This is a genomic window from Reichenbachiella ulvae (assembly GCF_025833875.1).
Taxonomy (GTDB): Bacteria; Bacteroidota; Bacteroidia; order Cytophagales; family Cyclobacteriaceae; genus Reichenbachiella; species Reichenbachiella ulvae.
This window is the reverse complement of record NZ_JAOYOD010000001.1, coordinates 1,787,818-1,845,488: the sequence shown is the minus strand read 5'-3', so window position 1 is coordinate 1,845,488 and position 57,671 is coordinate 1,787,818. Positions and strand designations below refer to the sequence as shown.

41 protein-coding genes (2 of these 41 only partly in view) are annotated in these 57,671 nt (G+C 42.9%); 22 read left to right on the top strand and 19 right to left on the bottom strand.

Going from position 1 to position 57,671, the window contains the following annotated elements; translation table 11 throughout:
* A protein-coding gene (locus N7U62_RS07470) for a hypothetical protein (RefSeq protein WP_264137295.1) crosses the window boundary here: on the bottom strand, window positions 1–134 show its 5' end (the start). The gene continues 973 nt to the left of window position 1, outside the view; the window shows 134 of its 1,107 coding nt (coding positions 1–134); the start codon lies at window positions 132–134; the stop codon falls past the left edge of the window.
* Between the two features lie 202 nt (window positions 135–336).
* On the opposite strand from N7U62_RS07470, the gene N7U62_RS07465 reads away from it, so the two are divergent.
* From N7U62_RS07465 to N7U62_RS07450, 4 genes are all read left to right on the top strand, one after another.
* Window positions 337–930 carry a HEAT repeat domain-containing protein gene (locus tag N7U62_RS07465; RefSeq protein WP_264137294.1) on the top strand — a complete coding sequence of 198 codons (594 nt, stop codon included), beginning with the start codon at window positions 337–339 and terminating at the stop codon, window positions 928–930.
* Between the two features lie 455 nt (window positions 931–1,385).
* Entirely contained in the window at window positions 1,386–3,038 is a 1,653-nt protein-coding gene (locus N7U62_RS07460; RefSeq protein WP_264137293.1) for an ATP-binding protein, read from the top strand.
* Window positions 3,039–3,055: 17 nt separating this feature from the next.
* Window positions 3,056–3,673 (top strand): response regulator, encoded by a 618-nt coding sequence (locus N7U62_RS07455; protein WP_264137291.1) that lies wholly within the window; start codon window positions 3,056–3,058, stop codon window positions 3,671–3,673.
* Window positions 3,674–3,818: 145 nt separating this feature from the next.
* Window positions 3,819–10,826, top strand: a complete 7,008-nt coding sequence (locus N7U62_RS07450; RefSeq protein WP_264137290.1) for an Ig-like domain-containing protein — start codon at window positions 3,819–3,821, stop codon at window positions 10,824–10,826.
* Between the two features lie 86 nt (window positions 10,827–10,912).
* Here the strand turns inward: N7U62_RS07450 and smc are convergent, their stop codons facing one another.
* Window positions 10,913–14,464, bottom strand: coding sequence for a chromosome segregation protein SMC (gene smc, locus N7U62_RS07445; protein ID WP_264137289.1), 3,552 nt, complete (start codon window positions 14,462–14,464; stop codon window positions 10,913–10,915).
* Window positions 14,465–14,521: 57 nt separating this feature from the next.
* On the opposite strand from smc, the gene N7U62_RS07440 reads away from it, so the two are divergent.
* Window positions 14,522–15,046, top strand: coding sequence for a hypothetical protein (locus tag N7U62_RS07440; protein WP_264137288.1), 525 nt, complete (start codon window positions 14,522–14,524; stop codon window positions 15,044–15,046).
* Here N7U62_RS07440 and N7U62_RS07435 read toward each other — a convergent pair whose 3' ends face one another.
* The 6 genes from N7U62_RS07435 to N7U62_RS07410 all read right to left on the bottom strand — a co-directional run bounded on the left by N7U62_RS07435 (window position 15,047) and on the right by N7U62_RS07410 (window position 20,119).
* A complete protein-coding gene (locus tag N7U62_RS07435) occupies window positions 15,047–15,511 on the bottom strand; it encodes an RES family NAD+ phosphorylase (RefSeq protein ID WP_264137287.1) in 465 nt (154 codons plus the stop codon).
* On the bottom strand, window positions 15,511–15,933 hold the full coding sequence (locus N7U62_RS07430) for an Xre family toxin-antitoxin system antitoxin (RefSeq protein WP_264137286.1): 423 nt from the start codon (window positions 15,931–15,933) through the stop codon (window positions 15,511–15,513). Before N7U62_RS07430 ends, N7U62_RS07435 begins: the two co-directional genes overlap by 1 nt.
* Before the next feature lie 56 nt (window positions 15,934–15,989).
* Window positions 15,990–17,843, bottom strand: a complete 1,854-nt coding sequence (gene nadE / locus N7U62_RS07425; RefSeq protein WP_264137285.1) for an NAD(+) synthase — start codon at window positions 17,841–17,843, stop codon at window positions 15,990–15,992.
* A gap of 13 nt (window positions 17,844–17,856) precedes the next feature.
* On the bottom strand, window positions 17,857–18,516 hold the full coding sequence (gene rnc, locus N7U62_RS07420) for a ribonuclease III (RefSeq protein ID WP_264140418.1): 660 nt from the start codon (window positions 18,514–18,516) through the stop codon (window positions 17,857–17,859).
* Window positions 18,517–18,593: 77 nt separating this feature from the next.
* A complete protein-coding gene (gene fabF / locus N7U62_RS07415; protein ID WP_264137283.1) occupies window positions 18,594–19,847 on the bottom strand; it encodes a beta-ketoacyl-ACP synthase II in 1,254 nt (417 codons plus the stop codon).
* Between the two features lie 35 nt (window positions 19,848–19,882).
* Window positions 19,883–20,119: an acyl carrier protein gene (locus tag N7U62_RS07410; protein ID WP_264137282.1), complete on the bottom strand. Its 237-nt coding sequence runs from the start codon at window positions 20,117–20,119 to the stop codon at window positions 19,883–19,885.
* A gap of 304 nt (window positions 20,120–20,423) precedes the next feature.
* Here N7U62_RS07410 and infC point away from each other — a divergent pair, with 304 nt between their 5' ends.
* The 5 genes from infC (at window position 20,424) to N7U62_RS07385 (ending at window position 24,116) form a co-directional block, all read left to right on the top strand.
* Window positions 20,424–20,984 carry a translation initiation factor IF-3 gene (gene infC / locus N7U62_RS07405; protein ID WP_264140417.1) on the top strand — a complete coding sequence of 187 codons (561 nt, stop codon included), beginning with the start codon at window positions 20,424–20,426 and terminating at the stop codon, window positions 20,982–20,984.
* A 16-nt stretch (window positions 20,985–21,000) separates the two neighbouring features.
* Window positions 21,001–21,195, top strand: coding sequence for a 50S ribosomal protein L35 (gene rpmI / locus N7U62_RS07400; protein ID WP_264137280.1), 195 nt, complete (start codon window positions 21,001–21,003; stop codon window positions 21,193–21,195).
* Between the two features lie 95 nt (window positions 21,196–21,290).
* Window positions 21,291–21,635, top strand: coding sequence for a 50S ribosomal protein L20 (gene rplT / locus N7U62_RS07395; protein WP_264137279.1), 345 nt, complete (start codon window positions 21,291–21,293; stop codon window positions 21,633–21,635).
* An 82-nt stretch (window positions 21,636–21,717) separates the two neighbouring features.
* On the top strand, window positions 21,718–22,779 hold the full coding sequence (locus N7U62_RS07390; RefSeq protein WP_264137277.1) for a S66 peptidase family protein: 1,062 nt from the start codon (window positions 21,718–21,720) through the stop codon (window positions 22,777–22,779).
* Complete coding sequence (locus N7U62_RS07385) at window positions 22,779–24,116, top strand: ADP-ribosylglycohydrolase family protein (protein ID WP_264137275.1); 1,338 nt, start codon at window positions 22,779–22,781, stop codon at window positions 24,114–24,116. The genes N7U62_RS07390 and N7U62_RS07385 overlap by 1 nt, the downstream gene beginning before the upstream one ends.
* On the opposite strand, the gene N7U62_RS07380 is transcribed toward N7U62_RS07385, so the two are convergent.
* Window positions 24,103–24,903, bottom strand: coding sequence for an MOSC domain-containing protein (locus tag N7U62_RS07380; protein ID WP_264137274.1), 801 nt, complete (start codon window positions 24,901–24,903; stop codon window positions 24,103–24,105). The two genes, N7U62_RS07385 and N7U62_RS07380, sit on opposite strands and share 14 nt — an antisense overlap.
* A gap of 3 nt (window positions 24,904–24,906) precedes the next feature.
* The gene (locus N7U62_RS07375) at window positions 24,907–26,376 is read right to left on the bottom strand and encodes a Na+/H+ antiporter NhaC family protein (RefSeq protein ID WP_264137272.1); all 1,470 of its coding nucleotides are present in this window, start codon (window positions 26,374–26,376) and stop codon (window positions 24,907–24,909) included.
* A 113-nt stretch (window positions 26,377–26,489) separates the two neighbouring features.
* Between N7U62_RS07375 and N7U62_RS07370 the strand changes: the two genes are divergently transcribed.
* The 8 genes from N7U62_RS07370 (at window position 26,490) to N7U62_RS07335 (ending at window position 34,003) form a co-directional block, all read left to right on the top strand.
* Window positions 26,490–27,068, top strand: a complete 579-nt coding sequence (locus N7U62_RS07370) for a YceI family protein (RefSeq protein WP_264137271.1) — start codon at window positions 26,490–26,492, stop codon at window positions 27,066–27,068.
* A 156-nt stretch (window positions 27,069–27,224) separates the two neighbouring features.
* Complete coding sequence (locus tag N7U62_RS07365) at window positions 27,225–28,718, top strand: sodium-dependent transporter (RefSeq protein WP_264137270.1); 1,494 nt, start codon at window positions 27,225–27,227, stop codon at window positions 28,716–28,718.
* A complete protein-coding gene (locus tag N7U62_RS07360; RefSeq protein ID WP_264137268.1) occupies window positions 28,715–28,822 on the top strand; it encodes a MetS family NSS transporter small subunit in 108 nt (35 codons plus the stop codon). The genes N7U62_RS07365 and N7U62_RS07360 overlap by 4 nt, the downstream gene beginning before the upstream one ends.
* A gap of 92 nt (window positions 28,823–28,914) precedes the next feature.
* Entirely contained in the window at window positions 28,915–29,385 is a 471-nt protein-coding gene (locus tag N7U62_RS07355) for a pyrophosphohydrolase domain-containing protein (RefSeq protein ID WP_264137266.1), read from the top strand.
* Between the two features lie 504 nt (window positions 29,386–29,889).
* Entirely contained in the window at window positions 29,890–30,813 is a 924-nt protein-coding gene (locus N7U62_RS07350) for an ATP-binding cassette domain-containing protein (protein ID WP_264137265.1), read from the top strand.
* A gap of 11 nt (window positions 30,814–30,824) precedes the next feature.
* On the top strand, window positions 30,825–31,550 hold the full coding sequence (locus tag N7U62_RS07345) for an ABC transporter permease subunit (protein WP_264137264.1): 726 nt from the start codon (window positions 30,825–30,827) through the stop codon (window positions 31,548–31,550).
* 24 nt (window positions 31,551–31,574) lie between these two features.
* A complete protein-coding gene (locus N7U62_RS07340; RefSeq protein WP_264137263.1) occupies window positions 31,575–33,092 on the top strand; it encodes a GldG family protein in 1,518 nt (505 codons plus the stop codon).
* A gap of 8 nt (window positions 33,093–33,100) precedes the next feature.
* The gene (locus N7U62_RS07335) at window positions 33,101–34,003 is read left to right on the top strand and encodes a DUF4340 domain-containing protein (protein WP_264137262.1); all 903 of its coding nucleotides are present in this window, start codon (window positions 33,101–33,103) and stop codon (window positions 34,001–34,003) included.
* 120 nt (window positions 34,004–34,123) lie between these two features.
* Here the strand turns inward: N7U62_RS07335 and N7U62_RS07330 are convergent, their stop codons facing one another.
* Window positions 34,124–36,547 carry an ABC transporter permease gene (locus N7U62_RS07330; RefSeq protein WP_264137261.1) on the bottom strand — a complete coding sequence of 808 codons (2,424 nt, stop codon included), beginning with the start codon at window positions 36,545–36,547 and terminating at the stop codon, window positions 34,124–34,126.
* Between the two features lie 138 nt (window positions 36,548–36,685).
* On the opposite strand from N7U62_RS07330, the gene N7U62_RS07325 reads away from it, so the two are divergent.
* A complete protein-coding gene (locus N7U62_RS07325; protein ID WP_264137260.1) occupies window positions 36,686–37,912 on the top strand; it encodes an ATP-binding cassette domain-containing protein in 1,227 nt (408 codons plus the stop codon).
* Window positions 37,913–37,965: 53 nt separating this feature from the next.
* Here N7U62_RS07325 and N7U62_RS07320 read toward each other — a convergent pair whose 3' ends face one another.
* The 6 genes from N7U62_RS07320 to miaB form a co-directional block, all read right to left on the bottom strand.
* Window positions 37,966–40,326, bottom strand: a complete 2,361-nt coding sequence (locus tag N7U62_RS07320; protein ID WP_264137259.1) for a TonB-dependent receptor — start codon at window positions 40,324–40,326, stop codon at window positions 37,966–37,968.
* 290 nt (window positions 40,327–40,616) lie between these two features.
* Complete coding sequence (secG, locus tag N7U62_RS07315; protein ID WP_264137258.1) at window positions 40,617–40,991, bottom strand: preprotein translocase subunit SecG; 375 nt, start codon at window positions 40,989–40,991, stop codon at window positions 40,617–40,619.
* Window positions 40,992–43,319 (bottom strand): DUF8458 domain-containing protein, encoded by a 2,328-nt coding sequence (locus tag N7U62_RS07310; RefSeq protein ID WP_264137257.1) that lies wholly within the window; start codon window positions 43,317–43,319, stop codon window positions 40,992–40,994.
* A 41-nt stretch (window positions 43,320–43,360) separates the two neighbouring features.
* Window positions 43,361–43,888 (bottom strand): LPS assembly lipoprotein LptE, encoded by a 528-nt coding sequence (lptE, locus tag N7U62_RS07305; protein ID WP_264137255.1) that lies wholly within the window; start codon window positions 43,886–43,888, stop codon window positions 43,361–43,363.
* On the bottom strand, window positions 43,872–45,158 hold the full coding sequence (locus tag N7U62_RS07300) for a sigma 54-interacting transcriptional regulator (protein ID WP_264137253.1): 1,287 nt from the start codon (window positions 45,156–45,158) through the stop codon (window positions 43,872–43,874). The genes lptE and N7U62_RS07300 overlap by 17 nt, the downstream gene beginning before the upstream one ends.
* A gap of 9 nt (window positions 45,159–45,167) precedes the next feature.
* On the bottom strand, window positions 45,168–46,625 hold the full coding sequence (miaB, locus tag N7U62_RS07295; protein WP_264137252.1) for a tRNA (N6-isopentenyl adenosine(37)-C2)-methylthiotransferase MiaB: 1,458 nt from the start codon (window positions 46,623–46,625) through the stop codon (window positions 45,168–45,170).
* 193 nt (window positions 46,626–46,818) lie between these two features.
* Between miaB and N7U62_RS07290 the strand changes: the two genes are divergently transcribed.
* From N7U62_RS07290 to N7U62_RS07280, 3 genes are all read left to right on the top strand, one after another.
* Entirely contained in the window at window positions 46,819–51,009 is a 4,191-nt protein-coding gene (locus tag N7U62_RS07290; RefSeq protein ID WP_264137251.1) for a S8 family serine peptidase, read from the top strand.
* 304 nt (window positions 51,010–51,313) lie between these two features.
* Window positions 51,314–53,785, top strand: coding sequence for a PIG-L family deacetylase (locus tag N7U62_RS07285; protein WP_264137250.1), 2,472 nt, complete (start codon window positions 51,314–51,316; stop codon window positions 53,783–53,785).
* 124 nt (window positions 53,786–53,909) lie between these two features.
* On the top strand, window positions 53,910–55,580 hold the full coding sequence (locus tag N7U62_RS07280) for a sodium:solute symporter family protein (RefSeq protein ID WP_264137248.1): 1,671 nt from the start codon (window positions 53,910–53,912) through the stop codon (window positions 55,578–55,580).
* A gap of 74 nt (window positions 55,581–55,654) precedes the next feature.
* Here N7U62_RS07280 and N7U62_RS07275 read toward each other — a convergent pair whose 3' ends face one another.
* Together N7U62_RS07275 and N7U62_RS07270 are read right to left on the bottom strand one after the other, a co-directional pair.
* Window positions 55,655–57,133, bottom strand: coding sequence for a vanadium-dependent haloperoxidase (locus N7U62_RS07275; protein WP_264137247.1), 1,479 nt, complete (start codon window positions 57,131–57,133; stop codon window positions 55,655–55,657).
* 143 nt (window positions 57,134–57,276) lie between these two features.
* Window positions 57,277–57,671, bottom strand: partial view of a TetR/AcrR family transcriptional regulator gene (locus tag N7U62_RS07270; RefSeq protein WP_264137246.1) — the 3' portion only. It continues 166 nt past the right edge of the window; the window shows 395 of its 561 coding nt (coding positions 167–561); the start codon falls outside the window, past its right edge; the stop codon is at window positions 57,277–57,279.

Genomic DNA, 57,671 nt, shown 5'->3' with positions numbered 1-57,671 from the left:
CCCAGGCCGCCATTGCCCGATACGGCAACTGTGATTTTCCTTTTCAGGACAGCGTTATTGATGTTTAAAGTATCGGCCGCCTGTACATTCAGACAAAGTACGAAGAAAGCGAAGATGGGAATAGTTAATTTCATATCCATGGGTCTAATCGTCTATAAACTTAATTGGAATCTTATTAATAGTCTTCATTCTCTAGAGTTTAAGCGGTACATTTTTAATTGAGAGTAGAAAAACGCATATTTCTACTCTTCCGAGTATCCAGAAATGGTGAAAAACCCATTTTTCTGGTATAAGGGAGACTTCCCTAATTAAGTTGACAGGTTTAATGTTATAACTATGGCATATTTTTCCGAAGGTCGTCGTGGTTTTGAACCTCAACGACCTGAAGATATGATTACTTTTGCCGCTATGGATATCAAGGACAAAGTGGCACAGCTCTCAGGGGATCTACCTGAGGATGCATATGTGATTTCGGATGACCTGGCGAGGCTAGGGGGAGCAGAGGTGCTAGAGGCCATGAAGGAGTTGTTGCAGCATCCTGATATGGAGTCGCGCTACATGGCTGCTCGTACGCTCAGCCTGATGCCCGAGCAAGAAGGCGTACTGGAGGTGCTGATGACGGCTATCAACGACCCGATCAACAAGGAGCAACAGGGGGACTTTTTGTCCTTTTTAGAGTCCTTAGATATCAGCGACCAATTTGTGGGGGTTTTCAAATTGTACCTGAACGGTAGTTACAAAGTGTCCATGATTGCCAAAGATCTACTGGATCATCAGGATTTTGATATCACACTACGAGTACTCAAGAAGGCCACCAAACAGTGGAACCACTACAGCCATAATGTGAAGCAGGACGACGTATTCGAACTCAAGAAAATCGAGGTGGAGGAGATGCTGGAGGATTTGAGAGAGTTTTTAGAAGAGGCGTAAAACCACTCCATATCTCTGTCGAATGCTCGCTGAAGTTGAGCGTTTAGATTGGAAATTTTAAAAAGGTGGGATAACAATCAAAAGGCATTTATATTTAGGCGTTTTTCAAAGTGATATAAAATCAATCGCATCATATCGCTGACAACCTAATGAAAATGAATTCGCAACTTGCAATAGTACTAACTAGGCCTCAACCAAAATGGTTGATCAGCTTGTTTTTAATTTTACTCTGCTTGTCCTTCTTTATTACCCATGAAGCACCTGGGCAAGATAAATGGTCAGATAATATAATACGCCTTGATTCTATATCTACTGATGATCCTCAATATGGAAGACTACTGGTAGCTATTTGTTGGCAAATTAGTGATTTAAGCCCTGATTCTTCCATATACTATGGGGGGTTGGGATTGCGATGGGCCAATGAACAACAAAACGATTCGATAAAATGTCGTTCCTTGTTGGGTATTTCAGGAGCTATTTCAAAGCAGGGAAAACATACAGAGTCCATCGAAAAGTCTCTGGAAGCGATGAAGATTGCTGAGGCTATTCAAGACACTTTTTCATTGTACGATGCTGCTACCAATATCGGAATTGATATGTACTATTTGGAAGAGATGGAAAAGTCTTTGGAGTACTTTGCCTTGTCAGCCGAGTATGTCAAAAATTTTCGGTCTGAAACATATAAAAGCAAACATCAATTTGCCAATGCACTAATGAATGTTGCATTACTAGAAGCTGAACTTGGTCGGACGGAGAACGAGATTCAAACCTACTATACTGTGGCAGGTTTATTCAAGGAACTGGGAGATCCTCGAAACTACGGACTTACGCTTTTCAATATGGGGAAGTCCTTTTATGATTTTCAAGAATATGATTCAGCAACAAAATATTTTGATGAAAGTCTTCAAATTTTTCAAAAGCATAAATGGACCTCTGCAGAGAGCGATGTACTGACCTCCTGGAGTAATCTGTTATTTGATCTGGAAGACTATGAAGCTGCATTGAAGAATACTTATCGCAGTTTGTATCTGGCTAGGCAGACCAACAATACCTTGCAGATTCAGTTTGCTTATAATATGCTTCAAAAGCTCCATGCGGCCAATGGATATTTTGATAGTGCCTACTATTATCAGGGGAAATATCAAGAGCTTCTCAACGAGAGCAGAGAACTAGAGAAACAAGAATATGCGGATGATCTATTGGCCAAATATGAGACAGAGAAAAAGGAGCAGCAAATCGCACAACTAGAGCAAGAAAATCAAATTAAGGAACTGGAGGCCGCCCGTCAGCGTCAGTTAAAGACCTTCTCCATAGTGGGGGCTGTACTGCTGCTATTGGCCATAGGTCTGTTGTACACCCGATACCGCGACAAAAACAAAACCAATCAACTTCTCGATGTTAAAAACCAGGAACTGGCTCGATTAAATACGACCAAGGATCGATTGTTTTCTATCATATCACACGATTTGAAAAGTCCGCTTTCTTCTTTTCATAGCATCACGAGTAGTTTGTACAGTAACTGGGATCATCTCGAGAAGGAACAATTGAAGGATTTTATCCTGTCAATGCGTGATTCGTCAGCCGACCTCAAAGGCATGATGAACAATTTGTTGAAATGGGCGCTGGCTCAATCGGATCAACTCAAATATGAACCTGTAGTAACCAATCCATCTAGCATCATAGCAGAGGTGACCAGGGAGCTTAAAACATTGGCTGATTTAAAAGAGATTTCGATTGAACTCAATGCCGAGGACATAGAGATCGAGGCGGATAGAGATTTTTTACAAATTGTGTTTAGAAACTTGCTAAGCAATGCCATGAAATTCTCAGAGATGAAATCTAAGATAGAAGTAATGGTTGAAGAGCAGGAGAGGGATAAGCTGATTTCGATTCGGGACTATGGTGTCGGCATGGAACAGCATCAGGTCGAAGACTTGATGGGAGGCAAAATAACAGCGCATGAGATCCAAAATTCAGATCAGAAGGGAACAGGATTGGGTTTGGTACTCTGTCGTGAATTGCTAGAAAAGATGAATGCGCGGATGGAAGTAAAAAGTGAATTAGGACAGGGAACCACTTTTAGATTGGTCTTCCCTAAGGTCGCCTGATACATCAAAATACAGCTATGAACAAAAAGAAACTATTCCTAATTGATGATCACAAAGTAGTAAGAAATGGCGTGAAAGCTATGCTACTGGCAAGGATGGATATTCAGGTGGTAGGAGAGGCCAGTTCGGGAAGGGAGGCATTGGTTTCTATTGCAGATTATCAGCCCGATCTGGTTTTTGTAGACTTGAAGTTGCCAGACGCCAATGGAGCCGAATTGATAGGTGAGCTGAAGGAACTAGTTCCCAATGCGGTCTTTGGATTGTTGACAGCAGAGCCAGGCGCAGCAGATCTTGAACGCGCTAAAATCAATGGTGCCTTGGCTTTTCTGACCAAGGATATGGATACTTCAGAGTATCTCAAAGCCATAGATCATTTGCTTTTGGGCAAAATCTACATTTCTTCTGCCTTTTCGGCAGTGATGATGGAGTCTACAGACGCTAGCTATACGCCCAGAGAGATGGAAGTGCTGCAAGGCTTTGCAGATGGCCTGTCTTACAAGGAGATAGGAGCGCGTTTAGGGATGAGTGCCCGCACCGTAGAGACACACAAGAACAGCCTGCTCAAAAAGATGGAAGTGAAAAGCATCGTAGAGATGGTCCGAAAAGCCATCCGCGATGGCCACATCACCGCCTAACTTTTCACTTTCTGCTTTAAACTTTCCACTAGAAGGCTGCAAGCCTTCCCCATCCGTAAAATTCCGTACCCCCGAGGGGAATATTCCCGATTGAAGCCGGTCGCGATTCATGGCATTTTAGCAATTCGAATAAATGCTGAAAACCATGAAAATCAATTTACTACTTATTACAACATTATTGCTGCTGTCTTTTGCCAGTTTTGGACAGACAGTCACAGTTAATGATACTGGTTTAGAAACCTACCTACTAGGACTGGTAGATACCAGTAATGGAGGAAACTCCGATGGTGCGATCCAGGCAACAGAAGCAGAGGCTTTCACCGGAACGATTATGTATCAAAACAGTGGTCTGACAGATCCTACGGGATTGGAGGCCTTTGTTAATATAACACAGCTAAGACTGTATGGCAATAGTCTGGAGACTATTGATTTATCACCTTTTACCAAGGTAGAGCTTATCAATCTTGGAGATAATAACTTGCCCACAGTAGATTTAAGTTACAATACTCAATTGCTCGAGATCTTTTTGGAGCTTAATCCATTGACTGATATTGACTTTTCTAATAATACCTTGTTGGAAGACTTCAATGTGTCAGATACCGATTTGACCTCACTGGATGTAAGCGATCTGACCAACTTGCTCAGCTTCTCACAGGAGAACATAACAGGCATAACTGAAATTGACTTGAGTCAAAATGCCAAATTAGATTATGTCTGGGTGAGTAATTTAGGGATATCCAGTCTAGATCTTTCCGCTAACCCTTTACTCACCGAGGTAAATGTAGTTGACAATGTAAGCTTGACAAAATTGAACATTGCCAATGGTGCTAATGACATCTTGGACTACTTAGATATTAGAGGGAATGCCACGGCATTAACTTGTGTGACAGTAGATGATGTCACTGCTGCTAGTAATAATGTGAACTGGCTAAAGGATGCGGGGACAAGCTATTCTTTGGACTGTGCTCCCCCTAAGCCCATTTCTCAGTCTCCAGCAAGAAATGCTGTGGATGTCGCAGTAGATGAAGTGTTTACGGTAACCTATGATGAAACTATTTCTGTTGGTGCAGGAGCGATTATAGCTGTGGTAGCCATCGATGGAACTGCCAGTTTCTTCATGACTGAATCTCAAACAGATGAGGTGACCATTACTAGTAATACAGTAACTTTTGATTTTGCTAATGATCTGAGCTATTCTACTAATTACCGTATCACCATGTCTAATATTGAAGATGCGAATGGTAATAAAGAAAACTTGGTTGTTTGGGAGTTCACCACAGAAGAGGAGCCTGATTCAACGCCACCCACCATTGTTTCTTTTGACCCAATCGATAATAGCACGGGAGTAGCTATAGATGCAGATTTGGTTGTTACTTTTGATGAGCCTATTCAGGCAGGGGATGGTTATGTAAGAGTGAGACTTAAGGTCAATACTAGTAGTACGGTCTTAGCAGGTAGGCCTCAGTATGAAACTGATCAATTTACTATAGATGGAAATAACCTCACTATTCACCTGGCCAACTACACTAATTTTGCTCCGGCATATGATATCGAATATTTTGTAACGATCGAAAATAGAGCAGTAAGTGATTTAGCGGGAAATGATTTTGCTGGATTTACGGATACGGAAACATGGACATTCACGACTGAATCAGCGCCAGATGTTTCAGCTCCTACTATCTCATCATTTAATCCATTGGATAATGCTACAGACGTAGCTCGTGATGCGGATTTGGTCGTCACTTTTGATGAACCGGTACAAGCATCGGATGGACTCGTATATGTCAAAAGAAAGGCCACCAATGTCGTCGTAATGGCAGGGCAGCCATCTGTGAATACTGATCAATTCTCAGTGTCTGGTTCGACTTTGACCATCCATCTTGCTAACTATAATTTGAATCAAGCACAGTACGAAGAGGAACTATATGTGACCATAGGTCAAGGGGCAGTGGAAGATTTGAACTCTAATGATTTCGTTGGATTTGAAGATACAGAGACCTGGACTTTCACTATAGAGGCTGAGCCAGATTTGGTGGCACCTACGGTGCAAACTCTTTCTCCCCTCAATAATGCCACAGATGTCGCTTTGGATGCAAATATTGTCCTCACCTTCAGTGAAGATATTGCTGCCGTAGGTAGTACCAATGATATCTATTTGATGGATTATGCTGCGGGGTCTGTCGTAGAGGCTTTTGATCCAATGGATAGCGGGAATGGTAAAATCACACTTTCCGGTAATACACTGACCATCAATCCGACCAATGATCTGGAATATGAAAAACATTATTATGTGGTAGTGGATGGCTATACCTTGAAAGATGTCAGTGATGAGCATAATCTGTTTGCGGGGATCAATGCTGGCGAAGGATATAAAGATCAGTGGAATTTCACTACGGTAGCACCTGATCCAGAGGTATATGTTACTGGGCTTTCACCAGTGCCAAATTCTACAGGAGTAGCATTGGATGGAGATTTGGTGATCACTTTTAATGAACCAGTCTTTTTTGAAACTACTGGTCATGGAAGTGTTAGAACTAATCAAGCCTTGCATGGCTTTTCTATTCACGATGAGACATATGTAGAGCTGAGTGGGAACCAAATTACCATTCATTTGTCTGCGCTTTCATTGGATGCTCTGACAAGTTATTATGTTCAGTTTGATACAGATGTTATTAAAGATGCAGATGGTAATTACTATGCTGAATCTAGCATCATGCTAGATGGCCAGACTTATTATTTCACTACCGGAGAAGCAACAGTCCCAGATGTCATTGATTATTCCCCAGCCATAGCAGCTACATCTGTGGCAGTGGACGATAGCTATTATTTTGAGTTTGATGTGGAGGTCAATACCAGCGCATCTGCCAGTTTGGTGATTAAAAATTATGCCACCGATGAGGTTGTTGAAACTATTGATATTTCCAATCAAAGTGCTATATATGACGTTAATTTTGATCCTATCAATGATTTTCCGTATGAGACAAAACTGTATATCATCGTAGAACCTGCAGGGGCAATCTCAGCAGTAGCAGGAGGGGAGGCCTATGTAGGTCTAGATGACAAAGACGACTGGAGTTTTACAACAGAAGCAGCTCCTATTCTTCCAGTAATTGAAAGTCAAAGCCCAGCTGACAATGCTGTTGATGTGGCAGTTGACGCAAACTTGACTCTCACTTTTGATGTGGATGTCTTTGTTTCCGGTGAGGTGACCCTCGACATCATGGATTATGATGCTGAGTCCCTTGTGGAATCAATTGTCCTTCCTGAAGGCTATGATGCGGATGGTTCTTTCTCCGTAAACCCAACAACTGATTGGGCTAAAGCCAAGCACTATTATGTGCTACTGGGAGGAACAGGTTATATTGGAAACTATACTGGAGGTGGAGTCTTTTCTGGTCTTGACTCAAAGGAGGATTGGGACTTTACAACTATCAAAATAGACCAAACCATCACATTCGATGCACTGTCAGATAAGACTTATGGAGACGCGGCTTTTGATTTGAGTGCCACTGCTAGCTCAGGATTGACTGTTGCTTTTAGCGTGGTGAGTGGTCCGGCTAGTCTTGATGGTAACACACTTTCTATCACAGGAGTGGGCGAAGTAGTAATAGCAGCGGATCAGGCCGGGAATGAATCGTACAATGCAGCTTCCCAGGTGACTCAAAGTTTCACTGTTTCTAAGGCAAGCCAAACCATCACCTTCGATGCATTATCAGATATGACCTATGGCGATGCAGCTTTCGATTTGAGTGCGAGTGCCAGTTCTGGATTGACTGTTTCCTTTAGTGTAGTAAGTGGGCCAGTTAGCCTGGATGGTAATGCACTTTCTATCACGGGAGTAGGTGAAGTGGTCATTGCGGCGGATCAGTCCGGTAGTGATTTGTATCATGCTGCAAGTCAGGTAACTCAGAGTTTTACTATCTCTAAGGCTGAGCAGATTATTTCAATTGAAGCCATAGCGGATAAGGTATCGACTGATGCAGATTTTGAGGTGGTTGCATCGACAGATTCAGGTTTGGAATTGACATATGAGATATCAGGTCCAGCGACTTTGAACGGAACTACTGTTTCTCTAACCGGAGTTTCTGGAATTGTGACCATTACTGTATCACAGGCTGGAAATGAATTTTATGCTATTGCCAGCAATACCGTAGAATTCAATGTAAGCGAACCAACGAAAGGTGCTCAAACGATCACTTTCGATGCATTATCAGATAAGACTTATGGTGATGCAGCTTTTGAATTGAGTGCGACTGCCAGTTCTGGATTGACGGTGACTTTTAGTGTAGTAAGTGGTCCGGCTAGCCTGGATGGTAATACACTTGCTATCACAGGAGTGGGCGAAGTAGTAATAGCAGCGAATCAAGCAGGAGACGAAATCTTCAATCCCGCTACTCAGGTAACTCAAAGCTTTACAATTTTAAAAGCAGATCAAAATATTACCTTCAGCTCTCTTGCGGATAAAACTTATGGAGACGCAGCTTTTGATCTGAGTGCTAGCGCAAGTTCAGGTCTAGCGGTGACTTTTAGTATCATCAGTGGACCGGTGACTTTGGATGGAAGTACAGTGACTCTAACAGGGGCAGGTGAGGTAGTAGTGGCCGCAGATCAGTCTGGGAACGATTTGTACAATGCAGCTAGTCAGGTGACGCAGAGTATTACCGTTTCTAAGGCAAGCCAAACGATCACATTCGATGCGCTTTCAGATAAGACTTTTGGCGATGCAGCTTTTGATTTGAGTGCGAGTGCCAGTTCTGGATTGACTGTTTCCTTTAGTGTAGTAAGTGGGCCAGTTGGCCTGGATGGTAATACGCTTGCTATCACAGGAGTGGGAGAGGTCGTTATAGCAGCTGATCAGGCTGGCGATGATTTGTACAGTGCTGCAAGTCAAGTAACGCAGAGCTTTACTATCTCTAAAGCTGAGCAAATCATAACAATTGATGCCATAGCAGACAAGGTGTCTACTGATGCTGATTTTTCAGTGGTTGCATCGACTGATTCTGGATTGGAATTGACCTATGAAGTATCAGGCCCAGCGACGCTGGCAGGTACTACAGTATCCTTGACCGGAGAATCTGGCATTGTGACTATTACGGTTTCTCAAGCAGGAGATGAATTTGTTGCTGCAGCAAGCCATTCTGTTAGTTTCAGTGTAAGTGACGTTTCTAAAAGCGCTCAAACCATCACCTTCGCAGAGATATCGGATATGACTTTTGGCGATCCATCATTTGATCTTACAGCCACTGCGAGCTCAGGGTTGGAGGTGAGTTATGCGGTGCTTGAAGGACCAATTACTATCTCTGGATCTACAGTTACAATCAACGGAGCAGGGACGGCATCTATTTCGGCACAGCAGTCAGGTAATGAGGCTTTCAATCCAGCTCCTGTAGTGACCAGAAATTTTGTAATAGCCAAGGCAGCTCAGGAAATCACCTTTGCGGCACTATCTGACAGAGTTTATGGAGACGCTCCTTTTGTTTTGGATGCGAGTGCCAGTTCTGGATTAGCAGTGAACTATGGTGTGGTGAGTGGCCCAGCAACTCTCAATGGAAATGAATTGAGCATAACAGGCGCAGGGGAAGTGGTAGTGTCAGCTAATCAAATCGGGAATTCGAATTACCTGGCAGCTCAGGAAGTGACTCAATCATTTTTAGTAGCTAAGAAAGATCAAGTCATTACCATCACTGCTATTGAGGATAAGTTGGTGACTGATGCGAGTTTTGATATAGAGGCCACCGTCGATTCAGGTTTGGATTTAGTTTATGAAGTTTCCGGACCGGCTGCATTGACTGGTACTACGATTCAGTTGACTGGTGAGTCGGGACAGGTAACACTTACCGTGAGTCAAGCGGGTAATTCGGATTACCATGAAGCTAGTGCTCAGCTTAGTTTCAATGTTTCGGATCCTGCTAAATCTGACCAAACGATTAGTTTCGATGCTGTCGGCAGCCTAAGCTTTGGTGATGCTGATGTCCAACTATCTGCTACGGCGAGTTCTGGTTTAGAGGTGGTTTATTCCGTGATCAGTGGGCCTGTTGCTATCGATGGCAATATCATGAGCATCTTAGGTGCAGGTGAAGCAGTAATCGCCGCAGATCAAGCAGGAGACAATAACTTTAATGCAGCGACACAAGTTCAGCAAACATTTACAATCAATAAAGCCGAACAGACCATCATATTAGAATCAATTAGTGATAAGTTGACGACAGATGATCCGTTCATGGTTTCAGCAACAGTAGATACCGGATTACCACTTTCCTATGTTGTGAGTGGCCCGGCTACTGTATCAGCTGAAGGCTTAATTACACTGAATGGTGCTACAGGGGTAGTTCAGGTGGAGGTGACTCAGGATGGAAATGATAACTATCTTGCGGCATCAGTCCAGGTATCATTTGCAGTGACAGATCCAGCCAAGACAGATCAAACTATCACTTTTGATGCGTTGCCTGATCTAACATTTGGCGATGCACCAGTGGTTCTTGTTGCGACTGCTAGTTCTGGATTGAATATTACTTTTAAAGTGGTCAGTGGGCCAGTGAGCATAGAAGGTAACGCACTGACTGTTTTGGGTGCTGGTGAAGCTGTAATAGCCGCAAATCAGGCAGGAGATGAATCTTTCAATGCTGCACCAGAGGTGACGCAGACTTTTACCATTGCGAAGGCGAATCAGAACATTCAAGTGACAGCGATTGAGGACAAATTAGCGATTGATGGCCCATTCGATGTAGAAGCAACTGTGGATTCAGGATTGGAGTTATCCTTTGCTATCACAGGTCCAGCTACTATGAGCGGACAGACGATTACCTTGGACGGAACGATTGGTACTGTAGAAATAGTAGTGAGTCAGGCAGGGAATGAAAACTATGAAGCTGCGAGTGTTACAACGTCATTTGAAGTGACTCAGGTGACAGCTGCTGAACTGACCATCAATCTGGAGGCTTATCCTAATCCAACCGATGGGCTGTTGCAAATCAAATCAGGAAGTGAAATAAGAAGCATCGAGGTGTATGATTTGCAGGGAGCATTGAGGTTCAACCAATTGACTGATTCCAAAGAATTGAAAATTGATTTGCGTCACCTCGCTCAGGGCAGTTATGTCCTTAGGGTGTTTACCGAAGGAAGGTTTGAGAACAGGAGACTGTTGATACATTGATTTGAATATCAAATCTCCATCACAACAACAAATGAAAAAAGCTACCCGAAAGGAGTAGCTTTTTTCATTTGATTACTTTGAATATTTTATGCCAACTCTTTCAAATCCACAGGTACCACTCTCGATACACCTTGCTCTACCATGGTTACCCCATAGATCACATCAGTGGTAGACATCGTGCGTTTGTTGTGCGTCACGATGATGAACTGAGACTCGTTAGAGAAGTCGCGGATGATGTTGTTGAACTTGTCGATGTTCGCATCATCCAAAGGAGCATCTACCTCATCGAAAATACAGAATGGAGCCGGTTTCAATAGATAGATCGCAAATAGTAACGAGGTAGCTGTTAAAGTCTTTTCTCCCCCTGAAAGTTGGTTGATAGATAGCGGTCTTTTTCCTTTTGGTCGTGCGATGATTTCTATGCTTGATTCCAACGGGTTGTCTGGATCTGAAAGATAGAGATCACATTGATCTTCGTCTGTAAATAGAGAACGGAATACCCGAATGAAGTTAGCCTTGATGTTTTCGAACGCTTCGGTGAAGGTTTCTTTCGCCACATCATTGATTTCATTGATGGTGGAGATCAAGGATTCCTTCGCTTTAGTCAGGTCTTCTTTTTGACCAGTGATGAAATCGTGTCTTTCTTTGATTTCTTCGTACGCCTCCATGGCCATGGGGTTGATAGGTCCCATGTTTTCCATTTTACCTTTCAGTTTGTCTACCTTTTCGCGCAATTCTGATTCATCCATTTCAGCGGCCTTCTGCTGCTTTTCGCTGCGTTCTTCATCATTGTCGTCGATCAACAGTTGATCGATGTTGACGTTGAATTCTACAGAGAGGCGTTCTTTTACACTCGTAAGACCCAGTTTCGTTTCGTTGAGCTGATTCTGGAGTTCCATCAGACGCTCATCGTTCAGTTCACGTTCGCGCTGAACTTCGCGGGTTGACTTTTCTACTCCATCTATTTTCTCGCGCTCGCCATAGTATTGCTTTTCTGCCTCAGCGACACCTTCTTCGATGCTTTCTTTTTCTTCATACATCTCGATCAACTGATCGTCGTTGGTGTCTGACTTTTCGATCAGTTGTCGAATCTCTTCGTCGGTGATTTTGAGCTCGCTCTGGTTTTTCTCGATGCGTTGCTTCGTCGTTTCCAGATTGGCCTGCTTGTAGCTGATTTCCTGCATGATGCTGGAAACCTTATTTTGCTGTTGGTGGTAGACGATGTTCTCCTGATTGTATGCGGAGGATTTTTCGTTCAGTGCATCGTTGTATCCAGCTAATTGCTCTTTGAAAGAGGCGTTTTTAATTTCCAACTCTTCCAGAACCTGCTTTTCTTTGTTTTGCTTAGGTTCTATATCAGCGATTTCTTCCTGCAGAATGCCAATTTGCTCCATGATATCTTCTCGCTTCAACTCGCTTTCAGAAAGGAGACTGGTGTATTGCTCTTGTTTGGTAGTCAGTGAGACATATTCCTCATTGACTTTCGTTAGTTCTGCCTGCAGTTCTTCCAAATCCGCACCATAGCCACTGGTTTTGAGTCTTTCCAGATCCGAAGTTTTCTCTTCCAGATTTGACTTCACCTCATCCAGCTTCTGGGTCAGTTTTTTGATGGTTTGAGCCAATTTTTCCAGGTTCTTGGCTCGTCCGATTTTCTTACCTTCGAAAAGTCCGATAGATCCCCCTGATACGCTGAAAGGACGATTGATAATCTTGCCACTCTTGGTGATTAGAACCGCTTTCTTGCTACTGGATATACCTTCATCGCGGTGAGTGATGTAGACATTGTCCAGTATGTAGCCAATTAGCTTTCTGTATTTCTGATCGTATTCCACAACTTCCGTGGCAGGAATAGCATCGGCCAGCAGCTCCGAAGTGGTAGGGTGGAAGCTCTCGAATCTATCCAGAATGAAAAAGTGTGCTTTCCCCTTGGATGCATCGCTTAGTATGTTAATGGCCTTAAATGCTTCCGCTTCCGTCTCTACGATGTAGTAGTTCATGTAAGGTTCGAGATAGTTCTCGATGGTTACACGGTAGTCTTCTGGACAAGTAAGGATATCCGAAAGAAGAGGGGCGTTTTTACTCCAGCTTTTTTCCTTTTTTAGGAACTTGATTGCCTCAGGGAAGCCCTCCAGGTTGTCTACAAGTGATTTGGTAAGGTTGTATTCGTTTTGAGAAGAGTCAAGTTTTCGATTGACTTGCTGTAGTTCTTCACGGATTACTTCTACCGTTTTTTCAGAATGCTTGATTCGATTCTTCAGCTCCTCGTCTTTCGATTTTAGGTAATCGTACTCCTCTTGTTTCTTTTTCTTGATCTCATCCACTTCAGCGATGCTCTGCTCGAAATCTTTTAGGTTTTCGGTTCGAGAACTGTTGTCACTAGAAGTTTTTTCCAGTTCTTGCTTCAGGGTGCTTAGCTGGATGTTTTTGATCTCAAGAGATTTCGTCAGTTGATAGACTTCTTCTTTTTTGAAAGAAAAGTCTTTTTCTAATTCTTCTCCCTCTGCTTTTCTATCAGCATTCTTTTGCTTTTCTTCTTCATATTCAGCTTGTAATGCCTCGAGCTTGTGAGTGGTTTCATTGAGCATTTTTTCTGCGCTCAATTTTTCATTTTCAAGACTGGTGATAGAAAATGTAGAACGTTCGCTACTCTTTCTGTCTTGCTCGATGGTATCTTTTAGGCTGTCACTCTTGTCGTTGAGGAAGCGCAGACGCTCATTTTTAATTTTCTTTTCGCTCTCATAGCTTCGGATTTTCTGAACATGCTCGTTCAGGGTTTTCTGACGATTTGCCAGTAATTTTTCCTTGGATACCAGATCTGCCTTAGCTTTCTCTAATTCTGCTTCTTTTTCGGCTAGCTGTTTGTTGTAACTGATTTTTTGATCGTTGCAGGCGTCTACTGCTGATCGTAGTTGATCAAGTTTCTCTTTTTGTTTGTGAACCGTCTTCTTTGCCAGCTCTACACTGTACTCCTTGTAATCCTCTTTGATTTGGTAGTATTTCTGCGCTTGTTTGGCTTGTCTTTCGAGCGATTTCAGGTTTTTCTCGATCTCAAATAACAAATCCTCTACTCGCTCAAGATCGGCATCCGTATCGTCCAGCTTTCGCATGGTTTCTTTTTTACGGATTTTAAACTTTGAAATACCAGCAGCTTCTTCGAAAAGGCCTCTTCTAGAGTTGTCCTTGTCATTCAGGATGTTGTCTACCATCCCAAGTTCAATGATGGCGTAGCTGTTAGAGGCTATACCTGTATCCAGAAAAAGGCTGGTGATATCTTTCAATCGACAAGTCACACCGTTGAGTTGGTACTCACTCTCTCCGGATCTGTAGTATCGACGAGTGATCGTTACATTTGAATATTCTGTAGGAAGGAGGTTTTTGGTATTTTTGAATGAAAGAGAAACTTCTGCTAGCTGTGTGGCTTTTCTGTTTTTAGTACCGTTAAAGATGATGTTTTCCATCTTTTCCGATCGCAGAGAGCGTACTTTTTGTTCTCCTAATACCCAGCGAATTGAGTCCACCACATTGGATTTGCCACAGCCATTAGGACCTACGATTCCAGTGATGCCTTCATCAAAATTGATCACCACTCGGTCACCAAAACTCTTGAAGCCTTTAATCTCTAATTTGGTTAATTGCATGGGGTATTCGGGAATTTCAGAATCGACAAATTTAAAATAATTCCTTAGATTTGGTTCATGGATGATTCTAATATTTATTACTACATCGTGCTGGGTGTTATCTACTTGATTTCACGAGCATTGAAGAAAAAAAAGCCGGAGCAAACTCCTACAGAGTCATCTAGTGATGAATGGAAAACAGAGGATTCTTCTCAGCCCTCGACTCAGCCCAGTTTTGAGGATTTGTTCAAGCAGATTACAGGGCAGGATTATGAAAATCAAAAGGAGAAGGAAATGCCCAAACCTAAGCCAGTAACGGATCGACGTATTCTGGAGGAGCCGCCCACTTTTGAGATTCCAGAGATTGAGATTCCAAAATCTGTCGTGGAGAGAGAACCTGTGGTTCAAAAAGAAAAGGAGCCAGAGTTGAGTCAGGAAAGAGAACCGATCGTAAGAAAGAAACATGTGTACGAACGCTCAGAAAATTTTGCTATCGAGGAGGAACAGCCGGACGTAGGAGACGAAGTACTAGCCATGCTGCATGACGAAGACGAAGTGCGTAAGGCAATAGTCTTCAAAGAGATCTTTGATAGAAAATATTGATTATTGACCAAATACCCTTTGATCCAAGACAAATGGGTCAATCAAATGTTCTAAAGAAGTGTTTTTGTGGTCTGGGTGTAGAGGATCGAGTAGATAGTTGTATTCGTCTGGCACTATAGCGGAAGGGACTTTCAATGCATAAGCCTTAGATTCCTGCACAAATCGCAAACCTATTTCTTGATTTGCTCTTGAGATATTTGACTTGTTGTTCCAGTTTTCTGGCCAATCTTTAGGTTTTAATTCAATAATGTCAGTTGATTCTATATTGATCTTGGCAAGACATATCTTCTGAGAGGCTAAAAGATGAAAATTGTGCGCCATATACTCAAGGCAAGCCAGTGAGATGCTCCCGGCAGTATAGAGCAAATTTGTGCCTATTGGGTTCCACCGACCACCATAGAGTCCGGCTCCAGTCCCGGATAAGTCCCTGGCGTACTTTTGACTAGTAATCCGATAGAGCAACATTAGGCTAATACTCCATGCTGCATACGTCCAATCTGATTGAGTAGGGTGCGAATGCCAAAACTATTGCTGAGTAGCTCTTTAGGTTTTCTTCCTCCCAGAGCGATGTTTTCATTGTTCATCCAGTCATAAAAACCATCTCCAAAAGCCTCCAGACCAACTCTGTATACTTCTTCGATTTCTAGGACTTTTTCTGTCACTTCTGGTTTGAAAGTAGTCTTACGCTTATAAGTATCGATAGAAACTGGAATAAGTTCTATAATTTCTGAAACTGTGAGTCGAGTAATGGAAAGTATTTTTTGAATATAGGTTTTGGTGATGTTTTGGCTAGCTAAACTGAAGTAATCAGTAAATCCATAGCTGCTCATGGGCTCTGATAGTTCATGAACTTCATTCTTTGGATTATATCTTTTTTTACCCTCCATAGTGTAAATTTACTCATTACAAACCGTAAAAATACACTACAAAGCTATTTTCTTTCTTACATTTTCGACAATTGATCCAGTTCCTTCCTAAATCCACTACTGATTATCGGGAATCTACACCAGGTTTTAGGGTCTACATTAAAGTCGTCTAAATGAAAGGAGGGGGCTAGTCTTTCGCGTTTCCATTGATTGATAGACCAGAGTTTATAGAATTTTCGAATGTGTCCTTTCAGTGCTTCTCTATCTATTTCAAGTTCTTTTTCTAGTGTTAAGAATACTTCAATTGGTGATTTTCTTTGAGCGATTCCTAGTCTTTCGATTTGGACCATCAGGCTGTAAGGCATCAAATCATCCTCATCCGTTTGGGTATATTCTTTGGGTCGAAGCTCCGCGGTAGGAGTCAGACTGTTGACATAGCGTAAGCCCTTATAACCTAATTCACTTTCAGCATATTTCAACCACTGCAGGATAAAGGGCTTGTCTACTCCAGCAATAGGCGCTAAACTACCACTGGTATCACCATCCATAGTTGTATATCCTACATCTCCTTCACTTCGGTTAGAGGTAGTGAGGAGGATTTTGTTTTCCAGGTTAGCGATCATCCAGATCAAGGGAGATCGAGTTCTCGCCTGAATATTCTGCAGGGCTATATCGTCTTGTTCCCAGTTGAGTTTTCTTCCAATGGCTTGTTCAGCAATCTTGTGAGCTGCACTTACACTTTCATCTATTGTCCATGACCTGAATTGAGCTCCTAATGAGCTCGCTAATTCTCTCGCCGACTCTTCTGTTTCATCAGAAGAGTTTTCAGTGCCTTGATAGGCAGTAAACAGAATTTGCTGAGTGAGTGCCTTGGCAAGTTCTTCACCTTGAAGAGGCTCATTGGGTGTTTCTAGCCTCAAAGACTCAATGAATGTTTCCGACCCTAACTCTTTGAGTCCCGTGCGAACCAGATGGGCCACCAGCACCGCGATAGAAGAGGAATCAGCTCCACCAGATAGGGATAGCACATATCCATTGATGAAGGCTTTGCGCATGTAATCATAGAGTGCTAAAGAGCCTGCTTGAGCAAATTCTTCATTGCTATCTGAGAAATCTTCCGAGATCTTCTGCTCTTGAGCTTTGGGATTGATATCAACGTATTGTAGCTCGAATCTCTGATAGGATAGACGTCTGTTTTTGATTAGGAATCTCCCTTCATGGGCCAGAAGGATGTCTCCATCATAGACTACACGACCAGATTCATTTCCCAATTGATTTACATAGAGGTAATAGCAGTTGAATTCATTGCTACTATTCAGAACCAGGTGGTCACGGAGTGTCTTTTTATTAAATGAAAAATGACTGGCGCTTGGGTTCAGAATTAGATCGATATTTTTCTCCTTTAGTCTGCAAGCTGGCCGATCATTGCTCCATGCATCTTCACAGATCTCAAATCCTGCATGCAGTCCGTTTAGATCCAATGTGATATCACCAATGGGATAAGTTTTACCTTCTATTTCTATTTCCGAGACAGTGTTTTTGGGCCATGGGGTAAACCATCGCTTTTCGTAGTGGATACCGTCATTGGCTAGGGCTTGCTTGGCGTAAAACCCCTTGATTTCCTGATTACTGATGACGCAAGAGGTGTTGTAGAGTTCCCCTTGATGAAACATTGGGAGCCCCAAGGTTACACTTATATCCTTGCAAAAATTCCTTAGAGAAAGTAGTTGTTCCAATGCCTCTTCGGCTACCCAGGGAGATAGAAACAAGTCCTGACAGCCATATGCTGTAATACATAGCTCTGGAAGACATAGGATATGGACCCCGTTCTTTTGAGCTGCAGCGATGGCATCTTTGATATTCTGAATATTATTGGCCCAGTCAATAGGGGTTTGGTTGAGGCAAGCTCCTCCAATTCTAAGATCACTCATAGGAGAGGTGAATTTATTCAATATTCAAGATTTGGCAAGATTTTTCTGCAGCGTCTTGTTCAGCTTTCTTTTTGCTTAGTCCATGACCGACACTGATCTGTTTTTTGCCTACGAAGAGTTTTGCCTCAAATTTTTTGAAGTGCTTTTTGCTATCGAGTTCCGTTACTTCAAAATTGAGGACTTTGTTTTCTTTTTGAGACCATTCGATCACCTTGCTCTTGAAATTGGTGTCGGTACTGATAATCATATCAATATCGACATGAGGGATGATCAGTTTTTTCAAGATGAAATTCTTGGCGAATTTGTGTCCCTTGTCCAGATACACCGCCCCTACGAGTGCTTCGAGTGCATCTCCATAGATGGACTTGAAAGACTGTTTGCTGCCTTTCATGTGACCATTGAATTGGATGATTTCTTCCAGGCCTATTTTTTTGGAAAGTTGATTCAGGTTCTCTCTATTAACGATACGAGATCGTACTTCCGTGAGAAAACCTTCATCCTTGAATGGGTATTTGTTGAAGAGGTATTCAGCCACCACGAGTCCGAGCACTGCATCTCCTAGATACTCGAGTCTCTCATTGGATTCCAGAAAACCTTTTCGGTTTTCTTTGGCCGCTGATGTGTGCCTCATGGCTAGGTAATACAAGTCTATATTGGAGGGCTTGCCCCCAATGATTCGTTTTACGAAGTGTGAATAACTACTAGATTTCCTAAATAAAAACAGACTTGTTAAACTTTAATTACCAACAATTACCCTTCAAATTTACGGAATATGATGGAAGTATTATGTCCACCAAATCCAAATGTGTTGCTTAGTGCAACATTAACTTCTCTTTTTTGGGCTTTATTGAATGTAAAGTTCAAATTGGGATCAAAAGCTTCATCATCAGTGAAGTGGTTGATCGTAGGAGGTACCAAGTTGTTTTGAATGGCCATCACACAAGCTGCCGCTTCAATTGCTCCCGCAGCACCTAATAGGTGACCGGTCATTGATTTGGTAGAGGAGATGTTCAGGTTGTAGGCACTTTCTCCAAATACATTTTTGATCGCTTGAGATTCACTCAAATCTCCCAGTGGAGTAGAAGTTCCATGTACATTGATGTAGTCTACTTCTTCAGGCTTGATGTTTGCATTCTTCAATGCATTGATCATTACATTAGTAGCACCCAGTCCTTCTGGATGTGGAGCTGTCATGTGATGAGCGTCTGCAGACATACCGCCACCGATCAACTCGGCATATATTTTGGCACCTCTGGCTTTTGCATGCTCCAATTCTTCAAGAATCAAGCAAGCGGCTCCTTCACCTAATACAAAACCATTTCTGTCTTTGTCGAATGGTCTGGAAGCGGTTTCAGGAGAGTCGTTTCTTTCAGAGAGGGCTTTCATTGCGTTGAATCCCCCGACACCTGACTCAGTAACTGCTGCTTCTGATCCACCTGTGATGAACACATCTGCCATACCCAATCGGATATAGTTGAATGAATCGATGATCGCATTGGTTCCTGATGCGCAGGCACTAACCGTGGTGAAATTCGGCCCACGGAAACCGTATTTGATAGAGATCATACCCGGAGCGATGTCTGCAATCATCTTAGGGATGAAAAACGGATTGTATTTAGGTGTACCGTCACCAGCAGCAAAGTTCATCACTTCGTCCTGAAAGGTCTTAAGACCTCCGATACCTGCACCCCAAATTACACCAGCTCTGTCTACATCTATTTTGTCCAAGTCCAATCCAGAATCTTTTACTCCCTGATCTGCTACTATATGAGCATATTGAGTAAAAGGGTCCATCTTTCTCGCCTCTTTGCGGTCAAAGTGATCATTAGGATCATAGTCTTTGATCTCACATGCGAAACGTGTCTTGAACTTTTCTGCGTCGAAACGCGTAATAGGCGCAGCGCCACTCACACCAGTGGATAAACCTTGCCAATATTCATCAGCATTGTTACCTATTGGTGTGAGTGCTCCTAGGCCGGTAACTACAACTCGCTTTAATTGCATAATTTGTGAGCTCCCTGTTTAGGTATAAAATTAAATTACTTTGCGTTCTCTTCTAAGTATGCGATAGCTTGACCAACTGTACCGATGTTCTCAGCTTGATCGTCTGGAATAGAGATGTTGAACTCCTTTTCAAACTCCATGATCAACTCAACTGTATCAAGAGAATCAGCACCTAGATCGTTTGTGAAGCTTGCTTCAGCGTTAACCTCAGACTCCTCAACTCCTAATTTGTCGATAATAATTGATTTTACTTTTTGTGCTATATCAGACATTATATTACTGTTTGGTTTAAAAATCTGTGCAAAGAAATGAATTAAAAGGATTAAAGCCAAACAATTTTTTTTAATCGTAAGCGGGGGGTATTGGGGTAGGCCCGAAGGGGGATTTAAGTGCTCCAATTTCAAGGAGTTAGAAGGGAATAGTAGAGCTCCTAATAATTCATAGATACAAACGAATAAAATAAAACTAGTATAATATATATCTATGTCTATATATTAGCGATTCGAAACATTGCATTTATATAAGAAAAGTCGATATTTGCAGTTCGAAATTTTTGAAACATAAACTTTAATACACATCGCTAAACAAAGATATCAGAGAAGGGGTCCTCGTGGACGAGTCGAAGAGCCCTACAAAGTAAATGATAAAATTACTGCTCGTGAGGTTAGAGTAGTAGGAGAAAACGTTGAAGTAGACGTATATCCTACTCGAAAGGCTATTAGCATGGCCCAAGAGCAAGGTCTGGATCTTGTAGAAATCTCTCCTAAAGCTGATCCGCCTGTTTGTAAAATTATCGATTATTCGAAATTTAAATACGAACAGAAGAAGAAGCAGAAAGAGATTAAGGCTAAGGCGCATAAAACAGTGTTGAAGGAGATCAGATTCGGTCCTAATACGGATGATCACGATTTCCAATTCAAACTGAAACATGCGGTTAAGTTTCTTGAAGAAGGAGCTAAAGTGAAAGCTTATGTACATTTCGTCGGTAGGACGATTGTTTTCAAGGAGCGAGGAGAAATTTTATTATTGAAATTCGCTCAGGCTTTGGAAGATTATGCCAAAGTAGAGCAATTGCCAAAGTTGGAGGGTAAAAGGATGTTCCTGATGCTGTCTCCAAAACAATTGAAGAAGAAATAAATCGATAATTAATAAAATGCCAAAAGTTAAAACTAAAGCTGGAGCGAAGAAACGTTTCAAATTGACAGGCAGTGGTAAAATCAAAAGAAAGCACGCTTTCAAAAGCCACATTCTGACAAAAAAAGAAACGAAGCAGAAGAGGAATCTGACTAAAATGGGTCTTGTACACAAGTCAGATGAGAACAATGTTAAAGACATGCTTCACATTTAATCACGCCCAGGGCGAGATTAGGTTCAAATTTTCACCAGAGGATTGGTATTAAGAGTCACGACAGTGAGCGCCAATAATCAAAAAAGTTAAAAATTATGCCAAGATCGGTAAACACAGTAGCGAGTAGAGCTCGCAGAAAAAAGGTTCTGAAGTTAGCCAAGGGTTACTTCGGAAGAAGAAAAAACGTTTGGACGGTAGCGAAAAATGCCGTTGAGAAAGGTCTTAACTACTCATACAGAGATAGAAAAGTTAAGAAAAGAGAGTTTAGAAAACTTTGGATTCAAAGAATCAATGCAGGTGCAAGACAGCACGGCATGTCATACTCTCAATTTATGGGCAAGCTTGCAGCTGCTAAAATTGAATTGAACAGAAAAGTATTGGCTGATTTAGCAATGAATCACCCAGATGCTTTCAAAGCAGTAGTTGATCAGTTGAAGTAATTCTTCTCACTACTCGATAAAATATGAACCCAGTCTTAACAGTCTGGGTTTTTTTGTGTCCAAATTGTTATAGTTTTAAGACATGGATAGAAGGAAATTTATTGGAAATACAGCCCTGCTTACAGGAGCAGGTATAATGTCATACTGTGGAGCGAATGCAACTCAGGAATCTAAAGAAGCTACCACGCAATCCTTAATAAAACCAAAGGCCTTGAGACCCGGAGATACCGTGGGTTTAATCACTCCAGGAAGTGCATTGGTCGGAGATGCCGAGGAACGTGCTATAAATAACATGAAGGCACTTGGTTTTAAAGTTGTCAAATCCAAAAATTTCAATGTTCGTACCGGTTTTGTGGCGGGATCTGATCAACAGCGTGTAGATGACATTCATGAGATGTTTTCCAATCCCGAAATTGACGGTATCTTTTGTGCTCGAGGAGGGTATGGTACTGGACGATTGCTCCAGATGCTGGATTATCAATTGATAAGAAACAATCCTAAAGTTTTCATAGGGTACAGTGATATTACTGCATTGCATTATGCGATTTACAATCAAGCTGGCCTGGTGACTTACCATGGTCCAGTAGCGTCTTCGGATTTTACGAGTTTCACATCTGATACGGTTCAAGAGACCATCATGTCTACTCACAAGCCCACCTTGCAAAGACCTAAAATATGGAAGGATAAAACGGCAGAATCTTATCAATATATGCAGCTGGTAGAAGGTAAGGCCGAAGGTCAATTGGTCGGTGGAAATCTAAGTATCATGTGCTCTTTGCTAGGAACACCCTATGACATTGATTTTAAAGGTAAACTGATTTTTATCGAAGAGGTAGGAGAGTCATTATATCGAGTGGATCGTATGTTGACTCAGTTGCTCAATACTGGAAAGCTTGACGAATGCGCTGGTGTAGTATTAGGTGTGTTTGCTAGTTGCAGGGCCAAGTCTGGTGGAGTGGATGATGATGACTATGTGACTTTGACGAAAGTACTCAAGGATCGTTTGGGTGATTTAAAAGTGCCAGTCATCTATGGTTTGCCCATTGGTCACATCGACGATAATGCTACTATGCCTATGGGGATAAGAGCCAGAATGGATAGTGAAACGGGGCAATTAGAGTTTTTGGAATCAGCGGTAATTTGATGTCTAGACTTACAAGCTATTTTTATTTCTTGTTGTTCAGTGTTGTGGTTGTTTCCTGCACAGGAGACAATTCGAATTCTGTCAGTAGGCCAAAAGAGTTAGTCATAGACAGAGCTGAATACAAGCAAAGACTTTATGGCTTTTGGCTAGGGCAGTGTATCGCCAATTGGACAGGTCTGGTGACCGAAATGGACAAGATTGGCGATATTGGAGAGATAAAAACGGGAGACTTTTATACACGTGATGACTGGGGGAAGCCAGATCAGCCTAGCATTTGGGGGCAAGGGATTCCAAGTGATTTGTCTTCTACTATTGACTTTGTGTTTCGAGAAGAGGGAGAAATGTGGGGTGCGGATGATGATACGGACATCGAGTACATGTATCAGTATTTATTGCATGGTGTGGATAGTACCCGATTGGGCCCGGAAGTAATTCGACAAGGATGGTTGACTCATATTCGAGCTGAGGAAGAAAACTATTTGTGGGTAGCAAATCAAAAGGCTTTCGATTTGATGAGAGAAGGAATGCTACCTCCTAAAACTGGGGCGCCAGAGAATAATGAGCACTATGACATGATAGATGCGCAATTGACTACTGAAATATTTGGACTTTTTGCTCCTGGGCAACCAGAAGTCGCTCGTGGACTGGCCTACTTGCCGATTCGAACAACCTCATCCAAAGATGCCACATGGATATCAGAATTTTATGTGACCATGTATTCGTTGGCTTCCAGTCCTTATTCTGGATTGGATTTCAAATCAAGGTGTATGGCTATGGCAGAGGAAGCGAGTAAGGTATTGCCGGACAGTTCTTATGCTGCTAAAATGTACGCTTTTGTTAAAGAAAAATATGATTCGGGCATACCCTGGGAGCAAACCCGAGATTCTGTTTACTTGAGATATCAGGTACAGCAAATGGACGGATATGATATCACCTCACGAGAGTTGTACTGCAATGGCTGTTTTGCTGCCGGAATCAATTTTGCTGCGAGTTTGATCAGTTGGTTTTATGGCGAAGGAGATTTGCGAGAGACAATTAAAATTGGTGCATTGGCTGGATGGGACTCTGATAATCCTACGGCAACCTGGGGTGGGTTATTAGGATTTATGTTAGGTAAAGAAGGAGTGGAAAAGGCCTTTGATAGAAAATTTTCCAGCCAATTCAATATCCACAGAACGCGTCAAAATTTCCCGAATGAAGGTGTTGATGATTTTGCACACATGGCCCAGGTAGGAGTGGAAATAGTGGATAAAGTCGTTCGCTTCGAAATGGGTGGAGAATTAGATTCTACCAACAATCAATGGCGAATACCTAATCCAGTTGTTATTCAGGATTAATCTGCAAATTATCTCCTATCGAGATGTGTCCCTTATTTCTTGGAACAAGATAGACTCCAAAATTCACTTTCCCTTCAGCTTGCTTTCGGTATTGGCTCAATGTTGCAAGAGGTTCCTTATCAGGAGATTTTATTTGTGATATCGGATCGATCGTAGTGAAAATGCATCTGGGGCAATGCGCATGTACATCAAATAGACAGCCATTGATATTTATGGTTTTCCAATTGTCTTCTTCATAAGCATTGCAGCCCTTTACTACAATATTTGGTCGGAAATTTAGAATACCGACAGGATGATCGAGTCTTGAATTGAGGTCATCCAGAGAAGCTTCTGAAAGAAGAAGTATAGGGGATGCATCGCCATAATTCAGGCGACTTCCCGGTTTTCCACCGTGCTTTTCTAAAATAGGGCGATTGATATCATGCAGCGCGATCAATTTGCAGGAGATTTCCAATGTTTCGCTTAACCACTCGGATAATCCATTGTCCAATTGGCACCCCTGAGTTGTATGACTAAATATTTTGATGTCTATTGGATCAGCGGAAACCTGTGTGGAACCCGATTTACTATTCCGATCAGAGTGCAATTGAATTTCTCTCTCAGTTACTTCTGCTCGAATCCTTAACAATTTGGGGTATTCTCTTCCAGTGATGATTTGGTTGTTATCATCTATCACCGCCAAAGTCCGGTCGTGGTTTAGGCCTTGTAGCGTGACTAAACTATTTTCAAGAGAAATTCCTGCACTAGATTTCAGAGGATAGATGAACAATTGGCTGACGCTGATCATACCTTATATTATAAAACCCAAAATCAGATACAAAATGAAAGTAGCTCCGCCTGCTAAGGCAGCATAAGGCAATTGTGTGTTGACATGATCGATATGATCACTGGCAGAGGCCATCGAGGAAATAATAGTCGTGTCCGAAATAGGTGAGCAATGATCTCCAAATACACCCCCGCCGATAGCGGCTGCAATGGCCATACTGACATTGCTATCCATGTTTTGTGCCATAGGGACTGCAATGGCAATCATGATGGCAAAGGTGCCCCAGGAGGTGCCTGTACTGAAGGCAATGAAACAGCTGGTCACAAAGACAATAGCTGGGACGAGCTTAGGTGATAGCCAGGTTTTGGTTATGTCCGCCACATACTGCCCAGTCCCTAGTTCTTTGCACAATGCGCCGATGGCAAAGGCGAATACCATCAGTAAGGCCAGAGATACCATACCTGACATGCCCTTAATCGAAAGGTCGATCATTTCTTTGAAGTCCATGATTTTTTGACTCCTATATAATAGCATAGCTATCAATATGGAGGCTGTGACAGAATACATGACAGCAGTGGACCCTGATCCATTGCCTATCGCACTAAAGATCTTTTCGAACCAGGCGCCACTGAGCTCTGGACTCCATCCGGTGTATATCAACATGGCTGGCATCATCAGGATCATAGTGACAATAGGGATAGTCATGTTAAAGGCACGCAGTTTACTACCGTCTTTGGCTTCTATCATGGCTACTTCGTCGGAGATCATAGGAGTAGAATCATCCGCTATAACCTTTCCTTCTTCCAGGGCTCTTTTCTCTGCTTTCTTCATGGGGCCGATATCCTTGCCGCTGAAGATTACATATAAGACCAGTCCAATGGCAAGGAAAGGATAAAAGTTGAAAATGAGTGACCCAAATAAGGTCTGAAAAGGTTTTTCGAATCCCTGAGTTAATAATAAGCTCATGATAAAGGCGCCCCATGCATTGAATGGGAAGATGATGCAAGAGGGGGCAGAACTGGAGTCAGCTAGATAAGCCAACTTCTCCCTGGGGATTTTCATCTTGTCAAAAATGGGACGATAGAGTGTACCGACAGTCAAAATGGAGATGTTGGATTCAACAAAGATGATGAGACCTGTGAGCGCCGCATATAGCTGTATCATCTTTCTACTTTTCGAATTGCTAGCTTTTTGTTCAAGCCGCAGAGAAACCCAATGAATGAATCCTGCTACTCCTCCTGAGCGCTGAATCAAAGCAATGAGTGATCCTACCAATAAGGTAAATATGACGGTACGGGTACTCCCAGCATCTTGAAAGACATGGACCAATGCCGCTAAAGTATCCATGGTGCCAGTTAAGGGATTGCCTCCATTTACAATCACCCAACCCAACCAAATCCCAAGAGTAAGGGATAAAAATACCTGCTTAGTTCTCAATGCCAGTACAATGGCGACCATAGGAGGGACGAGTGACCAAAAACCGTAATCGTGCATAATGCTATTCTTGAATTAAATCCCGAATCTAAGTCAAATCAAATCATAGCCCAACATCATATGGAAAAGTCTTCATTTTTCATTAACTTATTCTCAAGCTAAAACCTAGAATTATGAGAAAGACTATTTACATCTTAATAGCCCTCCTGTGTGCAAATTATTCCTATGCTCAAACCAAGTGGAAGTCCGATCCGGCACATTCCAATATTCAATTTGAAGTAGATCACTTGTCGATCTCTACAGTTACGGGGACCTTTTCTGAGTTCGATTGTAACATTGAATCTAAGCGAAACACATTCGAAGGGGCAAAGATTGAAGCCACTGTGCAAGTCAATAGCCTATCGACTAAGAATGTGACACGTGATAAACATTTGAGGGAGAATGATTTCTTCAATGTGAAGAAGTATCCAACCATGACTTTCAAAAGTGAATCTTTTGTGCAGCAGAGTACCAAAGAATACATCATTACTGGCTGGCTCACCATCAGAGATGTGACCAAGAAAATCTCATTTCCTGCAGAGTATAGTGGCATGGCTAAACTCGGAGAAAAAACGATATCAGCTTTTAAGGCCAGCTTTGTGATCAATCGATTTGATTTTAACCTGACCTGGGACGATACCCTGGATACGGGTAGCCTCGTAGTGGGAGAGGACGTGACTGTCAATCTTAACTTCGAGTTTGTGAAGATCTAATTTTGCTTTTTTACTACTATGAAGGGCGGTCTCGAACGTTGTGAATGGAACGATTTCGAGAGCGCCTCTTTTTTTGCCTTTCCACTCATGTAATTTCCAATGGCTGTAGCCTGATCTCCTAGTTTGGAATAGAAATCTTTTGTAGTTTCGGGGTTCATGAGCAACACCGAAAATTTTAGTAACCGCTGGGGAATCATCCTGGCCTCCTTAGGAATGGCCATCGGAGCGGGTAACCTCTGGCGTTTTCCTCGGCTCGCAGGGCAGTACGGCGGGGCTTTTATCATCCTTTGGATTGTTTTCCTCTTTATATGGTCTATCCCATTACTGCTAACTGAGTTTTCTCTTGGCAAGAATTTTAGGAAGGGTGTGATTGGTTCTTTTGCCTCCATGGCAGGTAAGAAGTACACCTGGATGGGCTTCTTCATCACCTTGTGTACTTTGGGGATTGCATTTTACTATTCAGTAGTGACTGCCTGGTCGCTTAGGTATCTGAGTTTCTCGATCGGGGAGTGGTTCGAAAAGGATGATCTGCTCACAAGAATGGATGAGAACCCCAGCTATATGTCGGACTTCTGGTACGGGGTGTCACATGAGAGTTGGATCACAGTGGCTACCTACATTGGGTGTGTGCTGCTGGGTGTGTGGGTTTTGTCCAAAGGGGTGCAAAAAGGCCTGGAGCGGAGCAATCGTATTCTGATCCCAAGTTTGTTTGTTCTGTTGCTGGTGATTGTCTTTATCTCCTTGAATATGGAAGGAGGGATTCAGGGGCTAGAATACATGTTTAGCATAGATTGGTCTCATTTTTCGGATGGGAAAATTTGGATAGAAGCACTTTCTCAATCCGCCTGGTCTACTGGTGCAGGTTGGGGCTTGATGATGACGATATCTTCTTATTCGAGAGAAAAGGAAGATATTACCCTCAATACCTTTATAGGCGCCCTGGGAAACAACACAGCTTCACTGGTGGCGGGAATGGCGATCTTACCGGCCGTTTTTGCCCTGGCAAATTCCGATGCAGAGGCCATTAGTTACTTGCAGCAGGGCAATCAGGCGTTGACCTTCACGATCATTCCAGAGTTGTTTGCCCATGTACCGGGTGGGACTTTTATGTCAGTAGTCTTTTTTCTAGCACTGTCTTTAGCGGCCTTTAGTTCCTTGCTACCTATGCTTGAGCTGATGACGAGAAACTTGCAGGACTTAGGACTGACTCGTAAACGAGTAATGATATGGGTGGCTGCATTTTTTGTAGTTTTCGGCTTTCCATCGGCTTTTTCATTGGATGTCTTCAATAACCAGGACTGGGTTTGGGGGCTGGGATTAATTGTGAGTGGCTTGTTCATACTCATAGGCCTGGTGATCTATGGCGTGAAAAGGTTTAAAAAGCAATTTGTAGACGAGGGTGCTGATTTGAAAGTACCGACGGCCTATTTTCAAGGGAGTGTTTATATCAACCTTGTTTTAGGTTGTGTACTTATATACTGGTGGATGTCTCAGGGCTTCAGTGCTCATCCATGGTTCAATGAATTGGGATCCTGGAATTTTATGGATGTTTATAGCAATGCATCTATCGTGACCCAATGGGGAACTGTCATCTTGCTTGGGGTTTTAATCAATGGTTTTTTGTATCGAAAATTTGTAAAAGAGAAATGAGTCTTCAAGCCATCATCAGCATGATCGTCATATTAGGAGTCGTCGTAGGAGGCTTTGTTTTTTCATTGGCGATTGCCATTCGCAAGGAAAAGGAAAATCGATAAGGGTTTTAACTCCTCAATATCTAATTTCGAGCTTTGGTTTCTTTGGCCAGGGCCTATTAACTATTTACTTTTTTACAATTAACTATTTCCGCATGGACAAAATTGATTCACTAAATCAGGTAGCAGAATTTCATAAGACTTTTAAACACCCCGTGCTGGCTTCTCCGACGATTCCGGATGAGAAAAGATGTGCGCTCAGAGTGGAGTTGATTTCAGAAGAGTTGAAGGAACTAGAGCAAGCGATCAAGGATAAAGATATGACAGAGATCGCCGATGCACTTTGCGATATTCAATACGTGCTTTCTGGAGCAGTCTTAGAGTTTGGTCTGGGAGAGAAATTCGTAGAGCTGTTCAATGAAGTGCAGCGCTCGAATATGAGCAAAGCTTGTAAGACACTGGAAGAAGCGGAAGCTACGGTGAAGCACTATAAAGAAAACAAAGGAACAGATAGCTATATCAAGGAAGAAGATGGATTGTTTTTGGTCTATAGAAAGGAAGATGATAAGACATTGAAATCGATCGATTATTCTCCAGCAGACTTGAAGAGTATTCTGGACAAGTAAGATGTATTTAGAGGGACGACTAATCGTCTCGGATATAAAAAAATAAAAGGACAACCGCGAGGTTGTCCTTTTTCGTTTTGGTTAAGTCATTGGGTTGACTCAGGGGTTTGACGTATGAGAGGTAAAACTCCAAAGGTTCGACTTTAAAATCCTGACAAAATCCTTTAAAATCCTGCCACTTTTTAACAAAAAGCCCTCAATTCGCAGTTTTTGGTCGCTTAACAATTTTTAACACTCCTCCTTTTCAAAATATTTTTGTCGGTTTTTATACTTGCAGCTGTACATAATTGAACCTGAATGGAATCATTCAGGAGTTAATAATTATTAGAAATTAAGTTAAAAAGAGAGTAATGTTTTGTGCTTCGAAACGACCTGATCGGGTAGGATGCGATCGAACAATCTTGCACAATAGGCCTATTAACTTAATAGTCTATTTCTTATTAACTCCAGCATTTGTAAATGCGGTTTGAACATCAGTTTTACTTTAAAATAGACAATAGAACTATGTCCATCGTAGTAGAAAATCTGACAAAACAGTACGGTGTGCAGAAGGCAGTAAATGACATCTCCTTTGAAGTTAAAACAGGGGAGGTCGTAGGTTTTCTTGGTCCGAATGGAGCAGGGAAAAGTACCACGATGAAAATGATTACTTGCTACATGGCACCATCTGCAGGGGACGTCCGATTGGATGGTGTCTCTGTACTGGAGCAACCGGAGGAGGTGAAAAAGAAAATCGGTTACCTCCCTGAAAACAACCCTCTCTATACAGACATGCCGATCGTAGAATACCTGCGGTTCGCAGCGGAAATTCAAGGTGTGGAGCCCAGCAAAATACCCACACGGATAGGAGAGATGATCGAGATGTGCGGACTCGATCTGGAGAAGCACAAAAAGATCAACGAACTGTCCAAAGGTTACCGCCAAAGAGTAGGGATCGCTCAGGCAATGATCCACGATCCAGAAGTGTTGATTCTGGATGAACCGACCACTGGTCTGGATCCTAACCAGATCATTGAGATCAGAAAGCTCATTAAAAAGCTTGGGAAGGAGAAAACGGTCATCCTGAGTTCTCACATTCTATCGGAAGTGGAGGCTACCTGTGACCGCATCCTGATCATCAACCGTGGAAATATCGTAGCAGATGGTTCGTCCGAAAACTTGAGAAAGCAAGCGCAAGGACAAGAACTACTGACTGTATCTATTGAGGCAGAGGCGAAGGAGGTAGAAGCTGCACTTCGTGATCTTGCTTCAGTCGAAAAAGTAGCTGCGGTGGATGGAAAAGAAGGATTTTATCAGGTGCAGAGCAAGCCGGAAAAGGCTTCTCGTAAGGCCATTTTTGATCTTTGTGTAGAGAAGAAGTGGTATCTGATGGAAATGACGGGCACTGAGACTCGTCTTGAAGATGTATTTAGAGACTTAACGAATTAAAATATAGATTCATGAACAAAATTTGGATCATAACCCGACGAGAGCTGTCGTCCTTTTTTGATTCATTGATCGCCTATGTGCTGATCGTAATCTTTCTAGGACTCAGTGGATTCTTTACCTGGCTGTTTGGCAACAACGTGTTTGTAATCGGACAGGCCAGCTTGCAAGTGTTTTTTCAGATCGGATTCTGGACGCTTTTCTTCTTCATACCCGCACTTACCATGAAGATGCTGGCAGAAGAAACCAAATCCGGCACCATAGAACTATTAAGTACCAAGGCAGTCACGGATTGGCAGATCGTGACGGGTAAATTCCTGGCCTGTCTGCTTTTGGTGATGATTGCCCTGGTGGCGACTTTGCCTTATTATGTGACGGTGAGTCGACTGGGCTCAGTAGACCATGGAGCCATTATCGGTGGATATTTAGGGCTTGTGTTTCTGTCCGCTGGATATATCAGCATCGGCATCTTTGCCAGCTCGATCACCAACAATCAGATTGTGGCCTTCTTGATCGCACTTTTGATTGGTATTTTCTTTCAGTTGCTATTCGATATGTTAGGCTTTCAGTTCCGTGGGGGACTGGGCAGTGTATTCAACTACCTGAGCATGCGCACGCATTTTGATTCTCTGTCCAGGGGTGTGATAGACTCACGCGATCTCGTCTATTTCGCTTCGGTGATACTAGGTGGATTGACAGTCTCTCAGGCCATGTTGAGCAAACGAAACTGGTATTCTTAATTCATCATAAAAAGAACAATAGACATGCAAAAGAAGAGTAATGTTATCATTCGATTGGTTGTGTTTGCCTTGATTCTTTTTGTGGTGAACATGATCGCGTCCAAGCTGTATTTCAGATTGGATTTTACCGAGGATCAGCGATATACGCTGAGTAAAGCCTCTAAGGATATTCTCAATGATCTGGACGATGTGGTCACAGTGAAGGCTTATTTTTCTGAAGATCTACCGGCTCAGTTACTGAGCAACCGACAGGATTTTGAGGACCTGCTGGTAGAGTACGAAAACAGATCTGGAGGAAATGTAGTGTATGAGTTCATCAGTCCCAATGAGGATGAGGAGTTGGAGCAAGAAGCGCAACAAAGCGGGATTCAACCAGTGATCATCAATGTAACGGAGAAAGATCAAGTCCAGCAACTGAAAGCATATATGGGTGCAGTCCTGATGATGGGGGATCAAAAGGAAGTGATCTCCGTCGTTCAACCAGGCGTAAATATGGAATACGGATTGACTACTTCTATTAAGAAGCTATCTGTCACAGACAAACCTAAAGTGGGATTGCTACAAGGGCATGGAGAGCCTAGTCTTCAGGAGATTGCTCAGTTGCAACAGCAGCTTTCGATCCTTTACGAGGTGGAAACCATAGACCTGTCTACCCAGACAGAAGTGCCAACTTATTTGCGTTCTCTGGCTATCATTAATCCATCGGATACCATTTCTGATATGGACTTTGCGAAGATCGATGCCTTCATGGCGCAGGGAGGTAATGTTTTTGTCGCTTATAGTAATCTGAAGGGGGATCTACAAAATGGTTATTTGAGCAAAGGTCCCAATATTGGATTGGAGGACTGGTTGGCAACTAAAAAAGTGAATATGGGAGACCGGTTTGTAGTTGATGCCAATTCTGGGTCGGTTACCGTTCAGCAGAACAATGGAGTATTCAATATTCGATCGCAGATTAAGTTTCCTTACTTTCCTATGCTATCGGATTTTCCAGAACATCCGACAACCCAGGGACTGGAGGGTATGATGTTGCCATTTGTCAGTGCTTTGAACTATACAGGCACAGACTCTGCGACTACTTTTCAGCCTTTGATCATGACCTCTGATATGTCCGGATTGGCACAGACTCCCACTATGGTCAACATTGATAAGAAATGGAATGAAAATGATTTTCGTGATGGACCTCAAACTTTGGCTATGGCAGTCGAGGGGCCTCTCGCGGGGAATCAAAATGCCAAACTGATAGTGGTATCAAATGGTCAGTTTGCCATCAACGGCAATCCACCACAGCAGATCAGTCCTGATAATGTCAATTTTGTATCCAATGCTATCGATTGGTTGTCAGATGATACTGGTTTGATCGATTTGAGGACAAAAGGTGTCACCTCCAGACCGCTGGAAAAGCTGGAAGATGGGGAACGCGAGACCCTCAAATATGCGAATGTGGTTGTACCGATTTTGCTGGTGCTGATCTATGCTTTCGTTCGTAAACAACGATATGCAAGAAAGAAACAAAAGTGGATGCAAGGAAACTATAATTGATTGAGAGCATGAAGATTAATAATATCACACTTATAGGAATATTGGTGGCACTGGTTGGGGTCTACTTTTTGGTAGAGTATACTGGTGACAAGAGCCGAAGCGATTCTATGCGATCGGAGCTGGTCGAGCTAAACGTGGAGGCGGTGACTGGATTGGAGGTAGAAGCTCCTAACAGTTCAGTTTCGGTCAAGAAAGAGGGGGAGGATTGGAGTGTTTCGCTCCCAGATGGTAAAACTGTACCAGCTGTGGCCTCTTCCGTGGAAAATGCCATCAATGCATTGAATACCATCAAGCCAAGCCGACTGGCGAGTAAAAAAGAGGAAAAGTGGAAAGACTATCAGGTCGATTCGGCAGGTACTCGTGTCAAAGTGTATCAGGGAGATGAAGTAGCTCTAGATATCATTTTAGGACGTTTTGCCATGGAAGGGCAGCGTTCGTATAGCACTTTTGTTCGCCTGGCTGAGGATACTGAGGTGTACAATGTCAAGGATTTTATGGCCTTTTCAGTTCCCAGCGATGCGAGTGCTTATAGAGACAAATCACTGGCTAAGGTGAACAAAGATTCATTGGCGCAAGTGAGTGTAAGCTATCCAGCCGATAGTTCTTTTGTACTGACTCAGGCAGATGGTCGATGGTTGATCGAGGGGCAGGAGGCAGATTCTGCCGCAGTATCCAAATATCTACAGTCTTTCAGAAACGTCAGCAGCAGCAAATTTTATAACGAGGAAGTAAGTGGTACACCAGAGGCTGTCTTGAAATTGGAAAACAATGATGGATCGATCATCACCATCGATGCCTATTGGAGGGACGAAAAGTGGATTATACATTCATCTGAAAACGAGACTGGCTGGTTTGAAGATGAGAAATTATTCGAACGAATATTCAAAGGGCCGAGTGAGTTGAGAGGATAACCCTACCCGATTAGCATTGGATTTAGATTCTATTCCCCTCCAAAGAAAAAACATAGGTAAAACTATTCCTTCAAAAGCCTCAAATTGTACGATTTGGGGCTTTTTTGGATGGCTAGCTAGTTACTCTTGTCTCAGAGAGTCCGCTGGGTTGGATCTGGAGGCTCTGATCGTCTGTATGCTGATGGCCAGACTGCCAATGACAAATACAATCAGGGTAGCCAGGATGTAAGTCCAGTAGCTGACGCTGAGTCTGCTGGCAAAATTTTGCAGCCAGTAATCTGTCGCAAAGTAGGCGAGAGGCCAGGCTATGACCGTCGCTATACCGATCAACTTGATGATTTCATTGGACAGTAGACGAACCAGGGATTGCGTACTGGCTCCCAGTACTTTTCGGATGCCAATTTCTTTCTTGCGAATTGATAGTGTGTAGGTTATCAATCCGATCAGCCCGAGGCAGGCAATGAAGATCGACAGACAGGCAAATACCAAAAAGACTTTCCCGGTGGTGGATTCTGATTTGTAGAGATTTTCATAGTCTTCGTTGAAGAAGAAGTACTGGAACGGCTTGTTGTAGCTGTGGTCGTACCAGGTAGCCTCTATGAAGTCAATGGTCTCTCTTAGGTCTTGCGTATCGGCCAGACGAATACAAGCATAGCCTTCCCAGTTGCCATGCATGATGGTCTGGACGCTTGGCTGGATCGGTCGATGCAGCGATTCGAAGTGATAGTCTTTTAGGACTCCGATGACCGTCAGGTAATCGGTGCTGCCATCCCTGTGTCGGTTGATGAACCTCTTGCCTATCGGCTTGTCAAATTCCAGTAGTTTGACCGCACTTTCGTTGATGAGGACCGCATTAGAGTCCGATGGGTACTCTCTGGAGAAATACCTTCCTTCCTTCAGCTCTAGTCCCATCATTTCGGCATAGCCAAAGCTCACATTGTTTTGATACAAAGTATATGGCGCATCTGGTTGGTCTTCGCTGATGAAGGCATTGTTGTTATACCTTGACTTGCCCGGAATGGAAGTGGCATTGGCTACCGATTTGATTTTAGGATTGGTCAGCAATTGGTTTTTGAAGGTCTCCAGATTGTCTCGTAGCACATCTGGTCTTCTTACGACCAGCACTTGCTCCTTGTCAAAGCCCAGGTTTTTGGTCATCATAAAGTCGGTTTGCTTATACACCACTACCGTACCTATGATGATGATGATCGAGGCGGTGAATTGAATCACCACGAGTAGGTTTCTCAACCATCCCGATTTGGCGCCCTTTCGATAGGTCCCGCCTAGCACCTGTGCAGGTTTGAAGGCAGCCAGCACGAAGGCCGGATAAAAACCTGCCAATATCCCTATCATAATGGCCAATACAAACATGGCTCCCCAGGCCAGCGGGCTAGTAGTCAGATCAATGGCCAGTGTTTTGCCGATTAGTTGGTTGAAGTAGGGCGTGGTGAAGACCACCAGTACATAAGCCAATGCTGTCGCCATGATCGAAATGATGATGGATTCGAAAATGAACTGATAGATCAGGCTTTGGCGGGTCGAACCGGCTACTTTTCTGATCCCCACTTCCTTGGCTCTGGAGGAAGACTGGGCAGTAGCGAGATTGACGAAATTGATCACTGCTATGAACAACAATATGAGGGCAATGATGCTGTAGATGTAGATATACGAAATGTCGCTGTTGCCTTCCATTTCATCTTCCGTATCAGAAAACAAGTGGATGTCCGTCAAAGGCATTAGGTAATAACCGAAGGAGTTACCTGCAGATTCCCATTCTTCAAGGGTGGCTCCAATGAACTTCTCGATCTGAGGACCCACATATTTGGTGACCATTTCCTGCATTTTGTTTTCGAAGGCTGTCACATCTGCATCTTGGTGAAGAATGATGTAGGTATAGAAATTGTGACTGACCCATTGGTCGTTGTTCCAGTGCTTGTAGCTGCTCATCGATCCCAGCATGTCGAACTTCAGGTGCGAGTTGTCCGGTATGTCTTTGATCACAGCGGTGATTTTGTAGTGTATGGTGTCTTGCTCTACGGTGATTTGTTTGCCCATAGGGTCTTCGTCTCCAAAATACTTTTTGGCAAAGGACTCTGTCAGAACCATTGATCTTGGTTCGATCAAGGCAGTTTTTGGATCTCCTGATACTATGGGGAAGTCGAATACATCGAAGAAGGTGGAATCAGCAAAAAGCACCCCGTCTTCGTTGAATTTCTTGTTGTCATAGCCAATGAACCAGGCACCACTTTCTTTCACTCGGGTGACCTTCTTGACTTCTGGATAGTCGTTAAGCAAGGCCTGAGACATGGGAGAAGCCGTGTTGGCCATGTCCATTTCCTTGCCCTGAATTTGTCCGAGGACATGTACCCGGTACATATTCTCGTGGTTGCTGTGCATTTTGTCATAGCTCAATTCGTTGAGGATGAAAAGCGCTATGAATACAAAACTGGCGATCCCTATCGCCAAGCCACTGAGGTTGAGTAGGAAGTAGCTTTTGTGCTTTCGAAGATTTCGAATCGCTGTGATGTAATAGTTCTTAAGCATGTTTTTGAGTTTTGATTGATCCTTTTATTGTCCTGCTTACTAGTTGGACAATGAGTTTGCTTCATTGGACGCATTTTTTACTGTCTTTCTTACAAATCAGTCTAAAAATTTAATTCGGGCTTATAACTTAGTGGCACAATGATCGAGACCAAACACTGGAACATAAAAGTGCCTAATGGGGCTGGAAAGGAAAATTTGATCACCGATTTGACTCAGGGGAAAGTTCTTCTTCAAGGAATTCCAAAAGATCAAATCAAGCTTTACTCGGTGATCACTTTGGCCAAATTTATTCGTGAAGAGGAAATTCATGACAAGTTTGAAGTGCTCAACGAAAGGGGACAGGCACTCAAGTCCATGTCTAGTGGGGAGCGCAAACGAGCCTTGCTAGACTATTTCCTGGCTCAAGAAACTCAGGTGCTGATCCTGGACAATCCACTGGATAGTCTGGATGTAGAGGGGAGAGAAATGTTGATTCAACGAATCGAGGAGGTAGCCCAGTCTTGTCAGGTCATCAATATCGTGAGTAGGGAAAGGGATTTTTTACCCTTTGTTTCAGAACATTTGGTTTATCAAGAGGGCGTGTTGAAGCCATTTGAATCCAGCCATTCTGCAGCAGGACGAAGCTTGCTACAGGGGAGTATTCCTGAGGCGATCGAAACGATAGAAGTGAAGGGGGAGGAATTGATTCGAATGAATCAGGTTTCGGTTTCCTATTTAGAACGGGCCATATTGAAAGACATCAGCTGGACGATACGAAAAGGGGAGTTTTGGCAGCTCAAAGGCCCAAATGGAGCCGGTAAGACTACCTTGCTGAGTATGATCACAGGAGATAATCACAAAGCATATGGGCAGGACATTACACTGTTTGGTTTCAAAAAAGGGAGTGGAGAATCGGTCTGGGATATCAAAAAGAACATAGGCTACTATACCTCAAATATGACCTACGACTTCTGGCGCAACCAGAGCGTGGAGTATATGATCATCTCTGGATACTTCGATTCGGTAGGACTCTACCAAAAGCCCAGCGAACTGATGAGGAAAAGGACAGAAGCCTGGCTGGACTTGATCGGACTCTCAGGTCAGAAGGATAAGCCATTCATAGATTTGCCCATCGGCCATAGACGATTGGTACTGATTGCGCGTGCTATGGTGAAGCATCCGCCACTATTGATTCTGGACGAGCCTGCCTCAGATCTGGACGATCACAATGCTCAACTCATGTCCGATCTGGTCAACAAAATCGCCAGGGAGAGTGAGACGGCTATCCTCTATGTGTCCCATCAGGACGAAGAAGGATTGCGTCCTGAGAAGGTCTATGAACTGAAGCCCGGGCAGATGGGGTCAACTGGACATGTGGTCAAATAAAAACGCCAGCAAAACGAGTTCGCCGGCGTTTGATTCATTATTACACTTTGTCTTTAGAAACTGATCAAATAAGAGATCGTTGGGAACATCGGTAGCTGTGGAGCCTTATAGATCGAGTTGTTGGCCTGGATGAAGTATTCATTCACAATGGCTTTGTTGTTGGTGGCATTTTGCACATCGATCTTAAACTCACGTGTGGTTCTTCCTTTGTTTCTTCTGATTCCCACCGCAATATTGGCAATGAAGATATCATCTGATCTTTCAGAAAAGGGTTTGTCTACCTTCACTTCTTCACCAGCGGCGATGGAGGCCTCCAGGTCTATAGGGGTATACCTCTTACCGCCTAGCAAGGAGATCTTGCCATTGACGAAGAAAACGCGGTTCTTTTCTGCCTTGCCCATCTTCATTTCTTTACCAATCAGCAGATTGAATATATAGTCGCTCGCAAAAGCACTTTTTCTTTCTATGCCATCTTCTGGTGTGTAGAGGGAGTTGAATATAGACGCAGAGCCCAAGTAATAGAAGCCTTTGTTGAGGTATTGCTCCAATGTAAGTTCAATGCCGTAGTTGCGTCCGGTACCTCCGTTGGTCAAGGCTTGTCGGGTATACTGATCCGATACGTTGATCATGGAGTAGGTGCTTCCTGCTTCTTCTGAAATCAATACATCGTAGAGATGCTGATAATAAAGCTCTGCTTTCAGGTGGGTATGCGTACCGATTGCCTGATCATATCCTAGTACAAAATGAGCAGCCTTGGTCAATTCCAGGTCCTTGTTGGGTTGGTAGTAGCTACCATCGTCCTGGTGGATTTTCCATAAGTAGACAGAGATGGATTCTGTTTTACTATGCAGACCGACCCCAAAATTGAGTGATTTTCTAGGGGCGAAATCCCATTTAGCAGCGACTCTTGGTTCGATGTTGTAGCTATTATTCAATCCGAAATCCTGGATGTGTAAACCACTGGTCATAGTCAGAGTTTCCGTCATTCTATACTTCCAGGTCAGGAAGCTTTGGGTGCGCTGTGTCATGCCATCATCAGAGAGAGCGTTTTCCATCTGATCAGTTTCATAGTTGAACACGTTCTGGGTCATATTGAAACCCAGGTAGTTAAGAATAGTCCCCACTTCGATTTTGTGTCTATGGTTGAACTTGTAGCCATAGGTCACAGAAGCGCGGTAGTAACTTCTGGTATAATCCGCATTGAAGTTGTTGTAAAAGCCTCCCGTGCCGTCATTCAGCGGCAAGTTGTCCGTTGAATAAAGGGAAGTACCAGAGATGGCAAGATAGGACCTCAGGTAAGACTTGTTGTCGATCAGGTAATTGTGGGTGATACCGATCGTACCCATACTGTTGTTGAACTCAGACTTACCGATGATCTCCTCATCGTCATCCATGGTGTTTTCTGTTTTGATGGCACTTAATCCACCCAATCCGAAAACAGAAAAGCTGTGCTTCTTGTTAACGGGTAGGTGGATGTTGAAAGAAAGGTCTTGATATTTTGGTACCCCACCGAAATCGACGATGCCCATTTTATCCACCAGGTCTAGCGATGAGTATCTGTAGTTGACCAGATAGGATCCAGCATAGTCCTTTTTGAATGGCCCTTCTGCTGCAAAGTCAATTCCTAGAGTGCTGAGCCCTGCGGTATATTCTCTTTGTTCGTTGTTGCCTCTTTTGAGTTTCATGTCAAACACACCGGACAGGGCATTGCCATACTCCGGAGCAAAGGCACCACTCATGAAGTCAGAATCTCCAAGCATGTTGCTGTTGAGGGCATTGATCGGGCCACCTGTCGCTCCGTCGTTTGCGAAGTGGTTAGGGTTGGGTATTTCGATCCCTTCCAGACGCCAAAGGATGCCTTTAGGTGAGTTTCCTCTTACGATGATGTCATTGTTCCCTTCAGGCGAGTTGGCCACACCAGCAAAGCCGGAGACCATTCTTGCTGGATCCGCAAAGGAACCTGCAAATCTTTTGGTTTCGTCTACCGAGAAGGAACGAGAACTGACCAGCGCCATTTCGTTGAGGACTTCCGATTTGTCTTTTTTGGCGGTGACAACAACTTCTTTTAGGCTTTCAAATGATTCTTTGATCGGCACATCCAGAATCATTTCTTTGGCAGAAGTCAGGAGAAGGTTGGGCATGAGTTTGTCTTCATATCCTATGTAGGTGATTTTGATTGTGATTCGACCGATAGCAACTTTTTCTATTTTGAAGCTACCGTCGATATCGGTGACGGCTCCTTTGATCGGGTCGGTCCCCACTACAACCACATTGGCACCAATGATTGGAGATTTAGAATCCTGATCTATGATGATTCCTCGGATATTTTGAGTCATATCCTGAGCCATGGCTGTTGTAGCCATGAAAAGAAGTATCAAGCTGAGTAAGGTTTTGGTTTTTGACAATTGATTCATTTATCCTTATAGTTTAAGTTTTCAGAGCTATGAAAACTGAAGAAGGATATACCCTGACAAGAAATTAAATTTTTTTTCTTTTTCTGAGTTTGATCGATCAATCTGGGTCGAGGAGATGTCTTCAGGTTGGTCAATTGACCTTTGGACTCGTTGGTTCAAGAGGAGAGGGGCTAGCTTCTTTTAGCCATTCGGTTCAGTAATATCCTGGATATCGATTCACACGAAATGTTGGGCAACAAAAAAGCCTTGACAAAATTGCCAAGGCTTTCAATATTTTGAACGAGCAGAGATTATTCTGCTGTGCTGTCTTCGCTAATTGCAGGAAGCTCTTCTGAGCTAGACTCCTCACCCAAATCCAATTCTGGTGCCGGAGTTGCAGGTAGTTTGTCTTGAGCACTCTCGATGTTAGGGCTCATTATTTCACTACCATTATTCGCCTGACCAATCAAAAATTTAGTAGACATAGTCAACACAATCAATGCAATAGCCAAAGACCAAGTCATTTTTTCTAGCAAGTCACCAGTTTTCTTCACGCCCATCAGTTGTGAAGTACCTGATCCGCCAAATTGGCTTGTTAAACCGCCACCCTTAGAGTTCTGGGCAAGGATCACCAATATAAGAACGATTGCTACAATGACAATCAAAGTAATGATAGTTGCAAACATTTATAAATTATTTAGTTTTTCAATTTGAGACGCAAAGTAAGCCTTTTTTTGAGGATTTTTCAAAATTAATTTCTCGTAGATTTCAATTGCCCTACTGATCTTCCCTTGCTCGGTTAATATCGAGGCGAGGTTCTCCGTGACCAGCTGATCAGGGAAAGCCGTGCTCTTTTCTGAGAGGTCTTCCGTATTCTCTGGGAGACTCTTCTTTTCTTTGTTTACTTCAATGCTCGGTTCCGTAGCAATGAATGACTCAATGATAGAGTTTTGAAATTCCTTATCGGGACGTTTTCTCTTTAGCTCAGTCGTTTTTTTTTTAGCCTCTTCTTCGTCAGAGGTGTCTTTTTTGTCGCTGGCCTTTTTCTTGGGGCTTAGCTTTTTCTTGGTCTGTTTAGCCTTCGAGCCCTCTTTTTTGTCGTCTTTTTCTGTAGGATCTTCTCCCTCAGATTTTTTCGCCTTTTTGGTGGTCGATTTTTTAGCTGAAGCGGTCTTCTTGGTTGTGGTCGATTTTTTAGTAGCTTTTTTTGCTACAGTTTTTTCTTCCGTCTCCTCTTTTTTCTTCTTGCTGCTAGCGGTTTTAGTTTTTTTATCAACTGCAGGCGCATCAGCAGACTCTTCTTTCACTTCTTTCGCTACTTCTTTTTTTGAAGCAGGTTCAGCATCCTTCTTTTTGCCTTCTTCCTTCTTAGGTTTGGTGAAGTTGTGAGGGCGTTTTAATATGGCCAGGCGGAATTTTTTATCCCCTTTAGAAGCGCCAGGTACCAGTTTTAGTTTTTTCCTTTCTTCGTTGTATTGATCCAGGTCTTCATCACTGCCCTTTACTTTATATTCGATGCTTTCACTCTCCGCAATTTCTTCTGCACTAGGATCTTCCAGATTTCCAATTTCTTTTTTGGTTGCTGGCTTTGCTGTAGAATCAGGGGTTGAAGGTTCTATGTCCTTCAGCTCTTCTTCTATTTGCTGTGTCGTTTCCTCTGATATCTCATCAATTTCTCCAGTTTCAGATTCAACCTTTTCACTGACCTTATCTACGATTTCGGTTAGCTCTTCGGAAGAAATCATTTCTTCTTCCTTCTCATCCTTGGTCTCCTCTTTTGGTTCTTCTGTTTTCTTTTTAGAAAGATCCGCAGGAGCCTCTTGTGGTACAGGAGGAGGGGAGTTGAAGCTGTAAACGGTATCTGGAGTAATCTCTTCAACAGACTCGTCTATTACTGGTGGAGCTGACTCATCATCTTCATCGGTAGAGGTTTCCTCTACTTCTGGTTCAGAAGCGTCATCTTCGATTTCTTTAGGCTCTTCCTCTTCAGGAGTTTCTATTTCTTCAGCTTGTTCTGGAGCAGATTCAGCGATTTGTTCCTCCAATTCCGCCATCTGATCCCCCAGCTCTTCAATGTCTGGTGCATCTTCAGCATCTTGTTTTGATTGAGCGGTTTCTGCTACTACTGTTTCTTCAGGAATGGTTTCTTCCTCAATTTCTTTTTCTGTGGCTTCCGGTTCAGCCGCATCTTTTGGTGTTTCTTTTGCAGGCTCTTCAGCTATTGCAGCATCTTCTGGTTCTGCCGGCTTTTCTAGCTCTTCTTTTTTCTTACGGGTTTCTTCTACCTTAGAATCAATCTGAGCCTCGATGCTATCCAGGACCTGATCAAAAGCAGAAGGTTGTTTTTCTTCAACTTCTGTTTCGGCCTTTGCAGTTTCTTTAGTCTCAGTGGTTTCTTCTGATGGAGTTTCTGCCTTGGCTTCTGTAGGAGCTTCCTTGCTTTCAATTGCATCTTCCTCTACATCAGCCACAGATGAGGCTTCCTCTTGGCTTACCTCATCAGCTATTTGTTGCTTCAGTTTCTCATAGTCAGGAGTTTCTTCTTTGACTTGAGGTGACTCTTCAATTTCTTCTGTTTTATCTTCTACAGGCAATATGACGATATCCTCTGGATGCTCTTTTTCATATTCCAGGTATTGCTCTCGACTGCTTTTCCAACTTTGAAGGTTAGCATACACTTCATCGATGAACTTGTCCATGTCTCCTTTAGGAACGGAAGGTGCTTTTGGAGCAGGAGAGGGTTTTGTGGTTTTGGTAACCACGGGATTGTATAAACCTGTAGCTATTGAGGTAATATAGTTTTTGAATACGGCTCGATTAGTCGCATAGACCGCCGCAGTGTTCATTTTTTTTGGAGTAGAGGGGAGTTTTAAAGCTTGGCTAGCCTTTGCCAATACCACATGCCCATTTTGGAAATAGGGATATTGTTGAACAAGTTTTTCCAGGGCCTTCACTTCTGCAGCTGAGGCTTTCTCCGCTGCTCCTACTAACTCAATAAACTTCTGCTTATTCAAGGGTGTGTTTGGTTTATGCTAAGCGCTAAAGTTAATAAAATTTACCAATTAGCCACAGAGCTGTTGAATATATCCAGAATGATCTGATCGAAGATTTCATCCACGAATTCTTCCTCGTTTGATGACAAGTCCTGACGATCCTGATCAAAATCTATGAAGAATGAAAATGTCTTCTCAAAATCAAAAGTATCGTCCTTGGTATTGACATAAACAGCATCTACATATATGGTGATTCGAGTCAGGCTGGTTAGGTCGATATTGGAGTCATCTTCTGCAGCAGTTACAGCTACAGGAGACAGGGTGTAATTAGAAATAGCTCCTTCTAATTGCAAGTCTCCGTCACTATCTACCAATACCAGATTGGTATTCTGAAGATAGTAATCCCTGATCTTCTCAGTAAATGTAATACTCATGTTGGAAGGTCCCAATGGAGCATTGTTGTAGAAGGTAGGGATGGAAATGGTCTTTACATCTGCTGAGATAGATGCACCTGTGAATGAATATACTCCACAAGATGTGTTCATGACTACCGCCAGCAATGCGATGACCAGACTAATCTTCCAATTCATATTGTTTGATTTTTCTGTAAAGTGTACGCTCCGAAATGCCTAAATCCTGAGCGGCATACTTTCTTTTGTTCTTATTTTTTCTCAATGCTCTGATGATCAATTCTTTCTCTTTCTTCTCGATAGAAAGCGAATCGTCTTCTTCTGCTTCGTGTGCAATATCTTCAATTTTATCCAATTCGTAGGTAGATAAATTGCGCTGTGCAGGAGAAATTAATATGGCATCATCCGACGACTCTCTACTTGGCTTTTCTGTGTACTTGTTATCTACTATTTCCAGATTTTGAAACAAGTTCTTATGCTCTTGCAGTATTTCTGTATTACTGCTTTCATTGTTGAGCATTTCGAGGACTAACTTTTTCAGTTCTGTTACATCGTTTTTCATTTCGAAAAGGATCTTATATAAGATGTCCCTTTCTGAGAAACCGCCTTTGTCCTGACCTCCTGATTCTGATTTGTTGATCGTAGCTGGAAGGTAGGAATTGTCAGAGGGTAAATATTGCGCGAGCTTAACGGCATCTAACGTACGATCCATCTCTAATACAGAGATTTGCTCTACGATATTTTTAAGCTGACGAATGTTGCCCGGGAAACGGAATTTATTCACCAGTTCTTTCGCATCCTCGGTCAGTTTGATTGGCTCTACTCTATACTGCTCCCCAAAATCGAAGGCAAACTTTCTGAAAAGCAATTCGATATCCGAACCTCGCTCTCTAAGAGGGGGGACGTAGATCGGAACAGTATTCAATCTATAATAAAGGTCTTCTCTGAACTTTTTGTTCTGAACCGCTCCAACCAGATTAACGTTGGTAGCTGCGATGACGCGAACATTGGTCTTCTGAACCTTTGAAGAACCTACTTTGATGAATTCTCCATTCTCTAATACACGTAGAAGACGAGCCTGGGTGCTAACTGGCATTTCGCCTATCTCATCCAAAAAGATAGTTCCTCCGTCAGTCACTTCGAAATATCCCTTTCTGGCTTCATGAGCCCCGGTAAAAGAGCCTTTTTCGTGACCGAATAGCTCAGAGTCAATGGTGCCTTCAGGAATCGCCCCACAGTTGATGGCGATGAACTGCCCATGTTTTCTCTTGCTCAGATGGTGAATGATCTTGGAGAAGGATTCTTTACCGCTACCGCTTTCTCCTGTGATCAATACACTCATGTCTGTAGATGCCACCTGTGCAGCTACATTGATGGCCTGGTTCAGTAGGGGGGAATTCCCTATGATCCCGAAGCGCAGTTTAATGGATTGGATTTCTGATTCTTTCAAACTCAAAATTTAGTTGTCGATTACGGTTCCAAAAAGAGTACCTGTAGTGGAGTCATTGACTTTTACTTTTACATAATCTCCTTTTTTGTGGTTGGCTGCATCGATTACTACCACTTTGTTGCTCGAAGTACGGCCGAATACCTGCTGGTCAGATTTCTTAGATGTTCCTTCTATTAATATCTCAAACTCCTTGCCAACAGCTTTGGCATTGTTCTCTTTCGAGTGTTGGTTTTGCAGTTCAATGATTTCGTTGAGTCTTCTTTTCTTCGTCTCCAAAGGAATGTCGTCCTCATATTTCTTTTCTGCAAGTGTACCGGGTCTTTCGGAGTAAAAGAACATGTAAGATAAATCGTATTTTACATACTCCATCAAGCTTAGTGTGTCCTTGTGTTCCTCTTCGGTCTCAGTACAGAATCCGGTGATCATATCACTGGATATACCACAGTCGTCACCCAGGATTTCTTTGATTTTGTCCACGCGCTCGATGTACCACTCTCGATCATAGGTCCTGTTCATCATGTCCAAAATACGAGAGTTGCCACTTTGCACCGGTAGGTGGATGTAATTGCAGATGTTCTCATACTTCTTCATCGTGTAAAGTACCTCGTCTGTGATGTCTTTAGGATGAGAGGTTGAAAACCTTACTCTCAGTTTAGGATCCACTTTAGCCACCATCTCCAGGAGATTGGCAAAATTGATGATTTCTTCTACGCCTGATTTCTCTAATCTGGCTTTGTTGTTCTGCTCTGCAGACCATTTGTATGAGTCTACATTCTGGCCCAACAGGGTTACTTCTCTGAAGCCTCTGTCGAACAGGTCCTGCGCTTCTTTGACGATCGAATAGGGATCACGGCTTCTTTCTCTTCCCCTGGTGAATGGTACCACGCAGAATGAACACATGTTGTCACATCCTCTCATGATAGAGATGAAGGCGGTCACTCCATTGGAGTTGAGTCGTACCGGGCTGATATCTGCATAAGTTTCCTCTCTGGATAGAAAAGTGTTGACCGCTTTCTGGCCCGTCTCCACTTCTGATAGGAGGTTAGGAAGATCACGATAGGCATCTGGTCCTACTACTAAATCGACAATCTTTTCTTCTTCGAGGAATTTAGATTTCAGACGCTCGGCCATACATCCCAATACCCCAACGACCATGTTAGGATTTTTCTTCTTGGTTCCGTTGATATGGTTCAGGCGATTTCTTACTGTCTGCTCCGCCTTTTCACGTATAGAACAAGTATTCAGAAAGGTAACGTCTGCTTCTTCGATCGATGAAGTAGTGGTGTATCCCTGCTCTTTCATGATCGACGAAACGATCTCACTATCAGAGAAGTTCATTTGACAACCATAGCTTTCGATATACAGTTTCTTTTTCCCAGTATTGCCTTCCTCTTTGGTGATTTGAACCTCTTCTTTTTTCAGCTCCTCACCATCCAGTATATCCAAGTCACTAATCAATCCTTTCATTCCTTCGATTTCTTTAAACAGACCTATTTTTTCGAACTGCAAAGATAGAAAAATGCGACATATTGTCAGTTTATTCAACTATTATATTGAGTCTTGTCTATACATTCTGGTTTATTGTTAGAATATGTGGGATTTGGGAAGAAATCTATCGCTTACTTAGCTGTAGTTTTGCTTTAGAAATAGAAGATCGTATATGTTGAAATTGAGGTTGTTTTGTTTGTTGATGTTTGTTCTGGGGGTATTGGAGACTTTTGGGCAGACGCAGGAGGTGTATATCAAAATCGATGAAACTGTAGATGCATCTATTCAGAGCAGAAGCCGGATCAAGACAATTTCAATTCAAGAATTGAATGGCAAAAGTGGGGTAAAGTCACTCAGATCAATTCGGCCTGAAGTCAATTCCAGCGGACGCCGGTCCCATAATCCCGGCAGTGCTTTTCTAAAAGGGATATACAGGCTCGAGGTAGAGACGAGTGAAGTTGAAGGGCTTGTTTCTGAATTGGCTTCTTATGACAATGTTTTGGCTGTTGAAAAAACACCCAAGTTTGAGGTGCTTGTAGTGCCAAGTGACGAGCGAGTGAGCGAGCAAGATTATTTGGGGGTGATTCAGGCATTTGATGCCTGGGATGTGACCAAGGGCGGATCGAATCAAATCATTGGAGTCTCTGATACGGGTTTTGATATGGATCACGAAGATTTGTTGGACAACATTTATATCAATGAATCCGATTGGCCCAATGGAATTGATGATGATAACAATGGCTATATCGATGACTATCGTGGCTGGGATGTGGCTGATGGCGATAGCGACCCCAACTACCCATCTGGTGAAACGAATTCGCATGGAAGTAATGTAGCAGGAGTGATTGCCGCTGTACCAAACAATGGTTTAGGGATCGCTGGTGTAGCATACAATAGCAAATTCGTTCCGATCAAGTTGGTCCGGTCATCCGACGGGACTTTCAACAATGCCTACGAAAGCATTATTTATGCTGCTGATTTGGGTTGTGATGTGATTAATCTTTCATGGGGTTCGCCAGATCAGTATTCAATGATTGCTCAGGACGTGATCAACTATGCAGTCTTAGAAAAAAACATGGTGGTAGTCGCTGCAGCTGGCAATACAGATGCAGAGATCAATTATTACCCTGCCAGCTATGATCATGTGCTTTCTGTGGGCAAAAGTACGGTTACTGATCGCAAGGCCGATAATGCTACCTGGAGTTATCATATCGATCTCATGGCACCAGGACAATCCGTCTTATCTACTAATATCAATGATGGATATGTCGTCAATACAGGGTCTTCCTTTTCTGCTCCGCAGGTGGCTGGGACTGCCGCTTTGGTCAGATCTGTGTTCCCCTCTTACAATGCCATTCAGATCATGGAGCAGATCAGAATGACAGCAGATGATATCTATGGAGTGAGTGGAAATAATCAATATTCCGGACAATTGGGGAAAGGCAGGCTCAATGTTTTCAGGGCGGTGACTGAGAAAGATGTCGCTTCTATTAGATGTTATGATTATGCGGTTAGTTATCCCTTCGAGATAGGAGCTTTTCCGGGAGATACAGTAACTGTTTCCCTCAGCTTTGAGAATATACTGAGACCTACGGATGCTGCTAGCGTTCATATAGAACCAGAATCTGAATTCGTAGAAGTCTTGAATGAGGAGCTGTTATTGGGATCGCTCTATACTTTTGAAAGCATAGAAGGCTTGGAAGTCAAAATGATTGTCAAAGAAGGAATTGACAGAGGACAACGTCTGAGCTTTAGGATGAACTATGAGGATGCCTCTGGATATGAGGACTTTCAATATTTCCATATTTACACCGCGCCTGAAGTACTGCAGTTGCACAATCAAAAGATTCAGCAAACCATCGCTTCCAATGGAAATCTCGCATATGGAGCTGATGTGTATGCTCAAGGAGCAGGATTGAGATACGAGGGGGAGCAAGTAGCAGGACTGGTAGGGATTGCCATTGGTAATCATCCCGATTCTATATCGGACAATTGGATTCGAGATTTTGTGCAAAGCGAGCGGTCACAGGATTTTGTGGCATCACAATCCTTAAAAATGGCCAAGAGGGATGATGCGTCCAGCTATGCACTAGGAATGTTTAATGATAGCAGCGCAGTGAATGTGCAGGGGCTGCTGATTGAGCAGGAGGCTTTGCTATTTGATGGAGCTACTGAGAGAGGTTTTATGATTCAAGAATACCGTGTGACCAATACCTCCCCGAAAGATTTGTTGCAGATGAAAATGGGCTTGTATGCGGATTTCAATCTCGGAGAATCCCTGACCAATTATTCGGAATGGGATGAAGTCGAGCAGATGGGCTACACCTATAGTCAAAAGAATTCCGGCCTAATGGCAGGAGTGCTTTTGCTAACGAACCAGACTCCCATTTTTCACGCATTAGACCTGAAAGATGCACAGGGCAATCATATAGAAGTTGATAGTGTTTTAAGCGATTCGGTAAAGTATCAGTTGTTGACCGAAGAGAAGCTCCTGGCTGGTGGAGACAATGGATATGATGTAGCACAAATCCTAACGGCTGATCTGGGAGCCTTGAATGCTTTGTCCTCACAGAAGGTCACTTTTGCAACGGTGTTTGGGTATTCTTTGGAAGAATTGCAATTGAATGCCGATAAGGCTCGAGCCAAGTATGCCGATTTTATCATGGTACCCACTTCCAACTGGTGGGCCTTTGGATGTGAAGGCGATCCTGTTAGTTTACAGAATCCCAATCCATTTTCCATCTATTCGGATGCAGCGGGTTCCAATTTAGTTCTGGAGGGGGGTGATTTGACTATTGAAAATGTGCAAGCAGATTCTGTATTGTACTATACCGAAACTAAGGGGGGGTATACTTCAGATTTATATAAGATGGAATTAAGAATTTCCAATCCAGAGGTGTCGGTGAGAATGGATCCAGAAATGTATTTTTTAGGTGATGATGCAAACAATCGAGTGCAGTTCATCGACCAGAGCCTAAAAGCGGTCAGTTGGGATTGGTCATTCGATAATGGTTTTTTCTCCAAAGCACAGAATCCAACTACTGTTTTTAATGAGGTAGGGGATTACGCGATTAATCTTAATATACTGACTGAGCAGGGATGTACAGGTACCGGCCAATGGACCTATCAAGTGAGAGAAAGAGGAGTAGTTCCTACAGTGACTGATCAATCAATTTGTGCCGGAGAGAGAGTTAGGATAGTCTCTAGCTCGAGTGCTCTAATACGTGTTTACAATTTGGAACAAGGAGGGGAGCTGCTGGCAGAAGGGGCTAGCTGGCAAACGCCAGCTCTACAGGAGACGAAGACTTATTATGTGAGTGCTATGGATGCAGAATATGAAAGTCTTAGAGTGCCTCTGAAGGTAGAAGTGGATCCTGTTGTAGCAGATTTCATGTACTTCCCCGACACAATGGATCTCAGTGGAGCTGAGATGGTAAGGATTCAAAATATTAGCCAGGAAGCCAATCAGATCGAGTGGAGTGTAGATGGACAGCAGATGGGTAGTGACGAATCTTTGATCATGGACGTGTCATTGTTGTCAGGCATGAATGTGCAACTACAGGCGACAAGTAACATGGGTTGCGTTTCTTCAATTACTAAGCCTTTGACTTTTCAGACAAGTACGCAACCGGGAGTTAACGAGTTGACAGATAGAGAGGTTTGCAAAGGGGGGATGGTGCTGTCCAGACCGTTATATGGTGAATATTTTGCTTTCTATGCTGATCAGTCCCTGACTCAACTGGTAGCCAAGGGAACCAGTGCCACTTTAGGGCCTGTTTTGTCAGACACTTCCTTTTACATTACCAATATTTCTGATTTCCATCAAAGTAATGCGGTGGAGCTGGAAGTCAGGTTAAATGATTTTGATTTAGAGTTGGTTGCCACTCCAGAGATGTTGGATTTTGGTCTTGCCAATAGCGCCATGTTTTCACTAGTTTCTCATGAAGGGGTTTCGAGCTATCAATGGTTTGTAGCAGATGAGTTTGTCGAAATAGCAGATACATTAAATTATACCTTTTATCAATTAGGGGAGTATAAAATAGAGTTGGTAGCCGAATCAATCGAGGGATGTACGGATACACTTAGTATGAGGTATTTGGTGGACGAACCCTTGCAGCGCCACGATATTGGGGATTTGCTAACCTATCCTAACCCAACCAAAGAGGCATACTTTATTAAAGGTGAGGGACTGGAAGTTAGTTCAATAAGACTTTATTCTGCTTTGGGGCAGCAAATGGAAGTGGACGTTTTTGATCAAGGGAGTTATTTGCAACTTCAGACCGAGGCTTTACCAAAAGGCATTTATTTTGTGGTGTTCAGGCAGCACGGGGAGGAAATCCAACGTAAAATGATCAAACATTAACTGAATTGTAAATCGATCTTTTGCATATACCGTTTTTTGGTTTTACATTACCTCTTAATCCCTAACTATGAAGGCTAAGCACAAATGAACATCGGTTCAGTTGTGACTAATTTCAATATGCATGTATCAACATATTGTTCAAAAAGAAATTAAAGATAGGTTAGGTTAAAGTAGGTCAACTACTACCTGGTCTCTGAGGAGAGACCAGGTTTTTTTATGCCTTGTGGAACCCGTTCGGATATTCGTCGTTAATTTAGCTTTCGTTTATAGTTAAACTGAAACAGCAGAATATAACCATATGAATATGACTTTAAGGCTTGTTATTTTACTCTTTGGCCTCCCTTTAATTAGTTTCTCTCAAAAACCCAACCAACCCAATTCTTCAGAAATCCTTCACCGCTTAGAAAAAATCAATGTATTAGGTTCAGCCTTGTATGTAGCCGCGCATCCCGACGATGAAAATACGCGATTGATCACTTACCTGGCGAATGAAAGACATTTTAACACGGCGTATCTATCAGCTACCAGAGGAGATGGTGGTCAGAACCTGATTGGACCGGAAATAAGAGAAGCGCTGGGTGTGATCAGAACGCAAGAACTTCTGGCAGCAAGGCGCACTGATGGGGGCAAGCAATACTTTAGTAGGGCCAATGATTTTGGTTATTCTAAGAATCCAGATGAGACTTTCAATATCTGGAACAAAGAGGAAGTGTTGGCAGACTTTGTCAAGGTATTTAGAATGCACAAGCCAGATGTGGTAATCTGCCGCTTTCCTGAGGATGGCAGAGGAGGACATGGCCATCATACTGCTTCAGCTATCCTGGCACATGAGGCCTTCAATCTGGCAGCTGACCCGAATGCATATCCCGAATCTGCCAAGGAATTTGGGACCTGGCAGCCTAAACGCATTTTGTTCAATACGCATCGCTTCTTTTTTGAAAGAGCGGGTGAGGAGTTTCATCCTGAGAACCTGCTCTCTGAAGATCTCGGAGGATACAATCCTTTATTGGGTCAGTCCTATACAGAAATAGCGGCACTGAGTCGCAGCATGCACAAGAGTCAGGGGTTTGGTTCTACGGGTAGTAGAGGAGAAGCTCAGGAGTATTTTTATCATGTGGATGGAGACAGTACGACTGTTGATCTCATGGATGGAGTTAACAGTACCTGGTCGAGAATCGAAGGAGGAAAAAAGGTAGGGGCGCATATTGACAATGCCTTGCTACATTTTGAAGCAGGTAAGCCTCAGTTGATTATTCCAGATCTGATCAAAGCCTATGAGGAATTGAGTCAGTTGGAAGATGGTTATTGGAAGTCACTCAAAATGGAAGAGATCAAATCATTGATCAAAGACTGTGCGGGACTCTATCTGGAAGTAAAGGCAAATGCGGAAAGTTATGTGCCAGGTGATGAGCTCAAGCTGAGTATAGAAGCTATCAATCGTTCGGACGTGGAGTTCGATTTGTTTTCTGTTGATATCATGGGGATTCAAACTTTTGAGGTTCGCCAGAAGCTATTTGATAATAGACCTCTGAATATGGATAAGACTTATCAAATCAAGGAAGGAATGGCCTATTCACAACCTTATTGGTTGCGAGAAAAGGGCACATTGGGCATGTATAAGGTGTCTAATCCTCAATTGATATCTAAGCCCGAAAATGATCCGTCGTTACAAGCAGTATTCACACTTAAGTATGGAGAGACCTATCTGGATTACAAATTGCCAGTAGTGTATAAGAGAAATGATCCTGTAGAGGGCGAAGTGTATGAGCCTGTGGTGATCACACCTCCAGTATTTGTCAATCTACCGGACAAAGTAGTAGTCTTTGCTAATGGAGAGGAAAAGGAAGTGACTGTAAACGTAATAGCAGGTAAGAATGGTATTGATGGCAAGGTAGAATTGAGCTTGCCTGATGGCTGGAAAAGTAAACCGAAGAAATCTAAGTTCAGTCTGGAAAACAAAGGTGAACAAGCCAGCTTTACATTTGTCGTTACGCCTCCTGCTTCACAGTCCGAAGGAACCATGGGCGCTGTGGCGACTATAGGGGCTCAGTCGTACAATTATGAATTGCAAAAAATAGAATATGACCACATTCCTACACAGACATTGATGTCTAAATCAGAGGCTAGGATCGTAAATGTGGATATTCAGAAGAAAGGAGAACGCATCGCCTACATTCCGGGAGCCGGAGACGATATTCCTGCCAGTTTAGAACAAGTAGGGTATCAGGTTAGTCTGATAGAAGCCGTTGATATCAAAGCGGAAGAGTTGGCATCATATGATGCGGTGATTTTGGGTATCAGGGCTTTCAATACTCAAGATGCGCTCAAGTTTAAAAACAAAGAATTGATGACCTATGTAGAGGAGGGCGGAACCTTAATTGTTCAATACAATACTTCGCATCGATTGGTCACGGAAGAGATTGCTCCTTATGAATTGAAACTTTCGAGAGATCGTGTGTCAGTAGAGGATGCTGAAGTGAGAATATTAAAATCAGATCACCCTGTGCTCAATCAACCGAATAAAATTACGCAGAAGGATTTTGATAATTGGACGCAAGAGCGCGGCTTGTATTTTCCTAACGAATGGAGTCCGGAGTTTGAGGCCATACTTTCTGCCAACGATCCCGGCGAACCGGCCAGAGATGGTGGTTTGCTGGTAGCAGAATATGGAAAGGGCTACTACATCTACACAGGGTACTCTTGGTTTAGAGAACTGCCTGCAGGTGTGCCGGGTGCCTTTAGAATTTTCACGAATTTGATATCAATAGGTAAATAATGCAGGAAGACCCAATAGAAGAAAAACCGCCGTTTTTTAAGGAATGGAAACAGATGTATGCCTTTGTTTTGGGCCTGCTGCTGGTGATCATAGTGTTGTTGTACTTTTTTAGCCGGGCCTTCGTATGAGTGTACTTGATTTAGTTGTGCTCTTTGGTACATTGAGTTTGATTGTTGGTTTTGGGGTTTATAAAACTCTGGGGACCAATAGTATGCAGGATTATCTATTGGCGGGAAAAAGTATGAAGTGGGGGACCATTGGTCTTTCTGTGATGGCGACTCAGGCCAGTGCCATTACCTTTATCTCTACACCAGGCCAGGCTTATGAAAGTGGGATGGCCTTTGTGCAAAACTATTTTGGTTTGCCCATTGCGTTGGTCATTGTAGCCTTTGTGTTTATTCCGATCTATTATAAGCTGAAAGTCTATACGGCCTACGAATACCTTGAATCTCGATTCGACAAGAAAACCCGTTTGCTCGGGGCTTTTCTATTTTTGATTCAAAGAGGTTTGGCGGCAGGTATCACGATATATGCTCCGGCTATCATTCTATCTACCATCCTGCAATGGGATTTGACTTATACCATCCTGCTGGTTGGTATATTGGTGATTATCTATACAGTGAGCGGTGGCACCAAAGCAGTCAGTATCACTCAGAAGCATCAGATGGCAGTCATTCTATTTGGCATGGTGGTGGCTTTTGGGTTTATCCTTCATTATCTCAGTCCCTATGTGTCTTTTATGGAGGCATTGAGTTTGGCGGGAAGTTTGGACAAGCTGAATGCAGTGGATTTTTCCTTTGATCCTGAGAAAAGATATACTGTATGGACCGGGATATTGGGCGGCTTGTTTTTGGCACTTTCCTATTTTGGTACAGATCAGTCGCAAGTACAACGGTATCTGGGAGGAAAGAACACGGCGGAGAGCAAAATGGGATTGATGTTCAATGCGGTGCTCAAAATCCCAATGCAGTTCTTTATCCTGTTGACAGGCGCACTGCTTTACGTGTTTTATATTTTCTATCCTTCCCCCGTTCATTTCAATCAAAATTCGATTGATGAGTTGGAGATCAAAGTGCCTGGAGTGACGGCAGAGATCATTGGCGAGCATGAGACGCTATTTGAGAAAAGGAGGGAAGCAGCGTTGTCTTTTAGCCAATCTGAAGATGCGGCTACCAGGGAAGAGCTCAAACATACTTCTAAAGATCTGGAGGCCAATCGCCAGGATATGCGAGATCTGATAGCCAAACATGATGCCTCTATCAAGACCAAGGATTCGGATTATGTGTTTCTGACCTTTATCTTAAACTATTTGCCAGAGGGGTTGATTGGCCTGTTGATAGCTGTGATCTTTTCTGCAGCCATGTCATCTACTTCGGGTGAATTGAATGCCCTGGCCTCTACTACGACAGTGGATTTTTACAAGCGGGTTTTCAAACCTGAAGCGAGTGACACGCACTATGTAAAGACTTCCAAATTGATTACGGCACTTTGGGGCTTTATGGCCATAGGTTTTGCTTTTTTGGCGCACCAGTCAGAGAACCTCATCGAAATGGTCAATATCCTGGGCTCACTTTTTTATGGTAATATTTTAGGGATCTTTCTGGTAGCCTTTTTTATCAAATATGTGAAGGGAACTGCGGTATTTACCGCTGCTTTGCTCTCTCAGTATCTGGTGTTGCAATTGTTCGTAAGCACCGACATTGGCTATCTATGGTTCAATGCCATCGGCTGTGCAGGTGTGGTGTTGATGTCTCTACTATTTCAGCTTTTGTTCCCCGATAAGTGGAAAAAGTAATAGTAGGAAAATAAGAAAGGCTTGATCTAATTCATAGATCAAGCCCTTGATTACTTATTACAAATCTAACTAAATCAAAGCTCAGCAATTGGTTTGCTGTCTTCACCAACTAATTTCAAATACTTTTTATAGATGTCTCTGGCTACATTTCTGCCGAGATTCAATCCTTCAATGTTGTCTGCCTGAATGTGGTAACCACCCATTACTCTGGAGATACCTGCCATTTCGCCTGCCTTGGTGAAAGTTGGGAATTGTAGCGTCACTGTATCCCCAATGTTATTAGGTTCTGTTAGGCTGCCAGGTACCAAATCCACTGACGATCCAAAAGTGTCGTCCCCTTTAAAAAGTCTCAAAGCTTCTGCACATCCACCTGAGATAGTACTGTGACCTGATACATAACTTGGGAAAGGAGGGCATAAGAATGAGTTAGGAGAATAGGGTCTCCATTCTTCCCCCTTCATATCTTTCCAACCGGCCTCAGGTCCTGCCCAGCCATAGATATCTTCTCCCTTGAAGTAATCATGAACCAAAGCAAAAGGTCTGGCAAAATCATAATGCATTTTAGAATCCCAGCAGGCAATAAATCCATCCATAGCTACTGCTTCAACCAGAAAATACATTTTCACATCATCGTCTAGGGTGTGGTTATCTCTAATAGAAACCTCTTGAGCGAAAATCAACCAGTGACCTGCTTGTTGTACAGACTTTGGACCATCCCTCATGAATTCAACCAATGCTCTGTTTTCATCTGTTAGGTTCGCTTGAAGTTCTACCACTTCCTTCACTTCTTGAGCCAATTGTTCAGAGCCTACTGCTGGAGGAGGTCCTGGTCTATACTGACTAGAAGAATCCAGCATCAAAGGCTTCACGAGTTGCCAGTAAGGAGTCAGGCAGCTCGGCGCGAATTTCTTACCCATGTCATCAGTGAAGTACTTGGGCTGCCATTTTTCTAAGTCAACATTTTCCTCTACAGAGTTGACAGGGCTATATTCTGTGTAATCATAGTAAGGCTTTTTGCTGTCGCCTGATAGTTCTCCATACTGATTGGAGCCGTCGTTTCTTCTTGCCTCTATGACCGCCTTAGCAGCCAGGTTACCTATACCAACTGCTGTACTAGGATCTAGCAACATGTCATCCGGGTCCAAACCCATCGATTCCATGAAATCGCGGTACATAGTAGAATCAGAATAGTAGTATTCGGACATGGCTCTATAGGCAGCATAGCTGATGGCAATTTCTTTATTCTTGGTAGTCATTTCTGCCGCGGGACGTCTTTCTACCCCTGATAAGTAAACTGGTGTGGCTTTTTCGTCAAAACGAGTCCATGCATCAAAGATGGAAGTAAATATGAGACCCAAAAAGCGGCTGGTGATTGTAGGACGAGGTTTGAACATGTCAGTGTCATTGGCAGTGGCTTCCAGTGCTATTTTGCCCCATTGATAGGCCACGTTGTTTTGTCCTGTTGGATTGTAATCACTCATTTCTTTCTCTTGAGGCTTACAAGCCAGGGTAATAAAAATGAGTGCAGTAAATGCGAGTATTAGTCTGTTCATAATCTGTATTAATAATTAATCATACGGTTTGGATTACCAAACATGATTCAATTTTACAGATATGCTGCCTCTATAATAGGAGTCGATGGATGAGTCGCCGGAATTAATTGATGAAACGGAGGGATTAATTGATGAATGATTTCTTAGTTTTTGGCTTCTATACCCATGATGATCTGAACCAGCATTTGGATGGTCTCTGACTTATTTAAGGGAATGGAAGTCCCCATGATGGAATAACCTTCGACATAGGGAAGGATTAGACTGACCAATTGTTCGGGTCGTGAGCTATGATCTGCAATCACCGCGATCACCTCCTGGCAATATTTTTTGTAATAAGTATGCACCGCATCGTTGATTTGAGGATCGCGTGTGGTGAGCGCCCATATTTCCTTGAACATGCTACATTGTGCTGTTTTGCCTCCTTCGATTAGATGGTCATTCAGGATATCCTCCAAAAATTGCTTGAAATTCTCGGGTTGTTTATTGAGGTTTTCTTTGACCTCCGATAGACACCAGTTGAAGTAAGCTTCTATCATGG

Coding starts and splice junctions, on each gene's coding strand:
- N7U62_RS07465 (WP_264137294.1), top strand. CDS start 337: ATGGCATATTTTTCCGAAGGTCGTCGTGGTTTTGAACCTCAACGACCT.
- N7U62_RS07455 (WP_264137291.1), top strand. CDS start 3,056: ATGAACAAAAAGAAACTATTCCTAATTGATGATCACAAAGTAGTAAGA.
- N7U62_RS07450 (WP_264137290.1), top strand. CDS start 3,819: ATGAAAATCAATTTACTACTTATTACAACATTATTGCTGCTGTCTTTT.
- smc (WP_264137289.1), bottom strand. CDS start 14,464: ATGCAATTAACCAAATTAGAGATTAAAGGCTTCAAGAGTTTTGGTGAC.
- N7U62_RS07440 (WP_264137288.1), top strand. CDS start 14,522: ATGGATGATTCTAATATTTATTACTACATCGTGCTGGGTGTTATCTAC.
- N7U62_RS07435 (WP_264137287.1), bottom strand. CDS start 15,511: ATGTTGCTCTATCGGATTACTAGTCAAAAGTACGCCAGGGACTTATCC.
- N7U62_RS07430 (WP_264137286.1), bottom strand. CDS start 15,933: ATGGAGGGTAAAAAAAGATATAATCCAAAGAATGAAGTTCATGAACTA.
- nadE (WP_264137285.1), bottom strand. CDS start 17,843: ATGAGTGATCTTAGAATTGGAGGAGCTTGCCTCAACCAAACCCCTATT.
- fabF (WP_264137283.1), bottom strand. CDS start 19,847: ATGCAATTAAAGCGAGTTGTAGTTACCGGCCTAGGAGCACTCACACCA.
- N7U62_RS07410 (WP_264137282.1), bottom strand. CDS start 20,119: ATGTCTGATATAGCACAAAAAGTAAAATCAATTATTATCGACAAATTA.
- rpmI (WP_264137280.1), top strand. CDS start 21,001: ATGCCAAAAGTTAAAACTAAAGCTGGAGCGAAGAAACGTTTCAAATTG.
- rplT (WP_264137279.1), top strand. CDS start 21,291: ATGCCAAGATCGGTAAACACAGTAGCGAGTAGAGCTCGCAGAAAAAAG.
- N7U62_RS07390 (WP_264137277.1), top strand. CDS start 21,718: ATGGATAGAAGGAAATTTATTGGAAATACAGCCCTGCTTACAGGAGCA.
- N7U62_RS07385 (WP_264137275.1), top strand. CDS start 22,779: ATGTCTAGACTTACAAGCTATTTTTATTTCTTGTTGTTCAGTGTTGTG.
- N7U62_RS07380 (WP_264137274.1), bottom strand. CDS start 24,903: ATGATCAGCGTCAGCCAATTGTTCATCTATCCTCTGAAATCTAGTGCA.
- N7U62_RS07375 (WP_264137272.1), bottom strand. CDS start 26,376: ATGCACGATTACGGTTTTTGGTCACTCGTCCCTCCTATGGTCGCCATT.
- N7U62_RS07370 (WP_264137271.1), top strand. CDS start 26,490: ATGAGAAAGACTATTTACATCTTAATAGCCCTCCTGTGTGCAAATTAT.
- N7U62_RS07365 (WP_264137270.1), top strand. CDS start 27,225: ATGAGCAACACCGAAAATTTTAGTAACCGCTGGGGAATCATCCTGGCC.
- N7U62_RS07360 (WP_264137268.1), top strand. CDS start 28,715: ATGAGTCTTCAAGCCATCATCAGCATGATCGTCATATTAGGAGTCGTC.
- N7U62_RS07355 (WP_264137266.1), top strand. CDS start 28,915: ATGGACAAAATTGATTCACTAAATCAGGTAGCAGAATTTCATAAGACT.
- N7U62_RS07350 (WP_264137265.1), top strand. CDS start 29,890: ATGTCCATCGTAGTAGAAAATCTGACAAAACAGTACGGTGTGCAGAAG.
- N7U62_RS07345 (WP_264137264.1), top strand. CDS start 30,825: ATGAACAAAATTTGGATCATAACCCGACGAGAGCTGTCGTCCTTTTTT.
- N7U62_RS07340 (WP_264137263.1), top strand. CDS start 31,575: ATGCAAAAGAAGAGTAATGTTATCATTCGATTGGTTGTGTTTGCCTTG.
- N7U62_RS07335 (WP_264137262.1), top strand. CDS start 33,101: ATGAAGATTAATAATATCACACTTATAGGAATATTGGTGGCACTGGTT.
- N7U62_RS07330 (WP_264137261.1), bottom strand. CDS start 36,547: ATGCTTAAGAACTATTACATCACAGCGATTCGAAATCTTCGAAAGCAC.
- N7U62_RS07325 (WP_264137260.1), top strand. CDS start 36,686: ATGATCGAGACCAAACACTGGAACATAAAAGTGCCTAATGGGGCTGGA.
- N7U62_RS07320 (WP_264137259.1), bottom strand. CDS start 40,326: ATGAATCAATTGTCAAAAACCAAAACCTTACTCAGCTTGATACTTCTT.
- secG (WP_264137258.1), bottom strand. CDS start 40,991: ATGTTTGCAACTATCATTACTTTGATTGTCATTGTAGCAATCGTTCTT.
- lptE (WP_264137255.1), bottom strand. CDS start 43,888: ATGAATTGGAAGATTAGTCTGGTCATCGCATTGCTGGCGGTAGTCATG.
- miaB (WP_264137252.1), bottom strand. CDS start 46,625: ATGAAAGGATTGATTAGTGACTTGGATATACTGGATGGTGAGGAGCTG.
- N7U62_RS07290 (WP_264137251.1), top strand. CDS start 46,819: ATGTTGAAATTGAGGTTGTTTTGTTTGTTGATGTTTGTTCTGGGGGTA.
- N7U62_RS07285 (WP_264137250.1), top strand. CDS start 51,314: ATGACTTTAAGGCTTGTTATTTTACTCTTTGGCCTCCCTTTAATTAGT.
- N7U62_RS07280 (WP_264137248.1), top strand. CDS start 53,910: ATGAGTGTACTTGATTTAGTTGTGCTCTTTGGTACATTGAGTTTGATT.
- N7U62_RS07275 (WP_264137247.1), bottom strand. CDS start 57,133: ATGAACAGACTAATACTCGCATTTACTGCACTCATTTTTATTACCCTG.